Origin of the sequence: Nonomuraea sp. KM90 (assembly GCF_052246675.1) — a bacterium.
In the GTDB taxonomy this organism is placed as follows: Bacteria; Actinomycetota; Actinomycetes; order Streptosporangiales; family Streptosporangiaceae; genus Nonomuraea.
Genome location: NZ_JBQQCB010000014.1, coordinates 1 through 57,671 on the forward strand (window position 1 = coordinate 1; position 57,671 = coordinate 57,671).

The 57,671-nt window shown below is 72.1% G+C and carries 47 protein-coding genes (1 of these 47 running past the window's edge); 17 read left to right on the forward strand and 30 right to left on the reverse strand.

Annotation, left to right across the window (positions count from 1 at the left end):
* Together ACTWPW_RS17545 and ACTWPW_RS17550 are read left to right on the forward strand one after the other, a co-directional pair.
* Positions 1-240 (forward strand): hypothetical protein (locus ACTWPW_RS17545; protein WP_443169272.1); only part of this gene is annotated, 240 nt, incomplete at its 5' end.
* Positions 241-243: 3 nt separating this feature from the next.
* Positions 244-738 carry a hypothetical protein gene (locus ACTWPW_RS17550; protein WP_443169273.1) on the forward strand — a complete coding sequence of 165 codons (495 nt, stop codon included), beginning with the start codon at positions 244-246 and terminating at the stop codon, positions 736-738.
* Between the two features lie 920 nt (positions 739-1,658).
* Here the strand turns inward: ACTWPW_RS17550 and ACTWPW_RS17555 are convergent.
* Together ACTWPW_RS17555 and ACTWPW_RS17560 are read right to left on the reverse strand one after the other, a co-directional pair.
* Positions 1,659-2,978 (reverse strand): MFS transporter, encoded by a 1,320-nt coding sequence (locus ACTWPW_RS17555; protein WP_375110962.1) that lies wholly within the window; start codon positions 2,976-2,978, stop codon positions 1,659-1,661.
* Between the two features lie 179 nt (positions 2,979-3,157).
* Positions 3,158-5,911: an ATP-binding protein gene (locus tag ACTWPW_RS17560; RefSeq protein ID WP_443169274.1), complete on the reverse strand. Its 2,754-nt coding sequence runs from the start codon at positions 5,909-5,911 to the stop codon at positions 3,158-3,160.
* 260 nt (positions 5,912-6,171) lie between these two features.
* Here ACTWPW_RS17560 and ACTWPW_RS17565 point away from each other — a divergent pair, with 260 nt between their 5' ends.
* On the forward strand, positions 6,172-8,952 hold the full coding sequence (locus tag ACTWPW_RS17565) for an AAA family ATPase (protein ID WP_443169275.1): 2,781 nt from the start codon (positions 6,172-6,174) through the stop codon (positions 8,950-8,952).
* A 98-nt stretch (positions 8,953-9,050) separates the two neighbouring features.
* On the opposite strand, the gene ACTWPW_RS17570 is transcribed toward ACTWPW_RS17565, so the two are convergent.
* The 10 genes from ACTWPW_RS17570 to ACTWPW_RS17615 all read right to left on the reverse strand — a co-directional run bounded on the left by ACTWPW_RS17570 (position 9,051) and on the right by ACTWPW_RS17615 (position 24,990).
* The gene (locus ACTWPW_RS17570) at positions 9,051-11,882 is read right to left on the reverse strand and encodes a TIM-barrel domain-containing protein (RefSeq protein WP_443169276.1); all 2,832 of its coding nucleotides are present in this window, start codon (positions 11,880-11,882) and stop codon (positions 9,051-9,053) included.
* Positions 11,879-15,151, reverse strand: coding sequence for a TIM-barrel domain-containing protein (locus ACTWPW_RS17575; RefSeq protein WP_443169277.1), 3,273 nt, complete (start codon positions 15,149-15,151; stop codon positions 11,879-11,881). The genes ACTWPW_RS17570 and ACTWPW_RS17575 overlap by 4 nt, the downstream gene beginning before the upstream one ends.
* A 30-nt stretch (positions 15,152-15,181) precedes the next feature.
* Positions 15,182-17,503 carry a glycoside hydrolase family 31 protein gene (locus tag ACTWPW_RS17580; RefSeq protein ID WP_443169278.1) on the reverse strand — a complete coding sequence of 774 codons (2,322 nt, stop codon included), beginning with the start codon at positions 17,501-17,503 and terminating at the stop codon, positions 15,182-15,184.
* Positions 17,500-18,615, reverse strand: a complete 1,116-nt coding sequence (locus ACTWPW_RS17585) for a glycoside hydrolase family 15 protein (protein WP_443169279.1) — start codon at positions 18,613-18,615, stop codon at positions 17,500-17,502. Before ACTWPW_RS17585 ends, ACTWPW_RS17580 begins: the two co-directional genes overlap by 4 nt.
* 36 nt (positions 18,616-18,651) lie before the next feature.
* Positions 18,652-19,917, reverse strand: a complete 1,266-nt coding sequence (locus tag ACTWPW_RS17590) for an ABC transporter substrate-binding protein (protein ID WP_443169280.1) — start codon at positions 19,915-19,917, stop codon at positions 18,652-18,654.
* A gap of 12 nt (positions 19,918-19,929) precedes the next feature.
* Positions 19,930-20,736, reverse strand: coding sequence for a carbohydrate ABC transporter permease (locus tag ACTWPW_RS17595; RefSeq protein WP_364132028.1), 807 nt, complete (start codon positions 20,734-20,736; stop codon positions 19,930-19,932).
* Positions 20,729-21,670, reverse strand: coding sequence for a carbohydrate ABC transporter permease (locus tag ACTWPW_RS17600; protein WP_443169281.1), 942 nt, complete (start codon positions 21,668-21,670; stop codon positions 20,729-20,731). Before ACTWPW_RS17600 ends, ACTWPW_RS17595 begins: the two co-directional genes overlap by 8 nt.
* Positions 21,671-21,710: 40 nt before the next feature.
* A complete protein-coding gene (locus ACTWPW_RS17605; RefSeq protein WP_443169282.1) occupies positions 21,711-23,027 on the reverse strand; it encodes an ROK family protein in 1,317 nt (438 codons plus the stop codon).
* Positions 23,028-23,147: 120 nt separating this feature from the next.
* Entirely contained in the window at positions 23,148-23,801 is a 654-nt protein-coding gene (locus ACTWPW_RS17610) for a response regulator transcription factor (RefSeq protein ID WP_364132032.1), read from the reverse strand.
* The gene (locus ACTWPW_RS17615) at positions 23,776-24,990 is read right to left on the reverse strand and encodes a sensor histidine kinase (RefSeq protein WP_443169283.1); all 1,215 of its coding nucleotides are present in this window, start codon (positions 24,988-24,990) and stop codon (positions 23,776-23,778) included. Before ACTWPW_RS17615 ends, ACTWPW_RS17610 begins: the two co-directional genes overlap by 26 nt.
* A gap of 167 nt (positions 24,991-25,157) precedes the next feature.
* On the opposite strand from ACTWPW_RS17615, the gene ACTWPW_RS17620 reads away from it, so the two are divergent.
* The gene (locus ACTWPW_RS17620; protein WP_443169284.1) at positions 25,158-27,023 is read left to right on the forward strand and encodes a serine hydrolase domain-containing protein; all 1,866 of its coding nucleotides are present in this window, start codon (positions 25,158-25,160) and stop codon (positions 27,021-27,023) included.
* A gap of 18 nt (positions 27,024-27,041) precedes the next feature.
* Here ACTWPW_RS17620 and ACTWPW_RS17625 read toward each other — a convergent pair whose 3' ends face one another.
* The 3 genes from ACTWPW_RS17625 to ACTWPW_RS17635 form a co-directional block, all read right to left on the reverse strand.
* Complete coding sequence (locus tag ACTWPW_RS17625; protein ID WP_443169285.1) at positions 27,042-27,860, reverse strand: transglutaminase domain-containing protein; 819 nt, start codon at positions 27,858-27,860, stop codon at positions 27,042-27,044.
* A 99-nt stretch (positions 27,861-27,959) separates the two neighbouring features.
* Entirely contained in the window at positions 27,960-28,280 is a 321-nt protein-coding gene (locus ACTWPW_RS17630) for a DMT family transporter (protein ID WP_443169286.1), read from the reverse strand.
* A gap of 41 nt (positions 28,281-28,321) precedes the next feature.
* The gene (locus tag ACTWPW_RS17635) at positions 28,322-28,666 is read right to left on the reverse strand and encodes a DMT family transporter (protein ID WP_375110977.1); all 345 of its coding nucleotides are present in this window, start codon (positions 28,664-28,666) and stop codon (positions 28,322-28,324) included.
* 108 nt (positions 28,667-28,774) lie between these two features.
* Here ACTWPW_RS17635 and ACTWPW_RS17640 point away from each other — a divergent pair, with 108 nt between their 5' ends.
* Positions 28,775-29,236 carry a MarR family winged helix-turn-helix transcriptional regulator gene (locus ACTWPW_RS17640; protein ID WP_375110978.1) on the forward strand — a complete coding sequence of 154 codons (462 nt, stop codon included), beginning with the start codon at positions 28,775-28,777 and terminating at the stop codon, positions 29,234-29,236.
* A 9-nt stretch (positions 29,237-29,245) separates the two neighbouring features.
* On the opposite strand, the gene ACTWPW_RS17645 is transcribed toward ACTWPW_RS17640, so the two are convergent.
* Positions 29,246-29,896 (reverse strand): response regulator, encoded by a 651-nt coding sequence (locus ACTWPW_RS17645; RefSeq protein WP_375110980.1) that lies wholly within the window; start codon positions 29,894-29,896, stop codon positions 29,246-29,248.
* The gene (locus ACTWPW_RS17650) at positions 29,893-31,002 is read right to left on the reverse strand and encodes a sensor histidine kinase (protein WP_443169287.1); all 1,110 of its coding nucleotides are present in this window, start codon (positions 31,000-31,002) and stop codon (positions 29,893-29,895) included. Before ACTWPW_RS17650 ends, ACTWPW_RS17645 begins: the two co-directional genes overlap by 4 nt.
* 112 nt (positions 31,003-31,114) lie before the next feature.
* On the opposite strand from ACTWPW_RS17650, the gene ACTWPW_RS17655 reads away from it, so the two are divergent.
* From ACTWPW_RS17655 to ACTWPW_RS17690, 8 genes are all read left to right on the forward strand, one after another.
* The gene (locus ACTWPW_RS17655) at positions 31,115-32,113 is read left to right on the forward strand and encodes an ABC transporter ATP-binding protein (protein ID WP_375110982.1); all 999 of its coding nucleotides are present in this window, start codon (positions 31,115-31,117) and stop codon (positions 32,111-32,113) included.
* Entirely contained in the window at positions 32,110-32,874 is a 765-nt protein-coding gene (locus tag ACTWPW_RS17660) for an ABC transporter permease (RefSeq protein ID WP_375110983.1), read from the forward strand. The genes ACTWPW_RS17655 and ACTWPW_RS17660 overlap by 4 nt, the downstream gene beginning before the upstream one ends.
* A gap of 112 nt (positions 32,875-32,986) precedes the next feature.
* Entirely contained in the window at positions 32,987-33,505 is a 519-nt protein-coding gene (locus ACTWPW_RS17665) for a MauE/DoxX family redox-associated membrane protein (RefSeq protein WP_443169288.1), read from the forward strand.
* On the forward strand, positions 33,505-34,029 hold the full coding sequence (locus ACTWPW_RS17670) for a TlpA family protein disulfide reductase (protein WP_443169289.1): 525 nt from the start codon (positions 33,505-33,507) through the stop codon (positions 34,027-34,029). Before ACTWPW_RS17665 ends, ACTWPW_RS17670 begins: the two co-directional genes overlap by 1 nt.
* Positions 34,026-35,837, forward strand: a complete 1,812-nt coding sequence (locus ACTWPW_RS17675; RefSeq protein WP_443169290.1) for an ABC transporter ATP-binding protein — start codon at positions 34,026-34,028, stop codon at positions 35,835-35,837. Before ACTWPW_RS17670 ends, ACTWPW_RS17675 begins: the two co-directional genes overlap by 4 nt.
* A 5-nt stretch (positions 35,838-35,842) precedes the next feature.
* The gene (locus ACTWPW_RS17680) at positions 35,843-36,286 is read left to right on the forward strand and encodes a S26 family signal peptidase (protein WP_375110988.1); all 444 of its coding nucleotides are present in this window, start codon (positions 35,843-35,845) and stop codon (positions 36,284-36,286) included.
* A gap of 41 nt (positions 36,287-36,327) precedes the next feature.
* A complete protein-coding gene (locus ACTWPW_RS17685) occupies positions 36,328-36,558 on the forward strand; it encodes a hypothetical protein (protein ID WP_375110989.1) in 231 nt (76 codons plus the stop codon).
* A 152-nt stretch (positions 36,559-36,710) separates the two neighbouring features.
* Complete coding sequence (locus ACTWPW_RS17690) at positions 36,711-37,445, forward strand: AfsR/SARP family transcriptional regulator (protein ID WP_375110990.1); 735 nt, start codon at positions 36,711-36,713, stop codon at positions 37,443-37,445.
* Positions 37,446-37,498: 53 nt separating this feature from the next.
* On the opposite strand, the gene ACTWPW_RS17695 is transcribed toward ACTWPW_RS17690, so the two are convergent.
* Genes ACTWPW_RS17695 through ACTWPW_RS17725 form a run of 7 tightly spaced genes read right to left on the reverse strand, consistent with a single transcriptional unit; the run spans position 37,499 to position 46,067 of the window.
* A complete protein-coding gene (locus ACTWPW_RS17695; protein WP_364132054.1) occupies positions 37,499-37,684 on the reverse strand; it encodes a hypothetical protein in 186 nt (61 codons plus the stop codon).
* A gap of 24 nt (positions 37,685-37,708) precedes the next feature.
* Positions 37,709-37,870, reverse strand: coding sequence for a hypothetical protein (locus ACTWPW_RS17700; RefSeq protein WP_375110991.1), 162 nt, complete (start codon positions 37,868-37,870; stop codon positions 37,709-37,711).
* A 30-nt stretch (positions 37,871-37,900) separates the two neighbouring features.
* Complete coding sequence (locus ACTWPW_RS17705; protein WP_443169291.1) at positions 37,901-39,739, reverse strand: ABC transporter ATP-binding protein; 1,839 nt, start codon at positions 39,737-39,739, stop codon at positions 37,901-37,903.
* Entirely contained in the window at positions 39,729-40,160 is a 432-nt protein-coding gene (locus tag ACTWPW_RS17710; protein ID WP_443169292.1) for a S26 family signal peptidase, read from the reverse strand. The genes ACTWPW_RS17705 and ACTWPW_RS17710 overlap by 11 nt, the downstream gene beginning before the upstream one ends.
* Entirely contained in the window at positions 40,157-40,381 is a 225-nt protein-coding gene (locus ACTWPW_RS17715; RefSeq protein WP_443169293.1) for a hypothetical protein, read from the reverse strand. Before ACTWPW_RS17715 ends, ACTWPW_RS17710 begins: the two co-directional genes overlap by 4 nt.
* A 59-nt stretch (positions 40,382-40,440) precedes the next feature.
* Entirely contained in the window at positions 40,441-43,023 is a 2,583-nt protein-coding gene (locus ACTWPW_RS17720; protein ID WP_443169294.1) for an FtsX-like permease family protein, read from the reverse strand.
* The gene (locus ACTWPW_RS17725; protein WP_443169295.1) at positions 43,020-46,067 is read right to left on the reverse strand and encodes an FtsX-like permease family protein; all 3,048 of its coding nucleotides are present in this window, start codon (positions 46,065-46,067) and stop codon (positions 43,020-43,022) included. Before ACTWPW_RS17725 ends, ACTWPW_RS17720 begins: the two co-directional genes overlap by 4 nt.
* Positions 46,068-46,309: 242 nt before the next feature.
* On the opposite strand from ACTWPW_RS17725, the gene ACTWPW_RS17730 reads away from it, so the two are divergent.
* Positions 46,310-46,972: a TetR/AcrR family transcriptional regulator gene (locus tag ACTWPW_RS17730; RefSeq protein ID WP_375110998.1), complete on the forward strand. Its 663-nt coding sequence runs from the start codon at positions 46,310-46,312 to the stop codon at positions 46,970-46,972.
* A gap of 263 nt (positions 46,973-47,235) precedes the next feature.
* The gene (locus tag ACTWPW_RS17735; RefSeq protein ID WP_443169296.1) at positions 47,236-49,185 is read left to right on the forward strand and encodes a helix-turn-helix domain-containing protein; all 1,950 of its coding nucleotides are present in this window, start codon (positions 47,236-47,238) and stop codon (positions 49,183-49,185) included.
* Here the strand turns inward: ACTWPW_RS17735 and ACTWPW_RS17740 are convergent.
* The 5 genes from ACTWPW_RS17740 to ACTWPW_RS17760 are packed head-to-tail and all read right to left on the reverse strand — an operon-like array spanning position 49,097 to position 53,814.
* A complete protein-coding gene (locus tag ACTWPW_RS17740; protein ID WP_375111002.1) occupies positions 49,097-50,146 on the reverse strand; it encodes a branched-chain amino acid ABC transporter permease in 1,050 nt (349 codons plus the stop codon). The genes ACTWPW_RS17735 and ACTWPW_RS17740 overlap by 89 nt on opposite strands.
* Positions 50,143-51,006 carry a branched-chain amino acid ABC transporter permease gene (locus ACTWPW_RS17745; protein WP_364132069.1) on the reverse strand — a complete coding sequence of 288 codons (864 nt, stop codon included), beginning with the start codon at positions 51,004-51,006 and terminating at the stop codon, positions 50,143-50,145. Before ACTWPW_RS17745 ends, ACTWPW_RS17740 begins: the two co-directional genes overlap by 4 nt.
* A gap of 9 nt (positions 51,007-51,015) precedes the next feature.
* Complete coding sequence (locus tag ACTWPW_RS17750; protein WP_375111004.1) at positions 51,016-52,257, reverse strand: ABC transporter substrate-binding protein; 1,242 nt, start codon at positions 52,255-52,257, stop codon at positions 51,016-51,018.
* A gap of 59 nt (positions 52,258-52,316) precedes the next feature.
* Positions 52,317-53,030, reverse strand: a complete 714-nt coding sequence (locus ACTWPW_RS17755) for an ABC transporter ATP-binding protein (RefSeq protein ID WP_443169297.1) — start codon at positions 53,028-53,030, stop codon at positions 52,317-52,319.
* Positions 53,017-53,814 (reverse strand): ABC transporter ATP-binding protein, encoded by a 798-nt coding sequence (locus ACTWPW_RS17760; protein WP_375111006.1) that lies wholly within the window; start codon positions 53,812-53,814, stop codon positions 53,017-53,019. Before ACTWPW_RS17760 ends, ACTWPW_RS17755 begins: the two co-directional genes overlap by 14 nt.
* A 300-nt stretch (positions 53,815-54,114) precedes the next feature.
* Between ACTWPW_RS17760 and ACTWPW_RS17765 the strand changes: the two genes are divergently transcribed.
* Positions 54,115-55,494 (forward strand): tannase/feruloyl esterase family alpha/beta hydrolase, encoded by a 1,380-nt coding sequence (locus tag ACTWPW_RS17765; protein ID WP_443169298.1) that lies wholly within the window; start codon positions 54,115-54,117, stop codon positions 55,492-55,494.
* On the opposite strand, the gene ACTWPW_RS17770 is transcribed toward ACTWPW_RS17765, so the two are convergent.
* Entirely contained in the window at positions 55,487-56,383 is an 897-nt protein-coding gene (locus ACTWPW_RS17770) for a LysR family transcriptional regulator (RefSeq protein ID WP_375111008.1), read from the reverse strand. The two genes, ACTWPW_RS17765 and ACTWPW_RS17770, sit on opposite strands and share 8 nt — an antisense overlap.
* Positions 56,384-56,493: 110 nt before the next feature.
* Between ACTWPW_RS17770 and ACTWPW_RS17775 the strand changes: the two genes are divergently transcribed.
* Positions 56,494-57,671: the 5' portion of a CaiB/BaiF CoA transferase family protein gene (locus tag ACTWPW_RS17775; RefSeq protein ID WP_443169299.1), read on the forward strand. It continues 10 nt past the right edge of the window; 1,178 of the gene's 1,188 nt are visible here — the first part of the coding sequence; it begins with the start codon at positions 56,494-56,496; the stop codon falls past the right edge of the window.

Sequence of the window (57,671 nt, forward strand, 5' to 3'; positions counted from 1 at the left end):
ATCGTCCAGCTCGGCGCGGGCCTGTCGATCAGCCCCCGGGACGCCGGCCCGGGACTCGTGCGAGCCCTGGCCCGGCGCCTGCTCGACGAGCCGCGCTTCATGGCCGCGGCGGACCGCCTGCAGGTCGCCCAGCGCGACGCCGGCGGCTACGCGCGCGCCGCCGACGAGCTCGAGCGCTACCTGCACCGCAGCGGCCGGGCCGACCGGCCGGCCCCGGCGGATTCGCCGCAGGAGCGGTGAGCGATGTCACCCCTCGTGATCATCCTGCTGCTGCTGGCCGGGCTGTCCGAGGCCATCGGACGGCTCCTGCCCCTGATCGCCCGCCGGCCCCGCACGTCGCGGCCCCAGCTGATCCCGCTCCTGCTGATCGGCGCCGTCGTCGAGGGCGCGGTGTTCGCGCTGTGGCCGCTGACCGCGTGGACGCTCGCCGAGCTGATGCTGTCCGCGCCCCTGTCCGGCGGCGCCGCGTTCACCTGGACACCCGACCTGGTCGTTCCGCTGCTGCTCGCCGCCGTCCTCGCGTTCCCGCTGCTCGGGCCGCTGCTGCACCTGCTGCTGCTCGTGGCGGTCGGCGCCGGCCTGGTGGCCCCGCTCGCCGCGGCGACGGGGCTGGGCTGGTGGGCCGCCGCGGGCTGCGTGGCCGTCGCCGGATTCGGGCTCGGCATCGCCGTCGAGGTGGTCCGTCGCCTGGTGGTGCAGATCAGCGCCATCACCGGGATGCGGGAGCCGGTCACATGACGGAGTTCCCGCTCCTGGTCCTGGTGCTCGGCCCGGTCCTGCTCGCCGAGGCGCTGCTCGCCCGGTACGAGGTGCTGGCGTACGCCGCCGGCTGGCGGGCTCCCACCACCGAGCTCCCGCGGGGCATGCCCTATGCCCGCGGTGCGGACCCGGACCGCCCGCCGGCGGCGTACCTGGTCTATCTGGACGGCATCGGCAAACGGCGCTTCCGCGACACCCGCGACGGGGGCAAGCTGGTCGAGGCCCTGATCGCCGGGGCGCCGGAGCTGCGGGTGCTGGGCCAGGTGCAGCCCTACTCCCCGGTGGCCGCCCCGCTGGTCAACCGGCCCGTGTGGGAGTGGCTCCGCCACCACATCGAGCTGCTGCTGTTCCTGCACAACGTCGTGCAGATCTTCGTCGCCGCCGACCACCGGTACCGTCCGCTGTACAACCGCGCCGTGGGCGTCCAGATCGCCGACCAGCTGCGCCGGGCCGGCTACCGGCCCGGCAGCGGCATACCCGTGGTGCTGCTCAGCTACAGCGGCGGCGCGCAGGTCGCCATCGGCGCGGTCGCCGAGCTGCACGCCCGGTTGCGTGCCCAGCTGCTGCTGATCACTCTCGGTGGGTTCCACAACGGCGCCAACGATCTCACCCACGCCGACCACCTGTACCAGCTCACCAGTGACCACGACTGGATCGAGCGGGTGTGCACCTGGCTCTTCCCTCAGCGCTGGCAGCTGTTCCGCCGCAGCGCGTGGAACAGGGCCCGCCGCGACGGGAGAATCACCACGCGGTCGCTCGACCCGGCCACCCACGTCGGCCGGCACAGCTACATCAGCCCGGAGGCGCGACTGCCCGACGGCCGCAGCCACCTGGACCGCACCACCGACACCGTGATCGCCCTCATCCGCGCCCACTGCGGAGCCCGGAACGCGGCCCGGTCAAGGACTGGTCAGAGCGGTTCGCGCGGCGGCTGGGTGCCGATCGTGCCCGGCGCGGCGGGCGAGCGCGAGCACGCAGCCGAGCGTGAGGACGAGCAGGGCGATGTAGTACCCCACGACCGGCCAGTGGCTGCCGCCGCCGCTGATCAGCAGCCACTGGGCGACCAGCGGGGTGGAACCCCCGATGATCGTGCTGCAGAGCTGGTAGGCGACGGAGATGCCGGTGTAGCGGACGCGTACGGGGAACGCCTGGGCCAGGAAGCCGGCGAGCAACGCGTAGTACGAGGCCCCGGTGACCACGCTGAGCGCGAGCGCGACCCCGATCAGGAATCCGTCCCGGGTCGTGATGAGCAGGAACATCGGGACGGCGACCAGGATGTTCGCGGTCAGGGCGCCCGCCATGACGCGTACGGCGCCGGCCCTGCGGGCGATGAGGGCGGCGACAGGCTGCCAGAGGAACTGCAGGACGAAGGTGACCAGCAGGATGTCCAGCATCATCTGCCGGGGAATGCCGAGGTCGGTGGTGGCCCACGACACGAGGAACGTGTTCGTGAAGTAGGCCGCGGAGATCCCCAGCGCGCTCGCCCCGATACCGAGCGCGACCAGCGGCCACGCCGTCCGGAACAACGTCACGAGAGGCAGCCGGACGGCCGGCTCCGCCTCGCGAGCCGCGCGGAACTCGGCGGACTCGTGCACCGTGATCCGGATCACCAGTCCGATCACCACGAGGAGCGCTGACAGCAGGAACGGCACGCGCCAGCCCCACTGCAGGAAGGCGTCGTCGGGCATCCGCCCCACCACGAGGAAGGCCAGGGTGGCCAGGATGGCGCCGGCGGGCGAGCCCTGCTGCACCCACGCGCCGGCCATGCCGCGGCGGCCCTGGGCGGCGTTCTCGGTGGCCATCAGGACGGCCCCGCCCCATTCGCCGCCCACCGCGATGCCCTGCAGCGCGCGAAGCAGGACGAGCAGCAGCGGCGCCGTGTACCCGATGGACGCGTACGTGGGCAGGACGCCGATCAGCGTGGTGGCCGATCCCATCAGGATCAGCGTGACGACCAGGACGTTCTTGCGCCCAATGCGGTCACCGAGGTGCCCGAACACGATGCCGCCGAGCGGACGGGTCAGGAAGCCGACCCAGAACGTGGCGAATGCCGCCAGCGTCCCGGTTCCGCTGTCGGCCTCGGGGAAGAACAGGGTGCCGAAGACCAGGGCCGAAGCGGTGCCGTAGATGAAGAAGTCGTACCACTCGACCGCCGTGCCGATGAACGAGGCGATCGTGGCGCGTCGGCTCTGACGCGAAGCGAGCGTGCCGTCAGGCATGGGAGGGATCCTTCTGAGGAGGGCAGGGGGGAACACCGGGCGCGGCAGGTGCGAGCACGTCCATGGTGTCGACGCGCTCCCCCGGAGCACGGCAGCCTGACCGGTCTGTGCGGTCTGCATAGTCTGCGCGACCCCAAGCGACACAGTCCAGTACCTGTCGCACCCGGGGATCCCGGACGTCAGGTCGCGGCCACGACGTCCTCCAGCAACGACGTGCGGATCTGCTTGCGGGACACGATGCCGAGCTTCACGAACACCTTGCGCAAGTGCCATTCGACCGTGTGCGGGCTGATGAACAGCTGGGAGCCGATCTCGAGGTTCGTCAGCCCGTCACCGGCCAGGCGGGCGATCTGCGCCTCCTGAGCGGTCAACGTGGTGCCCACCCGGGCGGAGCGCCGGCCCGCCTTCTCGCCCGTCCCCTGCAGCTCACGGCAGGCACGTTTCGTGAACCCCTCGGCGCCCATCTGGCAGAACATCTCATACGCGCTGCCCAGCTGCTCGCGCGCGTCGGCCCGGCGGTTCTCCCGGCGCAGCCACTCACCGTAGAGCAGCCGGGCGCGGGCGTGGGCGATCCGGACCTCGGTGCGGCCGAGCCGCTCGATCGCCTCCTGGTACAGCGCCTCGGCGGCAGGTCCCTCGCTCACCTGGGCCCGCACGCTCGCGGACGTGCCCAGGGCCCAGTCGGTGCCACTGGCCCGGGCCAGCTCGTCGAGCCGCTCGGCGGCCTGGGCCGCGCGGGCCGGTCTTCCGCTCCGGGTCGCGGCCTCGACGAGCTCGACCAAGGACCTGATGAACGCTCCCCCGAGCTCCTGCGGGTGCTCGCAACCTCGCTCGGCCGCGGCGTACGCCTCCTCGTAGCGGCCCAGGCCGTTGCTGAGCACCGCGGTCGCCCACTGGGTGGCGGTCGCCACCTTGCCCTCCCCGCGCAGGGCGGTCTCTCGCGTGACCGCCTCGATCGCCTGCCGCGTCGCGATCTCCCGGCCCCGCCACGGCTCGAACACCAGGGCCGCGTACTGGGCCAGGAAGCGGCTGCCCGTCACCTCACCGATCGCCTGCGCCTCGGCGACCAGCGCGTCGGCGTCGGCGAACTCGCCGGCGAGGGCCCGGTTCGACACGCGCAGCAGGAGAGCCGACGGCAGCACCGACAGCGTCCCCGTCTCGCGGGCCAGGTCGACCAGCCGGGCCGAGAGCACCGACCAGCTGTCGAAGTCCCAGACGTTGTGGGCCAGGCGGCAGGCGAACGGGAGCCAGCCCAGCCTCTCTTCCCGGGAGACCTCGTCGGTACGGAAAGCCTCAAGAGCCCGCAGCGCCACCGGCACACCCGCCGCATAACCGTCAGTGGCTACCAGGGCAAAGGCGTTCAGGAGCAGGTCGGCCCGCTCCGGCGCGGGTCCGGGAGGCGCGGCCAGGGTCGCCCTGGCGACGTCCGCCAGGCGCGGGCCGTCCGGCAGGCGGCCGGCCGTGATGACCGCGAGCAGCGCGTCGCGGTAGGACTCGCGGGCCAGCCCCGGGTCCAGCGGCTCGAGCCGCCCGGCCGCTTCGAGCAGCAGCGGCAGGGCGGTACTGGCGCTGGTGGAGGCGAACATGATCTGACCGCGCAGGAGGTGGGCACTGGCACGTTCGCGCTCGTCCAGGGGGCTCAGCGTCGCCGCGTCGAGCAGTCCGAGCGCGGCGTCGTACCCGCCGGCCCGGTACTTGGCCCGGGCCGCCGCCAGCGTCCTGCCACCGCGGCGGGCGGGATCGGGGGTGAGCTGGGCCGCCCGTTCCAGGAACGTCGCCGCCGCCGCGACGCCGCTGCGGGCCTGCGCCCGCTCGGCCGAGCGGGCCAGCTCGGCGGCCACCGTCTCGTCGGGACCGGCGGTGGCGTTGGCCAGGTGCCACGCCCGGCGTTCGGGGTCGGCCCGCGGATCCGTCGCGTCCGCCAGCGCCTGGTGCACGCGCTGACGGTCTTCCGGCGTCGCCGCCCGGTAGGCGGCCGAACGCACCAGCGGATGGAGGAAGCGGACCCGGGTCCCGATGGTGATCAGCCCCGCCGACTCGGCCGGCGCGGCGGCGCTCTCCTCGATGCCCAGTGTCTCGACGGCCCTGGCCAGCAGGGTCACGTCGCCCACGGGCTCGGCCGCCGCGACCAGCAGCAGCTGCCGTGTCCGGGCCGGCAACGACTCGACCTGGCGCAGGAAGCTCAGCTCGATCCGGCCGGCCGATGGTGCGTCGGGCCGGCCGTACCCGGCGGCCAGCTCCGCCGGCGCCAAGCCACGGGGCAACTCCAGCAGGGCCAGCGGGTTGCCCTGCGACTCGGCGACGATCCGGTCCCTGACCCGCCCGTCCAGCCGCCCGGGAGTCACGGAGTCGAGCAGGGCGCGGGCGTCGCCGTCGCTCAGCCGCCCCACCTCGAGCTGCGGCAGCCCCGCCAGCACCTGCCGCAGGCCGGGCTCGCGCACCGCGATCACCAGCCCGATCCGCTCGGAGAGCAGGCGACGCGCGACGAACGCCAGGGCCTGCGCCGAGACCGGGTCCAGCCGCTGGGCGTCATCGATCAGGCAGACCAGCGGCTCCTTCTCGGCCACGTCGGCGAGCAGGCTGAGCACCGCCAGCCCGACCAGGAAACGGTCCGGCGGCGAGCCCGCGCTCAGCCCGAACGCCGTCTCCAGCGCGTCGCGCCGCGGCTTCGGCAGGCGATGGAGGCGGTCGAGGAACGGGGCACAGAGCTGGTGCAACCCGCTGAAGGCCAGCTCCATCTCCGACTCCACGCCCGCCGCCAGGGCGACCCGGCAGCCGGCCGCGCTGCCCCGCGTGTACTCCAGCAGCGCCGTCTTCCCGATGCCGGCCTCGCCCCGCAACACCAGGACCGCACTTGAGCTGCGCCCGGCCTGCACCGTGGCCACGAGCTGATCCAGCCTCTCGCACTCGAACTTCCGGCCATACAGCCGCACCTGGGTTCACCCCTCCCTCGGCCCGCCGTCGGACGCCCACCGCCGACACCATGTACTGTGGCCGGGCAGGTGCCGCGCTCGCCTCGGGGTGACCCTGGTCCGATCCCTAGTGGGCACTGGGGCACCCCCCAGGGATACCGGCCGGCGCGCTGAAACTCGTGTCCCCTGACCGGATCGTCCGCACCGCGTCCACGTGATGCATAATTGCGACAGCCCAAAATGACCGGGTCTGGCCCACTTGACCTGCGCGGTGGTGGTGAATGTCGAGCAGCGCTCCTCGACACGAGCTGCTTGGCCGGCGTGACGAGTGCGAGACGCTCGACCGGTTGCTCGCGGGCGCCAGGGCGGGCGAGAGCCAGGTCATGGTGCTGCGCGGCGAGGCGGGGGTCGGCAAGTCCGCGCTGGTGGACTACCTGGTGGCGAACGCGACGGAGTGCCAGACCCTGCGCGCCGCCGGCGTCGAGTCGGAGATGGAGCTGGCGTTCGCCGGGCTGCACCAGCTGTGCCTCCCGCTGATGGGGCAGATCGACCGCCTCCCCGGCCCGCAGCGCGATGCCCTGGCCGTCGCGTTCGGCCTCAGCGCGGGCAGCGCGCCGGACCGTTTCCTGGTCGGGTTGGCGGTGCTCAGCCTGCTGGCCGAGGCGGCGGAGGAGCAGCCGCTCGTCTGCGTGGTGGACGACGCGCAGTGGCTCGACCAGGTCTCCGCGCAGACGCTGGCCTTCGTCGCGCGCCGGCTGCTCGCCGAGCGGGTGGCGCTCGTGTTCGCGGTGCGGGTGCCGACGCCCGGTCCGGGCGCTGACCGGTTCCGGGGGCTGCGGGAGCTGGTGGTCCGGGGGCTGCGCGACGACGACGCACGGGCGCTGCTGGACGCGGTGGTCCCCGGGCGGCTGGACGTGCGGGTCAGGGACCGGATCGTCGCCGAGACGCGCGGTAACCCGCTGGCCCTGCTGGAGTTGCCGCGCGGGCTGACGGTGGCCGAGCTGGCCGGTGGGTTCGGGTGGCCCGACGCGCGGCCGCTGGCGAGTCAGATCGAGCAGAGTTTCGTGCGGCGTATCGGGGCGCTGCCGGGTGCGGCGCAACGGCTGCTGCTGGCGGCGGCCGCCGAGCCGGTGGGGGACGTCCTGCTGTTGCGGCGGGTGGCCGAGCGGCTCGGCATCGGGACGGACGCCGCGACGGCGGCCGAGGCGGCGGGCCTGATCGAGTTCGGCACGCTGGCGCGGTTCCGTCATCCGCTGGTGCGCTCGGCGGCTTACCGGGCGGCGGATCCCGGAGAACGCCAGGACGTGCATCGTGCGCTGGCCGAGGCCACCGATCCCGAGTCCGATCCGGATCGCCGGGCCTGGCATCGCGCTCACGCGGCGGTCGAACCCGACGAGGCCGTGGCCGGTGAGCTGGAGCGCTCGGCCGACCGGGCCCAGGCGCGCGGCGGTGTCGCGGCGGCGGCCGCGTTCCTGAAGCGGGCGACCGAGCTGACGCCCGATCCGGCCAGGCGCGGCGCGAGGGCGGTGGCCGCGGCGCAGGCCACCTTCGAGGCCGGGGCCCCGGACGCGGCGCTCGACCTCCTCGTCGCCGCGGAGCTGTGCCCGCTGGACGAGCTCCAGCACGGGCGGCTGGCCCGCCTCCGCACCCAGATCGTCTTCGCGCGCAGGCGCGGCGGCGAGGCGGTGCCGTTGCTGCTCGACGCGGCCGACCGGCTGGAGCGGGTGGACGAGGGACAGGCGCGCGAGGCGTACCTCGAAGCCATCGGATCAGCGGTCTTCGCCGGCCGGCTGGGCGAACGCGGTGCACTCCGGAAGGTGGCCGAGGCCGCCCGCGCCGCACCGCCGGGACCGCGACCACCGCGGCCGGCCGACGCACTTCTCGACGGCCTGGCGACACGCTTCGCCGAGGGCTACGTCGAAGGGGCGCCGCTGTTGAAGCGCGCGCTGCGGGCGTTCCGGAAGGAGGCCGGGAACAACGGGGACGACGTCATGCGCTGGCTCTGGCTGACCTGGCTGGTCGCCGGTGACATGTGGGACGACGAGGCGTGGCACGAACTGACCACGCACGCGGTCCGGACGGCTCGCGAGACCGGCGCGCTCAACTTCCTCCCCCTGTCCCTCACCTACCGCGCGGCCGTGCACGTGCACGCCGGGGAGTTCGACGCGGCCGCGACGCTGGTCGAGGAGTCCACCGCGATCTTGAAGGTGACCGGTAACGCGTACCTCGGTTACGCCTCGATGCTGCTCCTCATCATGCGTGGCGAGGATGCCCAGGCGTGGACAGTGCTCGACGCCCGTGCCGAGTGGGCGTCGAGCAGCTGGGGTGAGGGGCGATCGATCGGGGGGCGGCACTACATGAACGCGGTGCTGTACAACAGTCTCGGTCAGTACGAGGCCGCCCTGGCCAGTGCGGAAGGGGCGTGCGAGCACGAGGATCTGGGGGTCTACGGTTTCTCCCTCGTCGAGCTCGTCGAGGCGGCCACCCGCTCCGACGCCCCGGAATCGGCCGCGACCGCCCTGCGGCAGATCGAGGAACGAGCCACCGCCAGCGGCACGAACTGGGCCCTCGGCCTGCTGGCCCGCTCGAGGGCGCTGCTGTCCGGCGGCCAGTCCGCCGAGCCGCTGTACCGCGAGGCCATCGAGCACCTCCAGCGCAGCCGGTGCACCGTCGACCTCGCCCGCGCCCACCTGGTGTACGGCGAGTGGCTGCGTCGCGAGAACCGGCGCGTGGACGCGCGCGAGCACCTGCGCATCGCCCATGAGATGCTGCAGCGGTTCGGCGCCAAGGCCTTCGCCGAGCGCGCCGGTCGCGAGCTCCTGGCCACCGGCGAGACCGTCCGCAAGCGCACCGCCGACTCACCGGACCGGCTCACCGCTCAGGAGGGCCAGATCGCCCGCCTGGCCCGGGCCGGCCTGTCGAACTCCGAGATCGCCGCCCAGTTGTTCCTCAGCCCGCGCACCGTCGAGTATCACCTGGGCAAGGTGTTCACCAAGCTCGCCATCACCTCCCGTCATCAACTCCCGCAGGCCCTGCCCGACCAGGACCAGAACCGTCCGTGAGCCCGGGGAGCACGTCATCCGGCTTTCACGGCGTTCCCGGCGGGTGCCCGCGCCGGGGCCGGGACGGCGTGACCGCCGCCCCGGCCCGTCGCGAGGCGTCAGAACGTGCCGGTCGTGGTGCCGGCGCTGCCGCTCGCCGGGGTCGTGAGCACGGTGTTGCCGCCCGGCTGCCACTGGTCGGCGGTGTCGGGGAAGTTCGCCTCCTGCCGCTTGACGCACTTCCACTCGATCGTGGTGTTGGGCGGGAGCTTGCCGATCGTGCCCGTCCAGGTCGGGTAGGCGGTCGGCGACAGCTTGACGGCGCCGGCCACCGACCACGCTCCGAGCTGGGGCGCGCCGCCGACCGCGTAGACCGACTGGCCGGGCGTGGTGGTGCCGTTGTGGCAGGTGAACGTGGCCGACACCGGCGCCTGGCCGAGCGTGAACGCGAACGTCTTGGCCGTCGTGACGGCCGTGCCCGCCGACTTGGCGACGACGAGGTTGCCGCCCGCGTTGTACCAGCCGCTGGCGGCCGCGTCGAAGGCGGCCTTGGTGGCGTGCTGGGTCAGCGGGCTGCCGTTCAGCGTGACGGCCGAGGCCTGGGTGTCGGTGACGAGCTCGACGACGTTCTGCCTGCTGCCCGGAGCGCCGGTGTAGGTGCCGCTGGAGGCGGCCACCGTGACGGTCGCCGTGCCGCCGGTGAGCTGCTGGCTGATCTGCGTCGTCCGGACGGCGCCGGACCGGTACCCCGTCGAGGCCCCGTCGTCCTCGTAGAGCGTGAAGCTCGTGGCCGCGGCGTCGGGGTGGACGCGGGCGATCAGCTCGTTCCTGGTGGTGGCGTCGGTTCGCCTGCCCACGACGTTCATGGTCTTGTCGTCCACGTGCATCTTGGGCAGGATCGCGCCCGCCCGGGCGAAGGCCGGCAGCCGGAAGACGCCGTTCACCCACAGCGGCCGGTCGGTGAACCACTGGCCGGTGCTGGTCAGCTTCTCGCCCGTGGCGTAGTCGTACCAGGTGCCGGCGGGGAGGTAGACGTCCCGCGCGCGCTCGCCCGCACCCGCCACCACCCCGACCAGCAGGTCGCGGCCGATGAGCTTCTCGTGGCCGGCCTCGCGCAGGTTCGGGTCGTTCTGGTAGTAGTACGCCGGCGGCGGCACGACGGGCTCGCCGAACCGGTGGGCCCGGTGAGCCAGCGAGTAGTAGTAGGGCGCCAGCTCGTAGCGCTGCCGGAGGTTGGCGAGGTTGCTGGCGGTATGCCCGATCTTGTCGGGTGAGGTCTGCGCGCAGTTGCACAGGTTCTCGGTGTGCGGGCGCACCGGCACCTCGAACCACGCGCCGTTGGCGAACCACTGCGTGTAGAGCTCGTTCAGGTCGGAGTCGAGCATCTCCCGGCGGAAGCCGCCGATGTCGGAGCCGTAGTAGTCGATGCCCGACATCGACATGTGCAGCTGCGCGTTCTGCTGCTGGGCGAGCGCGGTCAGCCTGGAGCCGATGTCGGCCGACCACATGGCCACGCCGTGCCGCTGCATGCCCGCCGCGCCGGAGCGGGCCAGCATGAACGGGCGCTTGGTGCCGGAGCTGTAGCCGCGGGCGATGCTCTCGGCCCACTTGAGGTTGTAGACGTTGTGGTAGTCGGCGTGGGCGTGCTTGCCGGGCAGCACGCCGGAGGTCCAGTCGCCGGCGTCGTACATCTCCGGCTCGCCGAGGTCGAGCCAGTGGCCCTGCACCCCGGCGTCCACCAGCGGCCGGCGCTTGACGGCGTGCCAGTGGTCGCCCGCGGCGTCCTGGGTCCAGTCGATCATGCCGCCCCGGCCCCACCAGTCGTTGGTGGTCAGGTAAACGGGCGCGCAGGCCGCGCACCCCGCCCGCACGAGATACCCGCGGGAGGCCAGGTCGGCGTGCTCGGGCAGGTTCCTGCCGACGTAGGACTCCTCGATCGTCATCAGGCCGACGCCCTTGTTCGCCTGGAAGTCGGCGATGGTGGCCGACGGGTTGGGGAAGGCGGCGGTGTCCCAGGTGAGGGAACCCATCCTGGTGTTGTCGGAGCCGGCCGTCACCCCGCCGAACCACGGCAGGTCGAGGACGAAGCCGTCCACCGGGAACTTCGCCGCGCGCAGCCCCGAGAGCCGGTTGTCGATCTCGGCCCAGTTGTCGTAGCCGAACTCCGACACCCACAGGCCGAACGCCTTCTTCGGCGGCACCGGCGGCCGGCCCGTCAGCTCCATGTAGTCCTTGCGCAGGTCGGGCAGGTCCGGCCCGGTCATGGTGTACCACCTGAGCTGGTCGCCCCAGGTGTCGACCGTCCACGGGTCGCCGGTCAGGTTCCACTCCTGCTTGTAGACCTGGTCGAGCAGCAGGCCGTAGTTGAGGTTCGCGCCTCCGACCGCGAAGAGGACGGGGATCTGGGCGTTGCCCACCGGGCCGTTGTCGCCGTCGTACACCATGGCGTTGCCGTACAGGCCGCCCGGGGTGCGGCTGCGGCCCACCCAGTCGCCGTCGGCGCTGCCGCCCGTGAAGAACTGCTCCCCCAGCCCGTACGCGTGCTGGATCGAGCCCTTGCTGATCGACAGGCCCTTCCACGCCTGGGCCAGGTTGCGCGGGCACGCCTCGTACAGCAGCCGGGCCGGGTCGGACACCTTCACGCACAGCGTGCCGGCCGTCACCTCGACCTTCATGGCCGCCGTGGTGAGGGTGTTGCCCGACTGGTTGAAGGTGGAAGGCCCGGTGTAGTCGGTCTTGGCCACCTGCGGCGTGGTGAAGAGGGGCGAGCCGGTGCCCGGGGACGTGCCGCCGGCCAGCTCGAAGTGCACCAGGTCGTCGTCCAGGAACTCGACGATCAGGTAGGTGGAGCCGCTGGTGAACTGCACCCGCTGGACCGCCGCCACGGCGGGCGGCGCGACCAGCAGGGGCAGGAACAGGGCGGTCAGCAGGACGATCGCACGTGTTGTCATGGCCGGGCCACCACCAGGTTGTCGAGGTTGATCCCACCGGTGTTCGAGGCGTCGTACGCGATCTTGACGGTGTGGGCGCCCGTGGTGAGCGAGGTGGTCAGCGCGGCCGTGCCCCAGGTGTCCCAGTTGGCGAGGGCGGGCAGCGAGAGCGTGCCCGCGGCGACGCCGTCCACATAGACCGTCCGGGTGGCGGCCACCGTGCTGGAGTAGCGGAACCTGAGCTGATGGCTGCCCGCCGCGTCCGCCTTGACGTGGAACGTCACCGCGTCCCCGGAGGTGGCGAACCCGTCGGTGAAGCCGGTTCCGGTGTAGCCGGCGTGGTCGGTGTTGGTGGAGGTGCCGGCGCCGGTGGCGAACTCGGACTCGTAGGCCGCCTTGTCCACGCCGTTGAGCGTGACGGTGCGGCCGGCCGCGGCGCTCGCCAGCTTGACGTGGGTGAGCTGCTGCACCGGGTCCCACCACCAGCCCTCGGACGCGGCCTTGAGGTCGGCGAGGCTCGCCCGGGCGGTCGCGCCGGTCACCGACGCCGGCTTCGTGCTCGCGACCTGCAGCGTGCTGGTCGTGGTGAGCGCGGGCACGGTGACGGCCACCGTGTGAGCGGCCCAGTTCTCGGCCGAGTTGATCGTGCGGGTGGCGTTCGCGGAGTCCTCGAAGTAGGCGTACGACGTCGAGCCCGAGGGATAGATGCGGAAGGTCAGGTTCGGGTAGGTGTCCACGCTGTTGCCGATCTCGCCGCCGAGCTGGTAGTCGGCGTTGAGGTTGAGCGGGACGATCGCGCCCGGCCTGGCGTAGACCGGGATGGTGTCCAGGCCGGCGTTGTAGGTCTTGGTGCCGGGCCCGGTGAAGCGGCCCCCGTTCCACAGGTCGTACCACTCGCCCGCGGGCAGGTAGACGTTCTTGGCGGTGGCGCCCTGCGTGGTGATCGGCGCCACGAGGAGCTGCGACCCGAACAGGTACTGCTGGTCGTGCCCCGCCGCCGCCGCGTCGCCGGGGAAGGCGAAGCTCATGGCCCGCATCATCGGCACGCCCGTCGTGGAGCCGGCCCTGGCCTCGGTGTAGAGGTACGGGATGAGGTTCATCCGCACGTTGGCGAACTTGCGGAAGGTGGGCACCACGCTCGTGTTCCCGGTGCGGGCCTGTACGTTCCACGGCGTACGGGCCTCCGAGACGCCGGGGTTGGCCTTCTCCGAGTGGTACTGCATGATCGGCGAGAACGTGGCCTGCGCCGTCGAGCGCAGGTAGAGCTCGGCGCCGGGGAAGTCGCCGGTGAAACCCGCCAGGTCCCACGCCGTGTACGGCACGCCCGACTGCCCCGCGCTGAGCTGGGCCCGCACGGCCTCCTGGAAGGCGGAGAAGCTGGAGTTCTGGTCACCCGCCCAGAAGATCGACGTGGTCTGGGCGCCGGTCGTGCCCGCCCGGCTGAAGATCGTGCCGCCGGGCTTCTTGCCCTTGACGTAGGTGTTGTAGGCGCCGGTGTAGCTGTTGGGGTAGGCGTTGTGCATCTCGTCGCCCTTGCGGCCGTCGGCGAACTGCACGCCCCTGCCGAAGACGGCCTCGCTGCCGTCGGTCTTGAAGCCGTCCACGCCGACCTCGTCGATGAGGTAGTCGCGCTTGCTCATCCACCAGTTCGTCGCGGCCGCGCTGGTGAAGTCGGGGATCATGCTGTCGCCGAACCACTGGCCGGTCGGGATGCGGTAGGGGCCGTTGGCCGCGTTCTTGGCGACGTATCCCTGCGCCTGCGCGTACGCCTTGTCGTTGAGGTGCTGCTGCGGCGCGGTGGGCGGGTTGGTGTCGAAGTTCTCCTTGAGCACGGGGATCTGCCAGAGGATCATCCTGATCCCCTTGCTGTGGGCATTGGCGACCATGGCCTTCGGGTCCTGCCACGCGCTGCCCGCCGGGAACGTCAGGTCCCCGTACGCCGGCTTGCCGCTGCCGGGCTTGGCCGTGTACGTGGCGCCGTGCCAGAGGTAGAACGTGGCCTCGTCGCTCCACTGCTCCAGCACCATCGCGGTGTGCGGGATCTTGTACGTCTCCACGTTCGCCAGCTCGGCGTTCACCTCGGCCTGGGTGTTCCACTCGTTGGCCGACATCCACACCCCGAACGCCCACTTCGGCGGAAGCTGGGGCCGCCCGGTGACCGCCGTGTAGTCGTCCACGATCTCTGCCGGGGTGCCGGCGAAGAAGTGGTAGTCGAGCGTCGAGTTCAGCCCGCCGCCGGTGTCCACGGTGAAGCCGGCCAGGTCGTTCAGGTGCGTGCCGAGATTGAAGCTCGCGTAGCGGGTGCCGGTGACGTGCACGCCGTACCCGGCCGAGTTCAGGAAGAACGGCACGCTCAGGTAGGTGCGCCGGGTGGCGCCCTGGTCCCGGTACTGGTTGTAGACGTAGTTGTGCACGTCGGTGCCGCGCTGGTCGAGCCGGTCGTAGCGCTCGCCGAAGCCTTCGAAGCGCTCGCCGGGCGGCGACAGGAAGTGGTCCTCGATCTTCGTGATCGTGGTGGCGCCGTCGCTGGCCCAGCCGATGTTGCGGAACGTGGCGGGGTCGTACTGGCGGGTGATCAGGGTCGTGCCGTCGCCCTTGTAGACCGCCAGCCGGTACGGCGACTTCTGGATCTTGAGGACGAGCGAGCTGGTGGAGATCGTCAACGTGCTCGCGGAGTTCGTCACCGTGTAGCCGGAGACGCCGGAGATGTTGAGGCCGGATCCGCTGGGGGCGATCTGCGTGCGGAACCGGTCGAGCGCGGGGAAGGCGAAGCGGATCTTCGGCGTGAAGCTCCCCGCGCTGTCACCGGTCGTGACGTCCACCGACGTGCCGTTGTTCACGAACCCGGTCACGTTCGTCACCGTGCTCCACGAGGTGACCGTGAACGCGAACGGCCCGACGCTCTTCTGGCCGCCCCCGTTCACGTCGGCGTTGACCGTGTAGGAGATCTTGTCGCCCCGGGCGAACGTGCCGAGGTTGATCCTCCAGTAGCTGTTGTTGCCGCTGTTGTGGTCCCAAGCGGCGCCCACCGGGGTCTGGCCGACCCCGTTCCTGGTCCAGGTGACCCAGACGGTCTGGCCGGGCTCGATCGGCCAGGTCGTCGCGTTGATCTCGACCGGCTCACCGGCCATCGGGTCGCGCGGGACCCGTTCGGTGGGCTCGCTGGAGTAGAGGTCGTCGATTCCGGTCGGGTTGTGGTGGATGCCGTCCAGGGCGTAGGCAGGGACGGACACCAGGGAGGTGAGCAGGACGAGCGCCGTGACGGTGGCGACCGACCGTAACCAACTCATCGGGGTGTGCTCCTCTCAAGCAGCGACCACTCAGTCGGTGAACACGGGGGACAGACGGGTCCAGTGCTCCGCCGCGCACAACACGGGCGGGCGGTCGAGGGGTGCGGACAGGCTCACCGTCCGCCCGCCGGCCAGCTCGCGCCCGGTCCAGACGTCGACCCAGCCGCCCTCCCTACCGGGGAGGAAGACGGACGTCTCGGTGATACCGGGCTCGGTCACGGGCGCGACCAGCAGCGCGTCGCCGAGCTGGTACTGCAGCGGGTGCCGCCACACCTCCGGGTCGTCCGGATGGTCGAAGAACAGGCCGCGCATCAGCGGCGCCCCGCCGGCCGTCGCCGCCCGCGCCTGCTCGGCCAGGTACGGCACCAGCCGCTCCCGCAGCTCGGCCAGCCGCCGGAACACCGGGATCACCCGCTCGTCCCCGGTCTGGGCGGCCACGTTCCAGGGCGTGCGATCCCTGATGGGCGTGCGGTGGTGGTTGAACTCGGAGTGGTACTGCATGATCGGCATGAACGCCGAGGCCCCCGCCGCCCGCAGGTAGAGCTCGGCGTCCGGCACGGACCCCGAGAAGCCGGCCAGGTCCCACCCCCAATAGACGATCCCGCAGGCCGAGGCCGTGATCCCGGCCCGGATCGAGGAGCGGAACGCCTCCCAGGTCGAGTCCTCGTCCCCCGCCCAGAAGGCGCCGTGCGGCTGCGAGCCCGCGAACCCGGCCCGGCTGAACGTCACCGGCGCCTTGCCGCAGGCGCGCAGCAGGTCGCCGAACGCCCGGGCGTAGTGCACGGGGAACAGCCCGTTGCCCGCCGCGCCGTCGCGCCCGTCGGCGTAGCGCAGGTCGTGGCCCCAGGCGTGCTCGCCGCCGTCGGTCTTGAACCCGTCCACGCCGACCTCCTCGACCAGGTAGCGGCGCTTGGCCGTCCACCAGTGGCGGACCTCCGGGGAGGACAGGTCGGGCATGAGCGCCAGCGGGAACCACCAGCCCCGGTTGCGGTAAGGGCGGCCGTCGGCCTCGCGCACGCCGTACCCGCGTTCGACGAGCTGCCGGGCGTCCACGGCGGCCTGATGGCGGGGGTGGGGGCGCATCTTCTGCAGCGGGATCTGCCAGAGCAGCACCTTGACGTCCCTGCGGTGCAGCTCGTCCACCATGCCCTTGGGATCCGGCCACGGCCCGTCGGCGGGGAAGGTGTAGTCGGCCAGCCGGTGGGGCTCCTCCGACGGCTCGTACTCGGCCCCGCGGAACGCCGTGAACGTCGTCTCGTCGCTCCACGCCTCGATGACCAGCGCGCCCACCGGGATGCCGTGCTCGCGGTGCCGGTCCATCTCGGCCAGCACGCGCTCCTGGGTGTTCCACTCGTTGCCGCTGGCCCACAGCCGGAACACCCACGACGGCAGCTCGGCCGGACGCCCCACGTCGTCGAGGAAGGCGCCCAGCACGTCCGCCGGGCGCTCGCCGTCGTAGAAGCGCACGCCCAGCTCGCCGTCCGGGCCGGTCTCGGCCTCGACCACGATCCGGCCGGGCCGCGACGCGCCGACGTCGTACCAGGTGCGCCGCGAGGTCCGGACGTGCCAGCCCCAGCTCGCCGGGCCGCCCACCACCATGGCGTACGGCATCGGCAGGTACGTGCGCCCGTGCCGGCCCTGCGCCTTGTACTGCTCGAAGACCACCGCGTCGAGGGCGCGGCCCCGCTGGTCCACGGCGTCGAACCGCTCGCCGAAGCCCACCACGTGCTCCTGCGGCCCCAGCGCCAGCTCGAAGCGCACCCGCAGCGGGCCGTCACCGTCGGAGAGCCAGCGCACGCTGCCCGGCACGACCCGGTCGGCACCCGTGACCTCCAGCTTGCCGCCCGCGCCGGACCAGCTCGCGGCCGTCACCTCGAACCACCGGGTGGCACGGGTCGCGCCGTCGGCCGTGGTCGCCCGGAAACGGTAGGTGTAGCGGCTGCCGGCTCGCAGGGACGGGGTGCGCACGCTCCAGGCACCGGCGGCGGCGCGGGCGGCGCGCGCCTGGGCGGCGGCCAGGTGCCCGCCGTCCGCCGCCCCGGCAGCGCCAGTTCTCTCTGTGCCGGTCGTTTCTGGGCCGGTCGCTTCCGGGCCGACCCCTTCTGGGCCGGTCGCTTCCGCCGTGCCGGTCACGTCCGCCGTGCCGGCCGGCGACGGGTCGTCCGGCCTGGCCAGGGACAGCTCGGCGGGCGCGGCCCCGTCCACGGACCAGTCGCACACGACGGAGACGACCCGCGCCGACGCGCGCACGCGCAGCTCCACGCTCTCGCCGTCCAGCGGCCTGGCCGGGACGCGCTGGTCCTCCGTCTCCGCGTAGGGGTGCCCCGAGCCATGGGGACGGTGCCGGATCACGCCGTCACCCCCAGCTCGTCGGCGAGAATCAGGTACATGCCGTGCGACCACAGCAGCGGCGTGGCCACCGGCCCCCACCGGTCCAGCCACTCCTGCCGCCGGTCGGGTGCCAGCAGCAGGTCGGACACCTGCTCGGGCAGGTCGCCGTCGGACGTCGCCTGCGCCGCCATCCACTCCAGGTAACGCACGGCCTCCTCCCGCCGCCCGGCGCGGGCGTGGTTCCAGCCGAGGAACCCGGCCAGCAGCAGCCACCGCCCGCCGCCGTAGAAGGTGTCGGCGAGATAGCGGTACACGCCGCCGTCGCGGGCGAGCTGCCGCTCGACCTCGGCGACCGTGGCCTCGCCGACCGGATGCCCGGCCGGGTACAGCCCGAACGGCTCGACGCAGGCCAGCAGGCTGCCGTCCACCGCGTCGCTGCCGAGCCACTTGCGCAGGTGCCCTTCCCCGCCGGCCCCTTCCCCGCCGGCCCCCTCCGCGCTGACGCCCTCGCGCGCCACGAGCCCGGCGATGCCCTCGGCGGCCTCGACCGCCGCCGCCGACTCCGTCGCGCTCAGCACGCCGAGCGCGACGGCGGCCCGCAGGCCCGCGTGGATCGAGCCGAGCGTCGCCACGTGGCGGTGCTCGACGTGCTCCTCCCACCAGTCGTAGCAGGGCACGTGCCAGAACGCGGTCAGGTAGCGGGCCGCCGTCCTGACGCCCTTCTCTACGCCGGGCACCGCCCTGCCGTGCCGGACGACGTGCTCGCGCAGCGCCCAGAGCCACGTGCCGTACCCGTCGAGCTGGAAGTCCCACCAGTCGTCGTCGCCGTCCACGCCGTCCAGCGTGAACCGGGTCGGCAACATCTCGGCAGCCGTGACCGCCTCGCCGCGCCCCGCGCGGGACACCAGCACGTCCACCTGGCCCGCGCGGTCACCGACCACCCGGGCGCACCACGCGTGGAAGGCGTCCGCGCCGGCCACGTCTCCGTGCCTGCTCACCCCCTCGGCGATGAACGCGCCGTCGCGCAGCCACGAGTAGCCGCGGTAGGCGGAGAAGGTGGGCGAGGCCGGGTAGGCCCCTGACGGTGCCTGCAAACTCTTGATCACGTCGAGGCTGTGCGCGACGAGGGACAACGAATCTCTCCTGAGTGCGTAGAAAAGAGGGAACGGCTAGCCGAGCAGCGCGTCGACTTCGGTGGCGGCCGCCTTGAGCGCGTCCGCCACGCTCTTGCGCCCGGCCGCGGCCTCGCCGATCTCCTTGGTCACCGCGTCCTGCATCTCCTGCTGGCGCTTGATCACCGGGGGCAGGGCGATGGACTTGAGCGAGTCGAAGACCGCCTGCCGGTTGGCCGGCTTCGGATCCTTGAGGTAGCCGGACAGCACCTGCTGGTCGGAGATCGGCGGCAGCTCCCACGACGACTGGATGCGGGTGGTGGCCGCGGTGCCGGACGCGGACAGGAACCGGGCCCAGGCCCAGGCCTCCTTGCCGTGCTTGGTGGTCGAGGAGGCCGCCACCGCGTTGTGGAAGACCGCGCTGGCCTTGGCCGAGTCACCCGGCTCGACGACGACGTCCCACTCGAAGGGCACGTCCTTCAGGCCGGCGAACTGCCAGATGCCGTTGTGCCACATGGCGAGCTTGCCGGACTTGAAGAGGTTGGTGTCGTAGTCGGCCGTGCCGCCGATCTCGGCCTCGGTCGGCATCGTCTTGCCCACCTTGGACACCAGCCAATTGGCGGCCTTGACGCCCTGCGGGCTGTTGAAGGCCGACTTCTTGCCGTCGGCCGACAGGAACTCGCCGCCCGCCTGCTTGAGCGTCTTGTAGAACTCGAAGAACTGCACCGGCTGGAAGTCGCCGTACACGCCCTTCTTCTTGTCGGTCAGCTTCTCGGCGGCCGCCTGCTCGTCCGCCCACGTCCAGTCCGCCGTCGGGACGGGCACGCCGGCCTTGTCGAACAGGTCCTTGTTGTAGAAGAGCACGACCGTGGAGAACGAGGCGGGCAGCGCGTACTGCTTGCCGTCCCGCTTGAAGGCGTTGAGCGACTCCTGCGCGTACACCGAGGTGTCGACGTCGCCCGCCACCGTGCCGAGGTCGAGCAGGGAGCCGGCGCTGGCGTAGGTGACGAAGTTCTCGTAGTTGAGCTCGAACGTGTCGGGCGCGGTGCCGCCGGCGATGCTGGTCTGCAGCTTGGTGAAGTACTGGTCGAAGGGCGCGGTCTCGACGACCACGTCCACGTTCGGGTTCTCCTTCTCGAAGGCCTTCTCGATCGTGTCGAGGTCCTTCACGTGGTCGGGCGCGGCGGAGAAGGTGAAGTACCGCAAGGTCACCTTGCCGCCGGCCTCGGCGGTGGTGCCCCTGGTGGCCGACCCCTGCGAGCAGGCGGTGGCGAGCAACGCGGCCGCCGCCACGGCGCCGGCGATCTTGATGTGTCGTGACATGGGGGGATTCCTTTACTTGAGCCCGCTCTGCGCGACGCTGGCGATGACGTGCTTCTGCGCGAAGACGTACAGGATGAGGATCGGGACGACGCTGACGACCGAGCCCGCCATCACCACGTCCCACTGCGTGGTGAACTGGCCGTGCAGGGTCGCCAGGCCCAGCGGCAGGGTCATGAACTCCGGCGACTTGATGATGATCAGCGGCCAGAGATAGCTGTTCCAGCTCGCCATGAAGCCGAAGATGGCGAACGTGGCCAGGGCCGGGCGGATCAGCGGCAGCACCACGTACAGGAAGATGCGGAAGTGCCCGGCACCGTCGAGCACGGCCGCCTCGTCGAACTCGCGGGGCACCTGGTTGATGGCCTGCCGCAGCAGGAACACGCCGAACGCCGAGGCGATCGTCGGCGCGAGCAGCGCGAAATAGGTGTCGACCAGGTTGAACGTGCGCATCTCGATGAACAGCGGCACGACCAGCACCGGCAGCGGCATCATCAGCGTCGCGAGGTAGACCGCGAACAACGCGCCCCGTCCGGGGAAGGGCAGCCTGGCGAACGCGTAGGCCGCCATCGCGCTGGTGACGAGCTGCAACGTGGTGGAGGCGGCGCCGATCCAGGCGCTGTTGAGCACGATCCGCCAGAACGGCAGCGTCTCCAGCAGCCGCCCGTACGCGTCGAGGCTCGCGCCCTCGGGGGTGAAGTCGGGCGGTACGGACAACACGGCGTCGCTCGGCGTGATCGAGGTGATCACCGCCCAGGCGAACGGGAACAACATGACCACCGCGCCGATCCCCACCAGCAGGGCACGCAGGACCTTACCCATAGGTCACCCACCGCCTCTGGCCCCGGATCTGCACGATCGTGACGAGCAGCACGAGCGCGAACAGCAGCCACGACAGCGCCGAAGCGGCACCCGCCCGGCCGTAGCGGAAGGTGAGGTCGTAGATCTGCGAGACCACCACCTGCGTCGCGCCGCCCGGCCCGCCGCCCGTCATGATCTGGACCTGGTCGAACACCTGGAAGCCGTTGATCAGCGAGATCACCACCACGAAGAAGGTCGAGGGCGACAGCAGCGGCAGCGTGATGTGCCGGAACCTGCGCCAGGGCGTCGCGCCGTCCACCATGGCGGCCTCCTGGTACTCCCGGGGGATCGCCTGCAGCCCGGCCAGCAGGATGATCATCACGAACCCCAGGTCCTTCCAGGCCGAGGCGAGGATGATCGACGGCATCGCCCAGTCGGGATCGGTCCACCAGCCGGGCCCGCTCACGCCCACCAGGCCGAGCGCCCAGTTGACGATGCCGCTGGCCGGGTTGAGCAGCCACTTCCACATCAGCGCGACGACCACCCAGCTCGTGATCACCGGCAGGAAGTACACGCCGCGCAGCAGGCCGCGCGCGGGCATCACCCGGTTGAGCAGCACCGCGAGGCCCAGGCCACCGAGGTAGACCAGCGGCAGGTAACCGGCGATGAAGTACAGCGTGTGCAGGAACGCGGCCCGGGTGTCGGGGTCGCCGATGAGCTCGACGTAGTTGCCGAGGCCCACCCAGCGCATCTCGGTGATGAGATCCCACTCGTGCAGGCTGGTCCAGAAGGAGGCGACCATCGGGATCAGCGTGTAGAGGATCAGCGGCACCAGGCTCGGCAGCAGGAACAGCGCGACCGTGCCGGCGTAGCGCCACCCGCCGCGCCGCTTCGGTCGCGCGTGGGTGACCGGCGCCTTGGGCGCGGCCTCGGGCAGGACCTGCCGGACGCTCACGACCCGGCTCCGATCAGGCGGGCGCGAATCGAGAGGGCGCTCATGACGAGGCCCCGATCAGGCGGGCGCGGACCAGGCGGCCCTGCTCACCCGCCGCTCCGGCGGAGTCGAACGGGGTGGCCAGCACGAGGGCCGCCGCCCCCTGCGCCCAGCTCGTGTCGTCCCAGCTCTCCACCTCCACGGAGATGTCACGCCGCCCCGGGTACAGCTGCGCGCGCAGGGCCGGCTCGAAGCCGGTCCGCCACAGCGGCCAGTCGGCCGTGCCCTCGCCCAGCACCACCACGACCTCCGGGTCCACCACGTTGATCAGCCCCGCCGTGGCCCGGCCCAGGATCGTCCCGGCCTCGGCGAACACCTCCCGGGCGGCCACGTCACCGCCCGCCGCGGCCCGGCCCAGCGCGGCCACCGCGCCGAGCGGGTCACGCGCGTCCGCCTCCGCCCGGTCCGCGTCCCGCCGGCCGTCCCCCGGCCCCGGTCCCGCGCCCGGTCGGCCGGCCCCTGAGCCGCGTTCCGCGCCCGGCCGGTCGTCCCCCTGGGTCAGGGCCTCCCTGGCGCGGGCGGTGGCCAGCAGCCCGGCCGAGCCGACGAACGCCTCCAGGCACCCCCGGGCACCGCACCCGCAGGGCGGCCCCTCGGGGTCCACCTGCAGGTGGCCGAACTCGCCCGCGCCGCCCCGCGCGCCCCGGTAGACCCGGCCGTCGGCGACGATCGCCGCGCCGACGCCGCGCCCGATCGTCAGCACGAGGAAGTCGCTGTGCGTACGCCCCCGGCCGTACAGGCGCTCGGCCGCGGCCAGCGCGTTCACGTCGTTCTCGACCAGGACGGGCAGGTTGAGCCGGCGACGCAGCCGCTCGCCCACCGGCATGGCCTGCCAGCCGAGCGTCGGCGCGTTGACGGTGCCGACAGCCTGGTCGTCCACGCTCCCCGGCACCCCGACCCCCACGCCCAGCAGCGGCGGCACCCCGGAGATCTCGCGGACCACGGACTCCACCGCGTCCGCCAGGTGCTCCAGCGCATCGGGCGCCGCCGGGTCGTGGGGTCTCTCCCAGGAGCCGAGCACCTCGCCGTCGAGCCGTACGTCCACCAGCACCAGGTGGTCGGCCGTCACCTTCACCCCGAGCGCCCGCCCGGCGCTGCCCACCAGCCCGAGCCGCTGGGCCGGACGGCCGCCGCGGGACGGCTTCAGGTCCAGCTCCTCCAGCATTCCGTGCCCGATGAGCTCCTTGGTGAGCTGCGTGACGGTGGCGGGGCTGAGATCGAGCCCGCGGGCTATCTCGCTGCGGCTCAGCGGGCCGCCCGTGCCCAGGAGGGCGAGGATTGCCGTTCTGGTGAGGTCGCCGCGGTCCGTGCCTGCCATATGAGAGGACTTTCTTTAGGCATAAAGTTAGTGGTGAAGATACTGAGGCCCGGCCATCCTCCTGTCAAGAGTCCGAAACCTCCCCGAAACCGAAAGCCCGCCGACGGGGAGCGGGACCGGTCAGTCCACCAGGCCGGCGCGGTAGGCGGCGATGGCCACCTGGACCCGGTTGGTGACGCCGAGCTTGTCGAACAGGTGGGAGATGTGGCTTTTGACGGTCGCCTCGCTCATGTGCAGGCTGACCGCGATCTCGGTGTTGGAGCGGCCGAGTCCGACCTCGGTGAGCACCTCACGCTCGCGGCGGGTGAGGGTCTCCAGACGGGCGAGCGCGTCCCGGCGCCGCCGGATCGGCGCGTCGGTGGTGACCCGCTGGATCAGCCGCCGGGTCACCCGCGGGGACAGCATCGAGTCGCCACCATGCGCCAGGCGTACGGCGTGGATCAGGTCGTGCGGCGACGTGTCCTTGAGCAGGAACCCGCAGGCCCCGGCCTCCAGCGCGCTGAAGACGTGCTCGTCGCTGTCGAACGTGGTGAGGATCACGACCGCGGGCGGCCGGGCGAGCCGGCGGATGGCCTCGGTGGCGGCGAGGCCGTCGGACCGCGGCATCCTGATGTCCATCAGGACCACGTCCGGCCCGAGGCGGCGCACGGCGTCGATCGCCTGGTCCCCGTCCTCGGCCTCCCCCACGACCTCCAGGTCGGGCGCGGAGTCGAAGATGAACCGCAGTCCGGCGCGGATCAGCGACTCGTCATCCACCAGCAGCGTCCTGATCATGTGTTTCCCTCGCGGATGCATTCCACGGCAACCGGCCCTCGAGGCGCCAGCCTCCCGCATCGTCGGGCGCGCCGCGTACCGTTCCGCCGATCAGCCGGAACCGTTCGGCCAGGCCCACGAGCCCGGCACCGGCCCCGCTCCCGGCCCCTGCCCCGCTCCCGGCCCCTGCCCCGGCCCCGGCCCCGGCCCCGGACGGACGTGCACCGGGCCGGCGCGATCGCTCGTTGACGACCGTGATCGTGACGCCGTCCTTCGGGCTCCCCGCGACCGAGACGGTGACGGGCGCTCCGGAGGCGTGCTTGTGCGCGTTGGTCAGCCCTTCCTGGACGAGCCGGTAGACGGCCCGGGCCGTCGCCACCGGCAACGCGCCGAGGTCGCTGATGTCGCCGCGCAGCGTGACGGCGTTGCCGGCCGACGCCCAGGACCGCACCAGCCGCCGCAGGTCGGGGCCCCGGTCGTCGTGTCCGGCACGCAGCACGCCCACGATCTTCCGCAGTTCCTCCAGGGACTCCTGCGCGGTGACCCGGATCAGTAACGCCTCCCGCTCGATCCGCGCCGGTTCCGCGCCGGCGTTGACCTCCAGTCCGCCGGCGTGCAACGAGATGAGGGTGATCTTGTGTGCGAGCACGTCGTGCATCTCCCGCGCGATCCGGCCGCGCTCGGCGGCCTTCGCATGTTCGTCGCGCAGGAGCTGTTCGGCCTCGGCGCGCTCCGCGCGTTCCCGCAGCGATCGGGTGAGCTCGCGGCGGGTGGCGGCGTACCCGCCGGTCACCAGCACGGCACCGGTGGCGGCGAGCGCGGGGACCAGCGCGTCCGCGCTGAATTTGCCGTCGTCGACCCACTGCTGCGCGACGAACCCCGCCACGCCGATGCTCGCCAGCGCCGCGAACCGCGGGCCCAACCGCGCCCCGGCGCCGGAGAACAGGCCGATCAGCAGCGGCCCGGGGTTGCCCGACAGCGCGTACGCACCCGCCCCGACCGCGGCGACCGCGGTGGGCCACCGCTCGCGGAACCACACGGAACCCGAGGCGACCAGCCCGGAGACGGCGATGACCGCGCCCAGCAGCGGCGCCCACGGCGTCTTGACCGCCATGACCGTCAGGATCAGGCAGAACGCCACGGCGACCGAGCTGATCGCGTTCGGGCCGAGTGTGATGATCCGTCGTAGCACGCCCCGGTACGACACCATCGATCCAGCGTAGCCAGGGTGGCATCGCGTCACCTCAGACGAGCGTTGGTGTCAGCCGTCCGGAAATCTCCGACTTTAGTGTGATGCAGCCCTAACCGTGATGGCGATGCGGCCGTGGCCACACAGGCCGCACCGTTGATGACCCCGACAAGGTCAGGAGTCACGCCGTGTGGCCGTTCACTCTCCCGCGTCTGCTGCTCGTCGTCGCCCTGGTGCTCGCAGCCGTCTGGCCGCCCATCCCCGCTTCGGCGACGCCGGCGCGCATTCCCGACACCCGTGAGCTCACGGACTTCTTCGACGCCGCGATGGCGAGCGGGCTGCCGGCCAACCACGTGCCGGGCGCGGTGGTCTCGGTGGTGGGCGCCGGAAGGACACTCTTCAGCAAGGGGTACGGCCTGGCCGACCTCGAGCACCGGACGCCGTTCGACCCCGGCACCTCGTTGGTGCGGATCGCCTCGATCACCAAGCTGTTCACCTGGACCGCAGTGATGCAGCAGGTGCAGTCGGGACGGCTGGACCTGCACGCTGACGTGAACCGCTATCTCCCCGCCTTCCGCGTCCCAGCGACGTACCCCCAGCCGATCACGCTGGAGCACTTGATGGACCACACAGCCGGGTTCGAGGACCGCGCCATCGGCGTGGGCGCGCGGCGCAGGGCCGACGTTCCGCCCCTGGGCACGTACCTCGCCGAGAACATGCCGGCGCGGATTCGCCCGCCCGGGGAGGTGTCGGCCTATTCGAACTATGGCGCGGCGCTGGCCGGACACATCGTGGCGCAGGTTAGCGGGCAGCCCTACGACCAGTACGTACAGGAGCACATCCTCGACCCACTCGGCATGCGGCACACCACCGCCGCCGAGCCCGTCCCGGCCCCCTTGGCCGCCGGCCTGGCCCGCAGCTACGCCCACGAAGAAGGGACGTACCAGCGCAAGCCCTTCGTCTTCGACAACCTCCCGCCCGACGGATCGATCAGCGCCACCGCGAACGACATGGCCCGCTTCATGATCGCTCATCTGTCCGGCGGGCCCCTCCTCGACCAGCCCACCGCCCGTCTCATGCACCAGCGGTCCTTCGCCGCCGACCCCCGCATCGACGGGTACGCCCACGGGTTCAAGGAGCAGACCCTCAACGGGCATCGCGTGATCATGCACGACGGCAGCTGGGAAGGCTTCCAGAGCGTGCTGCTGCTCGTGCCCGACGCCGGCCTCGGCCTGTTCGTCTCCACGAACAGCGTCGGCGGCATCGATGCCGTCACACGACTCATTCCCGCCTTCTTCGCCCGTTTCCTCCCCGGCGACCGCGCTGCGCCCTCCGCCCCTCCCGGCAGGACGGGCACGCCCGTAGCGGGCTTCTACAAGCCGGCCCGAACCGTCGAGTCGACCATCGAGAGGGTGCTCACCCTCGCCAACTCCTCCCGGCTGCGGGTCGAGGACGGCGGGAGGATCGCCTTCAAGGGCGCGACATGGCGCCCCTTGGGACCGGGGCTCTACCAGCAGGACGGCGGCTCCCAGCGACTGGCGTTCGTCACGAACGGCGCCGGGGTCACGTACGCGGCCACCGACGGTCCCGCCTACGAGCTCATCCCCTGGTGGGACACCCCTCCGGTCAATCTCGCCATGGTGCTGCTGTTCGCCGTCACCGCCCTGACGGGCGTGCTCGGCCTGCCGCTGGCCGCCGGGGTCCGGCGACTGCGGAAACGCCCCTCGCGGACGCCTCGCGCCTGGCGGGCCGGCCGCCTCCTCTCCGGCCTGGCCGGCGCCGTCGGGCTGGCGTTCGTCGTCATGTTCGCGCTGACGCTGACCGGCGACACCAGCATCCTGTACGGCGTGCCGCCGACGCTCCGGGCCCTGCTGCTGCTTCCCCCGCTGCTCCTCGCCCTCACCGTCGCCGCGATCACCACCACCGTGATCGGCTGGAGGCAGCGGCACGTCGGCGTGCTGGCCCGCGTCCACCAGGTGACCCTCCTGGCCGGGCTGCTGCTCCTCGTCTGGTTCTGCCAGCACTGGAACCTGCTCGGCTGGCGATTCGGCTGACCCACGGGGCCGGCGCCGCTATCGGATCCCGTCGGGGACCTGGAGCTCCGCGCTGCGGTAGAGGCGGTCGACGGCGTCCGGGGCGTCGGCCGCGCAGACGGCCGCCACCTCGTCGATCAGCAGATCGTAGTCGGGGCCGGTCTTGCCCTCGTAGGAGGCGGTCATGCGGCCCCACTCGTCCCAGGGCAGTGTCTCCATCGTCGCCAGCGCGGCCAGGTCGCGGATCGCGTTGCCGCGGATCTCGGCCACGCCCCACGCGTGCGTCGTGCCCAGCACCCCGAACGTGTCCGGGTCCACCGCTCCCTTCCGGTAGAGGGACCAGGCCTCGCCGCCGGTGAGGAACTCGCCCGGCGCCAAGTCCTCGGGCCGCGCGACCGGGTGCCCGTCGATGATCTGGCTGTCGATGCGCACCCAGCGCCCCTCGCCGGCGGACCGGTATTCGGTGATCCAGTGGTCGACGCTCTTTCCTGGGGCAAAGTAGGTGCTGAAGCCCGCCCGCGCCCGGGCCTGGATGCCGCGCAGGCGGAGCAGGGCGACGCTCAGCGCGGCGAAGTGGCGGCAGGTGCCCACCACCCGCAGGTGCGGCGGGCGGGGCACGTCGAGTGGCGCCGGGTCGAGCCGGGTGAGCGCGCGGACGATGGCGCTCGCGGGCCGCAGGTTCTTTTCCGCCATGCGATCCTCGGGGAGCTCCAGCATGGCGGTCTCTCCGGGATGGACGACGAGCCCGCGCACCGCCCGGCAGATCTCCACCGGATCGGACGGCAAGGCCTCGGCCAGCGGTAACTGGTCGGCGTCGAGCGTGGTGAAGATCCCGGGACGCGCGTAGTCGATCGGCATGGCGGCAGCCTAACCAGGCTCACCGACAAGATGCCTGCCGCGCCTGGCCAGGCCGGGTGGGACGGTACCCGGCGACCGGCGCGGCCCGGCCATCGCGGATCAGATCCCCGCGGCGATCTTGAGGAGGGCGACGCCACCGATGATCGCGGCGAACGAGCCGAGCTTGGCGGGGGTGATCTTCTCCTTGTAGATGAGGGCGCCGAGGATGACCGTGCCGATGGAGCCGATGCCGGTCCAGATGGTGTAGCCGACGCCGACGTCCAGCGTCTTGAGCGCCAGGCTCAGGGTGAAGATGCCACCGGCGGCCGACAGCAGCGTGAAGACCGACGGCCAGAGGCGGGTGAAGCCCTTGGTGGCGTTGGTGCCGAGGGCGAAGCCGATCTCGAAGACGATCGCGATGGAGAGGTAGATCCAGGCCATGATGACGTTTCCTTCAGGCGCGAAGTGACAGAGCAGGGTGTTCAGGCCGCGGACGGCTTCTCGGAGGCCAGGCGGTCGGAGAGCTTGAGGCCCAGCACGCCGCCGATGATCAGGACGAAGGCCAGCGCCTTCCAGATGGTGATCTCCTCGCCGAAGATCACGGAGCCGAGCACGACCGTGCCGACCGAGCCGATGCCGGTCCAGATGGTGTAGCCGACGCCGACGTCCAGCGTCTTGAGCGCCAGGCTCAGGAAAAAGATCCCGCCGGCCGCCGCGGCGGCCGTGAGCAGGGACGGCCCCAGCTGGGTGAAGCCCTCGGTGGCGTTGGTGGCCAGGGCGAAGACGACTTCGAAGACGGCCGCTATGAGCAGGTAGATCCAGGCCACAGGGACACTCCTATTTGTATGTATGTGCAAGCTGTTTCCTCGGGAAGGAATGTTGCATGTACATGTATACTTCTGTCAAGCCGGTCCCCGTACGCACGAAGAGGTTCCATGACTCCCGCAGCCCCCGCCCCGGTCCCGGCGCCACCCGTCTCGGACATCGCCGCGACCTGGCAGCGCATCCTCCTCCTGCACGCCCACGTGGAGAGCAAGCTCGCCACCGCGCTGCAGCGACGGCACGGCATCGGCCTGTCCGAGTTCCGCGCGCTCGGCCACCTCGCCGCCTCCCCCACCAACGAGCTGCGCATGCAGGAGCTGGCCGACAAAGTCGGGCTCAACCAGAGCTCGGTGACCCGCCTGGTGTCGCGGCTGAACGCGGCGGACTTCGCCTACCGGGATCTGTGCCCGGACGACAAGCGCGGCGTCTACACGGTCATCACCGAGACGGGCCGGGCCAGATACGCCGAGGCGAACCGCACCTACGAGGAGACGCTGAACGCCGCCTTGGAGGAGGCGGGACAGGCGGACCCGCGACTCGCCGCCGCCCTTGCGGCGCTGGGCGCCGCGCGCTGAGAGAGCGCGTCAGCCCAGCACGTTCTCGTGCAAGGCCCGTAACACGGCGTTGGTGCGGTCGCGGGCGCCGAGTTTGAGGAGGACGGTCGAGACGTGGTTCTTGACCGTGCCCTCGGCGAGGAACAGAGCGCGGGCGATCTCGCGGTTGCTGTAGCCCTCGGCGACCAGCCGGAGCACCTCCAGCTCCCGTTCCGTGAGCGGCTGGATCGGGGCAAGGCCGGTGTCGGCCGGGGGGCGGCGGCGGTGGACGGCGCGGAGGAGGCGGTCGGTGATCGACGGGGAGATCAGGGTGCCGCCGTCGGCCAGGACCCGGATGGCGTGGGTGAGCTGTTCCAGGGTGACGTCCTTGAGGAGATAGCCGCAGGCACCCGCGCGCATCGCGTCGAGGACCAGGGTGTCGTTGTCGAACGTGGTCAGGACGAGGACCGGGGGCGCGTCCGCGGTGCCGTCGTGCAGGGCGGTGAGGGCCCAGATGCCGTCGTGGCGCGGCATGCGCAGGTCGAGGAGGACGACGTCGGGGGTGTGCTCGGCGATGGCGGCCAGCGCCGTCATGCCGTCGTCGGCCTCCCCCACCACCTCGATGTCGTCTGTCAGGTCGAGCAGGCTGCGGATGCCCTGCCGGACGAGAGTCTGGTCGTCGACCACGAGCACGCGGATCATGGCACGGGCATCCGGGCGGTGACGCGGAAGCCGTCGCTGCCGTCGAGCCGTACGTCACCGCCGACCGCGGCGATCCGCTCCGTCAGGCCGCACAGGCCGTTGCCGGGCCTGATCTCGTACGTGCCGCGGCCGTCGTCGACGGAGGTGAGCCGCAGGGTGCGATCCGGAGCGGTCTCGATGCGGATCCGCAGGCGGGTCGCGTCCGCGTGGCGGATGGTGTTGGTGACGATCTCCTGGACGACGCGGGTCAGCGTCATGGTCAGCTCTTCGGTGGTGTGCACGTCCTCGTCGACGTGGACGCTGATGTCGAGGCCGGGGATGTCGTGCACCACGGCGGTCAGGGACTCGCGCAGGTCCGGCGCGTCGGTGCGGAGCCGGCCGACGGTCTGCCGTACGTCGCCGAGCAGGTCCCTGGCCACCCGGTTCGCGCGCTCGATGTGCTCGCGCGCGGCGGGGCCGTCGTGGTGCCGGGCGACCTCCAGTTCGAGGGTGAGCGCCGTGAGCTGGTGGCCGATGAGGTCGTGGAGTTCGCGGGCGATGCGCAGGCGCTCGTGGGCGCGGGTGGAGTCGGCGAGCACGACGCTGGCCGCGCGCAGGTCGACGTGCGCCTCGGCGAGCTCGCGGCGCATCCGCTGCTCCCGGATGATCGCGATCGTGCTCAGCAGCGTCGCCGACTGGATCAGCAGGTAGAGAGTCGCGCCGAGGAGCACCCCGGTCGCGGTGGCCTCGGTGCGGCTCGCGGCCAGGCCGATCACGAGGGTGTTGAGGGCGATCACCACCGGCCCGGCCCACCACGGCAGGACGTACGCGCTCAGAGCCGCGGTGAAGACCAGCAGGATCGGCAGCCATCCGGCACCGGGTGCCGCCAGGACCGTGAGCCAGCTCAGGACCACGGCCGCGCCGTAGGAGATCCGCGCCGGCCACCGACGGCTCTCCACACTGAAGGCGGCGACCAGCAAGGTGGCCAGCAGCCCGGCGAACAGCACGGCCCACAGGGCGCGGGGGATGGCGGTCTCGGTCCCGCCGAGCAACGTCGGCGTCCCCACCGCGACGCACATCAGGAGCACCGCCAGACCCGCCCAGGTGTCCGGCCCGATTCGCCGCATGAAATCACTCTAATCGGGCGGCGGACGGCGCCGGGGGTGCCGAAAGTCATGGGTGCGCGGGCTGACGATCGGCACAGGCTCCGGTGGCCCGCCCGCTCCTAACGTCGGGGACATGCCTGGGACATCACTGGCCGTCGAAGCGGACGGCCTGCACAAGCGCTACCGCTCGAAGGTCGCCGTCGACGAGGTCAGCCTGTCGATCCCCACCGGCGAGATCTTCGGCATCCTCGGACGGAACGGGGCCGGCAAGACGACCACCGTCGAGTTGGTCGCCGGCCTCCGGCGGCCCGACCGGGGCACCGTCCGTGTGCTCGGCCTGGACGCGCGACGCGACCGGGCCCGGCTGCGGCAACTCCTCGGGGTGCAACTGCAGGAGAGCCATCTGCACGCCGCGCTCACGGTCACCGAACTGGTCCGCCTGTACGGGACCTTCTACCGCGACCCGCTGGACTCCGGCGAGCTCATCGAGTCGGTCGGCCTGACCGGCTCCCGCGACGTCCGCTTCCAGAACCTCTCCGGCGGCCAGCAGCAGCGGCTGTCCATCGCGCTGGCCCTGGTGGGGCGGCCCCGGGTGGTGATCCTCGACGAGCTCACGACCGGGCTCGACCCGCAGGCGCGCCGCCAGATGTGGTCGACCGTCGAGCGCCTGCGTGACGGCGGCGTGACCGTGCTGCTCGTCAGCCACGCGATGGAGGAGGTCGAGCGGCTGTGCGACCGGGTCGCGCTGCTCGACGCGGGGCGGGTCGTCGCCCTGGACTCGCCCTCGGGGCTCGTCCGCCGGGCCGGGTTCGCCCAGCGGGTCACCTTCGTGGCGGCGGAGCCCGTACCGGAGGGGCTGCTGGAAGGGTTGGACGAGGTCGAGCGGGTGCGCGCCGACGGCGGCCGGGTCGTGGTCGAGGGCCGCGGCGACCTGCTCCAGGCCGTGAGCGTGGCGCTCGTACGGGCCGGCGTCGTGGTGACCGAGACGCGGGGCGAGCGCGCGAGCCTGGACGACGCCTTCGTCGCCCTGACCGGACGCCGCCTGGACAACGACCGCCACGACGACGACCGCGACGACGACGGGCGCATCGACGACGGGCGGCAGGACGACGAGAAGGAGGCGCTTCGATGACGGACATCGCCGTGCACCGCCCCGGGCTCCGGTCCTGGGCTGCGATGCTGACCTGCGAGCTGAAGATGGTCGTCCGCGACACCGCCGGGCTGATCGTGCCGATCGGCCTGCCCATGCTCATCCTGGTGATGAACGCGTCGGCGGCCGGCAATGAGGTCGTCGCGAACGGCCGGACGGCGCTCGACGTCCACGTGCTGCCGCTGGTGTTCACGATGGTGGTGGCCACGACCGGCATCGTGAACATGCCGTCCTTCCTGGCCTACTACCGCCGCAGCGGGATCCTGCGGCGGCTCGCGGTGACACCGGCCTCGCCCGCGATGGTCCTCGTCGCGCAGGTGACCGTGGGCGTGCTGCAGACGGGCCTGGGCATCGCGGCCGCGTGGCTCCTGGCGATGGTGGCGTTCGGGGCGAAGCCGCCGGTGAACGCCGGCGCGGCGATCGGCGTCCTCGCGCTGTCCACGGCCACGATGTACGCCGTCGGGATGATCGTCGCCGCGCTCGCGCCCACCCCGAACTCCGCCGTGGCGATCGGCCTGGCGCTGTTCTTCGCGCTCGGCGCCCTCGGCGGCATGTTCGGCGGCCGCGGCAGCCTTCCCGACGTGGTCGCGTCGGTGGGCGCCTGGCTGCCGTTCGGCGCCTCGGTCCAGGCCATGTCGGCCACCTGGGTGGGCGCGCCCGTGCCACCCGCCCACCTGATCGGCCTGGTCGTGAGCCTGCTGCTCGGCGGTGTCGTCGCGGCCGCCTGTTTCCGCTGGGACTAGCCGGGGGGCCGGCCGGACACGACCAGCCGGCCGCCGGTCGTCGGCACGCGCCGCAGGCGGCGCTACCGGCGCGCTATCGCCGGGCTAACCGGCCGGAAGAGCATCTGGGGTCATGGTTCACGTGCTGGTGGCGAGCCAAGCCCTGCTCGCCACGGTCTTCGTCGTCTCCGCGTACTCGAAACTGCGCAGCCGTGCCGCACTACGGTCTTTCGCCGCCACCCTGCGATCGCTGCCCGGCCCGGCCCGGTTCCCGGCCGCCGGGGCGACGGCGGCCATGGAGGTCGTCGCCGCGGCGACCTTGATCGTGTTTCCCCCTGTGGGGCTGGCCGCCGGCGGGGTGCTGCTGATCGCGTTCTCCACGTGGATCGCTGTTTCCCTTCGCCGGGGGCAGCGCGAGGCATGCCAGTGCTTCGGCGCGTCCGTGACCCCGCTCGGCCCGGTGCATCTGGTCCGCAACGGGCTTCTGCTGCTCGTTGTCGCGCTGGGTTCGGTGGCGCTGATGTCTCCCGGCGGCCCGGCAACCGTGGCCGGCCTCGCCCTGGCGGTGCCGGTCGGGCTGGTCGGCGCCATTCTCCTGATCGTCTTTGACGACATCGCCGATTTGTTCATGGAAGCTTCGGGGAGTGCGTGATGCCGTATCTGATCGTTGCCGTCGTCCTGGTCGGCGTGCTGTGCCTGCTGAACCTCCTGCTGACGGTCGGAGTGATCCGCCGGCTGCGGAAGCAGGCCGCGTCAGCGGCATCCCTGCCTCCCATGGAGGACGGGCTCGCCGTCGGGGAGGAGATCCCGGAGTTCGCCGCCACGACCACCGATGGCGAGCCGATCTCCGATGAGCTGATCGACGGGCCCGCCCTGATCGGCTTCTTCTCCCCGTCCTGCGAGCCCTGCAGGGAACTGATGCCGCGCTTCATCGAGCACGCCCGCCGTACCCCGGCCGCCGTGCTCGCCGTCGTCGTCACCGACAGCGACAGCGACCAGGAGGCCGTCGCCGACGTCGAACGCCTCGCCGAGGTGGCACGGGTCGTGGTCGAGGCACCTCATGGCGCCATTCAGGGCGCCTTCCAGGTCGCCGGCTATCCGACCGTCTTCGAGATCGGTGCGGACCGCAGGGTCGCCGACAACAATCCCGTGTTGCCCGCCACGGTCCGCGCATGATCGGAACGGCGAGGTCCGCCGCGGGGGTCGCCCTGCGCGCGGCCCCGGGGCTGATGGCGGTCTATGTCCTGGTGATGATCGTTGAGGCGATCGCGCCGATCGCGGTGGCGTGGCTGACCAAGCTGGTGGTCGACTCCCTGGCGGGACAGGGATCGGCGGCCGAGCTGAGCACCCTCGCGGTGGGGCTGGCCGCCGCGGGCATCCTGCTGACGGTGCTGCCCCAGCTCATGCAGTACCTCAACAGCGAGATGGGCAGGCGGTTCACCACCCAGACCACCACCCAGCTGTTCTCCGCGACGCTGCGGTTCGCCGGGCTGCGACGGTTCGAGGACCCCAGCTTCCACGACCAGCTGCGGTTGGCGAAGAACAGCCTGTCGACGGGACAGGAGGTCGTCACCGGATGCCTGGCGGTGGCGAGCGCGGTGATCACGCTGGCCGGAATGGTCGGCTCCCTCCTGATGGTCAGTCCGGTCCTCACGGGGATCGTCCTGGCGACCGGGGTTCCCGCGCTGGTGGCGCAGTTGCGGCTGTCGCATCGTCGCGCGGCGATGATGTGGGACATCGGCCCGGGCGAACGACGCCAGATGTTCTACGGCGACCTGCTCACCACGATCGCGGCGGCGAAGGAGATCCGGCTGTTCAACAGCGGCCGCTTCCTGCGAGGCCGCATGATGACCGAGTTGCGCACGTCCAACGCCGCACGCCGCCGGATGGACCTCAAGGAACTGTCCGTCGAGGGCCTGCTGACGCTGCTGGGCTCCGTGGTCGCGGGCGGCGGGCTGATCTGGGCCGTCATCTCCGCCGGCTCCGGCGCGTTGAGCATCGGCGACGTGTCCCTGCTGATCGCCGCCATCGCCGCGGTCCAGGCCGCCCTCAACGGGCTGATCATCGGTATCGCCACTCTCCACCAGGATCTGCTCATGTTCGGCCATTACGTGGCCGTGACCTCGGCCGAACCCGACCTGCCCATCCCCGCCGAGCCCGCGCCCCTGCCCCGGCTGCGCCACGGCATCCAGCTGACCAACGTGTGGTTCCGCTACAGCGAGGATCATCCCTGGATCCTGCGCGGCCTGAACCTGTTCGTCCCGGCCGCCGCGTCGGTCGCCGTCGTCGGCCTGAACGGGGCCGGCAAGTCCACCCTCGTCAAGCTCCTGTGCCGGTTCTACGACCCGCAGCACGGCAGCATCACGTGGGACGGCGTCGACATCCGTGACGTGCACCCCGATGATCTGCGGCACCGCATCAGCGGGGTGTTCCAGGACCACATGGCCTACGACATGTCCGCGGCCGACAACGTCTCCATCGGCTTCGTCCCCGCCCGCGAGGACGAAACCCGCATCCGCGGGGCCGCTCACGAGGCCGGGATCGACGACAAGCTCTCCTCCCTTCCTCGCGGGTACGACACCTTGCTCACGCGGACGTTCTTTAGCGAGGACGACAAGGACGACCCCGACACCGGTGTCGTGCTCAGCGGCGGGCAATGGCAGCGCACGGCCCTGGCCCGCGCGATGTTCCGCGGCCACCGCGACCTCGTGATCCTCGACGAGCCCTCCGCCGGGCTCGACCCCGAGGCCGAGGCCGACGTGCACTCCCGGACCCGGCGCCGCCGCCACGGCGCCACCAGCCTGCTCATCTCTCACCGGCTCAACACCGTGCGCGACGCCGACCTCATCATCGTTCTGGAGGACGGCGCCATCCGGGAAGCCGGAAGGCACGACGCCCTCATGGCCGCCCGCGGCCCCTACGCACGGCTCTTCAACCTCCAGGCGACCGGGTACCGCGAGCCGGAAGAGGCGGTGGCCCTGTGAGGTGGGTGCTGCTCGCCGCGAGCTGCGCGCTGGCCCTGTTGATCGTGCGGCTGCGCGCGACGTATTCCGTGATCCGGGTCGACGGCGACAGCATGGCCCCCACGTTGACCGACGGAGACCGGCTGCTGGCCCGGCGCGTGACCGCGTCGGCTCTCCGACGCGGTCAGATCGCGGTGGTCCGCGCACCACGATTCGTCGGCGTGACCTTCCTCGTCAAGCGGATCGCCGGATTGCCGGGCGATCCTGTTCCGCCCTCGGTGGCACCGGTGGTGGCCGAAGATCGTGTCCCCGTCGGCAATGTCGTCCTGCTCGGCGACAACAGCGAGGGCAGCTACGACTCGCGGGACCACGGCTACTTTCCGCTCGCCGACATTCATGCCATCACTCGCCGAAGGCTGTCCCCTGGATATGCGGGGCTGTCAGTAAAGGAGACGGCACAGATCAACTGACCGAGTTTCCGAGACCGTGAACGAAGAAATGGAAGAACAGCGTGAAGATCATAACCGGGCTCGCGGACGTCGCCCTGTCCCTGGTCCTGCCCGAGGACTCTGCCGGCGCCGTCATCAAGTGCTACAACCGACCCATTGGCGGCTACTGGTGGGGGCGGTGCTATTACAACCCCGCCTGCGGCAGCAGGTCGATGAAGGACAAGTACGCGTGCAACTGGGGGCCGGGCAGCACCTTCGGGGTGCGGACCACTCTCGAGCGCAGATGTTGCTAGCCGCGTAGCGACCACACCGGGGCCGGACAGTTCCCTTCAACAGGAGCTTGTCCGGCCCTTTCATGTGCGCAGCTCCTGTACGCCGCCTGCCATACCTGGAACATACCGGCGATCAGCACAATGTCGATCGGAGGTGCACGATGTTCCAACTGTTGGGACGCTTGGCGGTGGTCGACGGCGGGGGCCGCGCGATCAACGTCCGAGCCGCGAAGCAGCAGGCGATCCTCGCCGTTCTCATGCTGCGTCCGGGCGGAGTGGTCAGCGTGGATCGGCTGATGACGGAGCTCTGGCCGGACGAGCCGCCGGCGACGGCGAGAGCGAGTCTGCAGACGTACGTCTACCGCCTGCGACGCACTCTGGCGCCGCTGGCCGCCCACGGCGTCGACCTGACCACTCTCGGGAACGGCTACACCCTGGTCGTCCCGGACCGGGCGGTGGACATCAGGGCCTTCGAGCAGCGCTTCACCCGGGGATCGCAGGCGCTGACCGCGGGCAGTCCGGCGATGGCGGCCGGGCTGCTGCGGGAGGCGCTGGACATGTGGCACGGCCCGCTGGCGCCGGAGATCGACGTCGAAACCGTCCGCTGCGAGCGCCGCCGCCTGGACGCGATGCACCTGACCGCATCCGAGCTCTGGGTGGAGGCCGAACTGCGGCTCGGCCTCCACACCGGGGTCATCCCGGAGCTGGAGCGCCTCGTCGAGGCCCACCCCTTCCGCGAATCCCTGTGGGAGATGCTGCTGCGTGCCCTGGCCGGGCGCGGCCGCCGGGCCGAAGCGCTCGCCGCCTACCGGCGCATGCGTGACATCCTCAGCACGGAGCTCGGCATCGAGCCGGCCGACCACCTACGCCGGCAGCATCAGGAGATACTCCGAGGCGCGTCGCTCTAGCAAAGAAAGTGCCCTCTGGCCGGCGCCGGCCAGAGGGCTATCCCTTTACCTACCTAGGCGCACTGCTTTTTCCAGTAGGGCGAGCAGTCGCTCCTCCAGCACTTGAAGTAGGCACAACAAATGCTGCCGGTGCAGGTTGTGTGGTCGAGAATGCAACGTGCGGTGCACGCGGCCTGCGCATCGCCGGCCGGTACGACGAAGGCGACGATCCGGTCCGCCAAGGCAGTGATGGATTTCACGTGTCTCACCTTCTCTCCGCCCGGTTATTCGCACATGGTGACCGTGCGATAGGTGCAGTCCCTGTTGTAGCACCGCATCTTGTAGCACCCGGTGTTCGGGTCGTAGCTGATCTGCACGCACCTCGGGACGCACGCGGCGTCAGCCTTGACCGTGGGAATCAACCGGTCGATGAGCTTGTCCAGCATTCTGTTTCACCTCCCTTCCTGTCTCGGGGTTCAGTGGGCGCGGATTTCACGGGGAGTTGTCTCGTGATATCCGCGGGCTTGTAGACGGAAGAGACGGGCGTAGGTGCCGTCCACCGCCATGAGTTCGTCGTGGCTCCCCCGCTCGGCGACGACCCCGTCCTTCAGGACGACGATCAGGTCGGCGTCCCGCACCGTGTTCAGCCGGTGGGAGATGAGCAGGCTCGTCTGGCCGGAGCGGTGGTGGCGCATCCGGGCGTGCACGTCGGCCTCGGCTTCGGGGTCGAGACCCGAGCTCGGCTCGTCGAGGATCATCAGGTCCCGTCCGTCGCGGAGGAAGGCTCTGGCCAGGGCGGTTCGCTGCCACTGGCCGCCGGAGAGCACGACGCCGGTCGAGGAGTCCTCGCGGTCCTCCTCGCTGGTGAACATCCGGGTGAGCAGCGTGTCGTAGCCGCGGGGAAGGAACGCCAGCAGCTCGTCCACCCCGGCCCTCCGCGCGGCGGCGCGGATCCGGTCCAGGTCGTCACGGGCACCGACGTCTCCCACGCCGATGTTGTCGCGGGCGGAGAAGTCGTAGGCCATGTGGTCCTGGAAGACGCCGCTGATCCGCTCCCGCAGCGCCTCCGGCCGGACCTCGCGCAGGTCGGCCCCGTCCCAGAGGATCGCTCCCCGGCTCGGGTCGTAGAACCGGCAGAGCAGCTTGACCAGCGTGCTCTTGCCCGCGCCGTTGAGCCCGACCAGTGCCACGGCCGCGCCGTACGGGACGAGCAGGTCGACGCCGCGCAGGATCCAGGGATGGTCGTCGCTGTACCGGAACCACACGTCGCGCAGTTCGATCCCCCGGCGCAGCGGCGGCAGCGGCGCGGGGCCGGGCGGCACGACGAGGTCGGGCTCGACCCTGACCACCGCCACGTAGTGGCCGAAGAGCCGCAGGTTGTGATCGGTGATCGCGATGCCGTTGACCAGGGTGTCGAGCCCGCCCTGGACGGCGACGACGGCGACGGTGAACATCGACACGTCCCCGACGGTGAGCGTGCCGGTCCGGGCCGCGGCGATGGCCCAGACGAGCCCGCCACCGGCCACCACGGCGGACAGCAGGGCGAGCGCCCCCTCCGCCGACAGCTCCTTGCGGTCCATCCGCCGCTTGGCCGCCTGAGCCGTCGACAGCTCCGCCATGAGGCGGCCGCGCAGGAATCCGCCCAGGTTGAAGAGCCTGATCTCCTTGGCCGCCTCGATCGTGCCGAGCAGGGTGCTGTAGAAGAGCTGCCGTCGTTCCGCGGGGCCGATCTCCCACATCATGGTCGTGCGCCGGCGGGACAGCTTCAGCTGCGCGATGAGTGCCGGCACGGCGGCGCACAGCACGATCAGCGTCATGGCCGGGCTGATCACCAGCATGGACCCGACGAAGCCGATCACGGTGACAGCGGAGCGAACCAGGCCGAATGCCTCGGTGACGATGCTGTCCGCCCTGGACGTCCCCTCCTGGGCCAGGCGCAGCCGGTCGAGGAAGCGGGGATCCTCGAAGGGCCGGAGCCCGGGAAATCGTGCCGTGGCCGCGAAGAGCCGGTCCGTCGTGGTGGCCGCCATGGCGCGGCCGATCTCGCTGCCGAGGTACCGCGAGGCGTGCGGCAGGATCGCGGCGGCGACACCGGTACCGGCCAGCCCGGCGGCCAGGCCCAGCAGCTCCGGCAGGGAGGCCGTCCCGGTGAGGCCGTCGATGACCAGCTTGGTCAGCCAGGCCACCGCGACCGGCGTCGTGGCCGTGCCCAGCAGGGTGAGCGCGTACCCGATCATGGGACCGGCGGCGCCGCTCCAGCAGATGGCCGCCGCCGCACGCGCGGAAGCGGTCAGGCGCACCCCGTCAACGGCCATGCTGCCGCTCCAGCTTCCTGACGGTGACGGCTTGGAGGTCGCCGGCGTGGAAGAAGCCGTGCTCGCGGGAGTCGAAGCTGACCTCGGTGTTGTCACCGATCAGGACGAACCTGCCGGCCGGGACGACGTCGTCGGCGACGACCCTCCGTACCCGCTCCGGGACCGGATCGCCGGGCAGGGCGGCGACACGTTTGATCAGGAAGTCGCCGCCGATCGGGTGCGGGCTCGAGACGACGGCGATCTGCCCCTTGCGCAGCGTCGCCAGGTCCGTGCGCCGGGCCAGCAGCCGGTCCCCATGGGTCAGCGCCGGGGCCATGCTGTCGCCGCTGACGCGGATCACCAGGTACGTCGCGCGCAGCCGTACGGCCAGCAGGGCCAGACCCGCGAGCCCGCCCGCCGCCGCGAGGAACGCCGGCCTCACGACGCCTTGACCTCGGCGGGCAGGGTGTGCGGCAGGGTGTGCGGCATGGTGTGGCCGCCGCTGACGACCGTGTCCCCGGCGTCGATCGTGACGACCGTCGGGTACGCGTCGACCTTGGGCGCGAACGGGCGCAGGTCCGCGCGGCTGCGCGGCCTGGCGAACGCGGCATCGGCGAGCACTGCCCCGACAGGGACGCGGCACGCGACGATCAGGAGATCCACGTCCTGGATATTTCGTGATCCCGCTAGCCCTGCCCTCGCGCGCCGCTAGCCCGGCCGGGTCAGGGGTCGCCCACGCGGAGGGCGGCGTCGAGGTTGCGGCGGCGGCTCATGGCCGTGTGCACGTACGCCCCGAGCACGGCGCACAGGCCCAGCCCGGATGCCAGCGCCACGGGCGCGAGCAGGCCCGGCGTGTGATCGGCCACGGGCAGGCCACCGGCGAATGCGGACATGTCCACACCTGGCCCGAGCGCGGCCGGCAGGCCCATGCCCAGGGCCATGCCCACCGGCGCCGTGACGAGGACGACGGGCAGCAGCTCCAGCAGGGTCAGCCGCCGGGCCTGCCGGTCGGACAGCCCGAGCGTACGCAGGAGCGAGACCGCCCTGGCCCGCCCGTCCGCCCCGGCGGCCAGCGACAGGACGATCGCGACCAGTGCGTACGCACCCAGCGCCACCATCACCACGACCATCGTCGTGCGGACCGTTCCGGTGAGCGGGTCTGCCCGGATGGCCGCCAGCGCCGCCTCCTGCGTCTCGACGGTGGCCGACGGGACCAGCCGCGCCAGCTCGGCGGGCGGGATGTCGCCCTTGATGAGCAACGTGTTGGCCGCGGGCCAGGGCAACACCTCCCGCGGCACGAGGAGGAACTGCCCGCTGGAGTAGAACCCGGGCACCGCGTCGATCACGCCCTGGGCGGTGAGCCGTACCGGTGACAACCACCTGATCTCGAAGGCACCCCGGCTGCCCAGCGCGGGCGAGACCAGCGCGGACGTGCCTCCGGACAGCGCGGGCAGGCTGATGGGCGCGTCCTCGTTGACCCGCCGCCACTGCGCTAGGTCCACGGCGACGGCGTACGGCCACTCCCCCGTGGCCCCGATCTGCACCCGGCCCGTCAGTGCGAGCGCCACCTTCTCGACGCCGGGGGTTCGGCGGACCCGCTCGATGGCGTCGGGCGGGATGTTCGCGACCGACGTCAGCTTGATCGGCGCACCCACCTTCTGCCAGGACGCCAGCCGCTGCGTGGTGGTGATCCCGTCGTGGACCACCGCGGCGAACACCGACAGGCTCAGCGCGGGCAGCAGGATCAGCACCGGCAGCGCGCCCACGGACCGCTCCCTGGCAGCCCTGGTCAGCCCCAGGAACGGCACGGCCGCCCGCCGCCGAGCGGCCAGCCGGACGAGCAGCCGCAGCGGGTACGGGTAGCACCGCAGGGTGATCAGCGCGGCCGCGAGCGTCAGCGCGACCGGGATCAGCAGCAGGAACGGATCCTGCTGCGCGGTGCCGGACGGCCCCCGGGCCCGCAGCAGGTACGCCCCCGCCGACGCGAGCACGACGACCAGCGCCTCCACCGTCACCCGCCGCGCGGACGGCCGGACGGTGACCAGATCGGCACGGCGCTCCCGCAGCGGCGTGCGATGCGCGAGCACCAGGCGCACCACGGCGGAGGCCACGGCGATGACGACCACGACCGCCGGTCCGAGGTGCACGATCGGCAGCACGGGCCCCGGCAGGAGGAACGACAGGGCGTACCCGGCAAGGGCCGCGGGCCCCACCGTGAGCGCGGTCAGCGCGGCCCCGGCCGCCACCACCTGCCACAGCGCGGCGCCGCGCGCCCGTGCCAGGGCCAGCGTGCGCTCCATCCGGTCGGTCAGCAGCCGCCCGGCCAGCGCGATCACGCCGAGCGCGACCGCGAACAGGCCGCCGAGCACCAGGTACATGACGGTCTGCGCGGCGGACAGCACGGCCAGGAAACCGGCGAGCAACTGGGGCAGCCCGGTGACCATGCGGTAGCCGGTGGTGCCCGTCCCCTGGACGTCCACCTGCCGCTGGAACTCGGCGACCGCGGCTTCGACGTCCGGCACCTCCAGGGCGCTCGCGGCCCGCCCGTCGAGGGGGAGGACCCAGCGGTAGGTCAGGGTACGGGCCTTGTTGGTCAGCGCGCTCAGCCCGTCGTCCGACATCAGCGTCGTGGTGTGGAGCTCCTCCGGCCCGTCCGTCGGCACGACCCTGGTGACGTGCAGGACGTCGGCGTCGTGGCTCCAGGAGCGGTCGGCCGGGTCCTTGGCCCGGAAGACGCCGACGATCTTGGCGGCCGTGTGCACGCTCTCGCCGAGCATCCTGGTCTGGCCGACGCGCAGCCCCATCCGGGCCACGGCCTCCTCCACGACGCCCACCTCGATGACCGGGATCGTCGCCCCCCGGTACCGCATGGTGGACGGCTCGCCGGGCGCGCGGCCCCGCACCCAGTCCACGCGCCGGGCGGCGTCGGACAGCCAGCCGAGGTTGACGAAGGTCCGGGTCCCGCTCGTCCCGCCGGCGGGCGTGCGGTAAGTCTTGGCGCTGAGGTGGCCGCCGGGCCCGATCAGGGGCCGCAGCGCCGCCGGGATGAGCCGGCGCCAGTGGAGGTCGCCGCTCTCGAACTCCGCGCGTGAGTGCAGCTCACCGGCGGGCAGGGCCGGAGCCCCGGCGACGGTCAGGTCGGTCCGCACCGCCACGGCCTCGGTCAGCGACCGGCGCAGCGCGTCGTCGAACGACGCCTGCATCGTCCTGGGAAGCCCGGCGACGAGCAGGCAGGCGACCGCTGTCAGCACGACGAGCAGCGCCGACGTACCCGCGTGCGCCCGGACGCCCAGGGGGATTCTCACCGTTCCTCCATGGTCTGCCCCCGCCACATGCGCCGGGCCAGCCCGGCGACGATCGCGACCAGCACCGCCGTCACCAGGGCCAGCATCGCGGCAACGGCCGCCCACGGGAGGTGGAACAGCACGCCGGGCGTGACCGCCGACGCCTGCCCGGTCAGTACGACCCGCGGGACCACCAGGTTCCCGACCACCACGGCGAGCCCGGTGCCGGACGCGAGCGACAGCCCGATGACGAACGCCTGCTCCGTGGCCAGCATCCCGAACACCTGGCGGGAGCCGGCGCCCAGCGCCCGCAGCACGGCGAACTCGGCCCGCCGCTCCCGCGCCGCGACCACGGCGTTCACCAGGAACCCGAGCACCGCGAACCCCAGCGCCGCGGCGAACCCCAGCGTCAGCCCGCCCTGCAGCGCGGCGGCCAGCGGATCGTCGCGCAGCTCGGCCGCCAGCTCCCGCCGGTCCACCGTGGTCACGTCCCATTGGGGGTTGCGGCGGAGGATCTCCCGCGCGGGCGCGGAGTCGGCGGTGGCGAGCCACCATTCGGTGGCGGGCCGGGACGGCTGCGCCGCGGCCAGCTCGTGCGCCTGCAGCGTCTCCCAGTCGGCGAGCACGGCCTGCTGGTCCGGGGCGCTCGTGGGCATGCTCGTCACGATGCCCACCACCTCGATCCGCAGGGCCCGGCCGGCGAAGCGGACGGACCCGCCCTGCCCGACGTCCAGCTCGAGAGCGGCGGCCAGGCCGGAGGTGACCACCACGGGCAGCGGCCGGTGCTCCCGCGACGGCCCGAAGGCGATCACGCCACGCGGATGAGCGACGGCCCCGGCCACCGGCACGTCCCGGCCGTCCGCGCTCAGCCCGGTCAACCTCAGGTCGGTCGACCTCAGCCCGGGCTGCTCGCCCGCCACGAGGCCGCGTACCGACAGCGGATAGGCGATCGTGCCGGCCCGTCCGGCCAGCGGCGCCAGATCGAGCCCGATCCGGTTGCCGCCCTCCCGCAGCTCGCCGAGCGGCAGGTCGCGCCACACGCCCAGCGCGTCGGACAGCACCAGCCGGGCCGGCACGGCGGCGGGTGAATCGGCCCGCACGGTGAGGGCACGCGGCCGTCCGGGCAGCTCCAGCCGGCCCGCCCGGTCGCCGGCGAGGGCCACGGACAGCTGCGCGACCGTCCGCGCCGACAGGTCGGGGCGCAGGCGGAACAGCTCGCCGAACCGGCTCGCGTCCAGGGCGAGAAGCAGCGCGCTCTCGCCGCCCACCTCGGTCGGTGCCCGGAAGGCGGGCGAGGCGGCGGTGACGCCGGGCAGCGCCGTGAACGCCGTGCCGCGGCCGAGCACCCCCAGCTCGGGCCCCTCGGACGGCCCCGACAGGCGCAGGTCGGCCGCCGCCTGGTGATCGGCCTGATCGCGTTGCGAGGCCTGCCAGGTGGAGGTGGTGGCCATGGAGACGACGCCGATCGCGATGGCCAGGGTCAGCAGCAGCGCGGGGCCGGCGTACTTGAGCGGCCGCCTGCTGACCTGCCAGGCGCCCAGCGCGGGGGCGAGGGTGGGCCGGCGCGAGGTCAGCCGCTCGGCCATCCGCGACACGCGCGGCACCAGCCGCAGCCCCAGCAAGCCGCCCGCGAGCAGGGCCAGGGCCGGGCCGGAGATGATCAGCGGGTCGATGCCGAGCCCGCCCGCCGCCGTCGCGGTGACCGGCGCGCCGTAGCGCTGGAGCTGCCAGATCGCCAGTACGGCCACCGCCAGCAGCGCCAGGTCCGCGCCCGCCCCCTGGACCAGGCCGCGCCGGCCGCCACGGCCGCGCGCCGACTGCTCCTCCACGTACGTGCGCCGCGCGCCCGCCACGGCCGGCAGCGCCAGCAGGACGGCCGCGGCCAGCGCCACCCCGAACGAGACCAGGAACGTCCCCACGTCCGTCACCGGCGCCAGCCGCACCCCCGAGGACCTGATCCAGGGCAGCAGGCTGATCAGAGCGAGCACCGGCGGCCCCAGGAACGGCGCCACGACCGCGCACGGGACCGCGACCAGCAGCGCCTCGCCGCCCGCCAGCGCCGCCAGCCGAGCCGTGCCCGCGCCGCGCGAGCGCAGCAGCGCCATCTCCATGCGGCGGTGGTCGGCCAGCAGCCGAGCGGTGAGCATCAGCGCGTACCCGGCCAGCACCAGCAGTTGCAGCACCGGGATCAGCATGGTGGAGCGGGCCACCAGGGACGCGGTGTCGAGCTGGGTGAGGAGCTCGGGCAGGTCGCCGGCGGTCAGGCAGGTCGCGCAGCCGGCCGCCGACAGCCGTTCGCCCACCCGGCCGGCGGCCTCCGCCAGCGGGCGCAGCCGCTCGGGCGTCAGCGCGCCGAGATCCGGCTCGGCCGCCCACACGGCCCTGACGCTGGTGGCGAAGCGCGCGACGAACGTCTCCTGCGCCACCATCAGGGGCCCGTACGTGGTGTACTCGCCGCGCTCCATGCCCCGGCTCAGCAACTCCTCACCGGCCCACCGCTCGCCCACGGGGTCGTCGAGCCGGAAGACGCCGACGACGCGGACCCGGACCGGGCGCCCGTCGAGCCGGGCCTTCGTGACGAACTCCCCGCCGAGCTCGAACCCGGTGGCCGCGGCCGCCGACTCCGAGATCGCCGCCTCCACGGCCTGCCCGCCGGTCCGCGGCCACCTGCCCTCGACCGGCCGGGCGTGCCGGTCGAGCCCGTCGTGGCTGCCGAACCGCAGCAGCTCGGGCAGCTCCTTGCCGTCCTGCCCCGGCATGACGTACGAGTCCGAACGCAGGCTGGTGGTGACGGCCGGCGGCGCTCCATAGGTGGCGGCGAGCTCGTCGCGCACCATCCGGTCGTACCGCGGGAAGGTCGTGGCGTCGACCTGGGCGCTGATGGTGGTGGTCGTCTGGCGGTACGAGGCCGTCTCCATCGCCCTGCGCACCCCCGCGCCGGCGATGGCGGAGGCGTACATCGTCAGCGCCACCAGCGTGGTCGTCGCCAGCAGGATCGACCCGAACGCGGCCAGGAGGAGCAACGGCTCGTCAAGGGCCCGCTTGACGACCAGCGGCACCCGCATTCCTTCCCTCCTTCCCCCGCTGATTAGACCTTCGGCGGCGGGCAGGATCGCGGCAAGGGCGGTGACGCACCTGATACGCGCATGTGATCACCGGTGGCCGATGACTAAGCGCATAGTCAGCCCTAGAATGTGAGTACCAAGACTCGCGGCGGGCCACCGATCATCGTGGCCGGCATGTCCGGTGGGCAGCGCGGGCGGCATCGAGACCACGCACTCGGAGTCGGAGGGGGCGAGGATCGCGGATGGCCCGACGGCAGGCCCGATTCACCGCGCAGGACCTGGCGGACGATTCCCGGCTGCGGGACCACTCTCCCGATCTGTGGAGAGAGGACCTGGGGGAGGTGCAGCGCCGGCTGCTGTCGTCGGCGGTCCGCTGCTTCGCCGCGAACGGATTCCACGCCACGACCACGCGCGACATCGCCGAGTGCGTCGGGCTCAGCCCGGCCGCCCTCTACGTCCACTTCCCGTCGAAGGAACTGGTCCTGTTCGAGATCATCCGGGCCGGCCATGAGCGGGTGCTGGCGCATGTCCGCGATCCGTCCATCCTGGCCCTGGACGGTTCGGCGGAGCGGCTGCGCGCCATCGTCTCGGCGTACACCGTGTGGCACGCCCGCCACCACGTGACCGCGCGGGTCTGCCAGATGGAGCTGAACGGTCTCACGCCCGAGCACTACGGCGAGATCGTGGAGCTGCGCCACCAGACCAACGGGTACTTCAGGGGCGCGGTCGCGCGCGGGGTGGCCGACGGGGCGTTCGCGAAGGTCGACGTCAAGCGGGTCACGCGCGCGATGTTGTCGCTGACCATCGACCTGGTCCGCTGGTACCGGCTCGACGGTCCCGACTCCCCCGAGCAGCTCGGCGAGTTCTACGCCGACCTCGCGCTGAAGCTGCTCGCCCCCGTCTAGGACGCGGCGGGCGGGCAGTCCGAGCCCCGTCACCGGTTGACAAGCGACCGCTCACAGCCTGACTATGCGCTTAGTAACCTCGGCGGACTCCGATCAGACCCCTGCCCGTTGTGCTCTGGAGGCCCCATTGCATGCCCTGACGCAGGACCTGACCACCACTTCATGCGGACGGCCTGCCGTTCCTCGTCCGCATGCGTGACCATGCCGTGCCCGCGCCCCGAACCGCAGGAGCGCCGACCCACCGCACATGGACGGATGCACCGATGACCGTGCGATCACCCCTCACATCGTGCAACGTCTTCCTCGATCTGCTGGCCCGCGAGGCCGCGCCCGTCGAGTTCGAGGAGCCGGTGGTCTCGGCCCGCGCGGCGGGCGCGGCGCCCGAGACGCTGGCGCAGCTGGAGGCCGCCAAGCTCGCGGCGCTGCGGGTGAGCGCCGGCATGCGGCGGCAGGCCCGCCGCGAGGCCGAGCTGACCGCGCTGTTCGACCTGGCCGGCGACCTGGCCGCGCTCCGCGACCTGGACGCGATCCTGGAGGCGGTCGTGCGCCGGGCCCGGCGGCTGCTGAACGCCGACATCGCGTACGTGACGCTGAACGACGACGAGCGCGGCGAGACCCGCATGCGGATGACCGACGGATCGATCTCGGCGGCCTTCCGGCGGCTGCGGATCCCGCTGGGCGACGGGCTGGGCGGGCTGGTGGCGCAGACGGCGATGCCGTACAGCACCGACCACTACGCGGCGGACCCGCAGTTCCGGCACCGCGCCCACATCGACGCGGCGGTGGCCGAGGAGGCGCTGGTGTCGATCCTGGGCGTGCCGATGCGGCTGGGCAGCCGGGTGATCGGCGTGCTGTACGCGGCCAACCGCAGCGAGCGGCCGTTCGCCCCGGAGAAGGCGGTGCTGCTGGGCTCGCTGGCGGCGCACGCGGCCCTGGCCGTCGACAACGCGCGGCTGCTGGCTCGGACCCGCACGGCGCTGGAGGAACTGGACGCGGTCAACGGGCGGATCCGGGCGCGCGGCGCGGCGATCGAGCGGGCCGCCCAGGCGCACGACCGGATGACCGCCCTGGTCGTCAGGGGCGGGGACGCCGGTGACGTGGCCGCGGTGGTCACCGAGGTGCTGGGCGGAACGCTGCACGTCCTTGACGCGGACGGCCGCTGCCTGGCCACGTCGGGCGACCAGGTGCCGCTCGCCGAGGACGAGATCTCCGCCGTCATGGCCGTCGCCGGTGCCGTCCACAACCGGGGCGGCACGACCCGGCACGGCGACCTGTGGATCTCGCCGGTCGCGACCCCCGGCGAGGTGCTCGGCACGCTGGTGTTACGCACCGCGGCGGAGCTCGGCGACGCCGACCGGCGCATCCTGGAACGCGCCGCGCTGGTCACCGCGCTGCTGTTGCTGCTGCGGTCCAGCGCGGCCGAGGCCGAGGCACGAGTGCAGGGCGAGCTGCTGGACGACCTGCTGGACGGCCGGGTGGACGGCAGAGCGGACGGCAGGGTGGACGGCAGGGCGGACGGATCCGCGGCGCTGGAGGCGCGGATGCGCCGGGCGAATCTGGAGGCGGATGCCCCTTACGTGGTGCTGTCGGCCAGGTACGCCTCGCCCAGGCATCGCGGGCGTGCCGCGTTCTGGGCGGCCTCGCACGCGGCGGCGGCACACGGGCTGGCGGCGGCCCGCGGTGAGGAGATCGTCCTGCTGCTGCCGGGGGACGTGCCGGGCGAGACCGCGCGCCGGGTCGCCAAGGAGCTGGGCGCGGCGCTGGCGGCGCCCGTGACCGTCGGCGCGGCCGGGCCGATCCGCGATCTCACCCGCGATCTCACCGGGGTCCCCGCCGCGCACCGGGAGGCGCGGCGCTGCGCCGACACGCTGCTGGCCCTCGACCGGCTGGACGACGGCGCCGACGCCCGCGAGCTCGGATTCGTCGGCCTGCTGATCGGCACCCACCGCGACGCCCGCGGTTTCCTGGACTCGACGCTGGGCCCGGTGCTCGACTACGACGCCCGCCGCGGCACGTCCCTGGTCAGGACGCTGGAGACGTACTTCAGCAGCAGGTGCGGGCCGTCCAGGACCGCCGAGCGCCTGCACGTGCACATCAACACCGTCCACCAGCGGCTGCATCGCGTCAGTCGCCTGCTGGGTGCGGACTGGCAGGAGCCCGAGCGTGCTCTGGAGATCCAGCTGGCTCTCCGCCTGCACCGTCTGCGGGGCTGAGCGGCGGACGCGCCGCGCGCCGGGAGGCCGCCAGGTGGCGGGCCGTTCCCCAGATGCCGCGGCGGAACAGCAGCACGATCACGATGAAGATCGTGCCCGTGACGATCCCGATCCCCTCGAACCCGGCGGTCGCCAGGAAGTCCTGGAGCTGGACGACCAGGCCGGCGCCAATGGCCCCGCCCCACAGCGTGCCGATGCCGCCGAGGATGACCATCATCACGACCTGCCCGGAGGTGGTCCAGTAGAGCCCGTCGAGCGAGGCGAAGCCGTGCCCGATGGCGAAGACGCCCCCGGCCGTCCCGGACAGCGCGGCGGACAGGACGAAGGCCAGCAGCCGGTAGCGCTCGACGGGGTAGCCGAGGGCACGCGCGCGGGCCGGGTTGTCCCGGATCGACACCAGCACCCGGCCGAACGGCGAGCGGACGATCCGCCAGGCGGCGAACAGCCCGGCCAGCACGAACGGCAGGCCAGCGTAGTAGAAGAAGAACGGGTCGGACAGGTCGAGGCCGAACAGCTCGCGGGGGATGCCCTGCAGCCCGTTCTCCCCGCCGGTGACGTCCCGCCACTGGTTGGCCACGAAATAGATCATCTGGGCGAAGGCCAGGGTGACCATCGCGAAGTAGATCCCGGTCAGCCGTACCGACAGCAGGCCGATCGGCAGCGCCAGCAGCGCCGCGAACACCGCGCCGCCGACGATCGCGACAGGGAACGGCACCCCGCCGTGCAGCACGATCAGGCCGGTGCAGTACGCCGACCCGCCCCAGAACGCGGCGTGCCCGAACGACAGCAGGCCGGTGAAACCCAGCAGCAGGTCCACCGCCGCGGCGAACAGCGCCCAGCAGGCGATGTCCAGCGCGACCGGCGGGTAGACCAGCCACGGCAGCACGAGGGCGGCGAGGAGCCCGAGCACCAGGAGCACGATCCCGCCCCGGCCCGAGCGGGCCAGCCTGGACAAGATCACCGGTACGCCTCCTCACGTCCGAACAGCCCGGCCGGGCGCCACAGCAGCACGGCGGCCATCAGGATGAACACCGTGATCTGGGAGAGCGCGGGCACGTACAGGTTGCCCAGCGCCGACACCAGCCCGACGGCGAACCCCGCGGCGACCGAGCCGAACACCGAGCCAAGGCCCCCGATCACCACCACGGCGAAGACGGTGATGATCAGGTCGGCGCCCATCAGCGGGTTGACCGCGCGCATCGGCGCGGCCAGCACCCCGGCGAACGCGGCCAGCGCGATCCCGAAGCCGAACACCGGGGTCACCCAGCGGCCGACGTCGATGCCCAGCGCCCGGGTCAGCTCGGGCCGCTCGGTCGCGGCTCTGACGATCATCCCGATCCGGGTCCGGGTGAGCACCACCCACACCGCGACGCACATCAGGACCGACACCGCCAGCACGAACACCTGGTAGGCCGGGTAGGTGAACAGCCCGAGGTCGACCGTGCCGGCCAGCTCGGGCGGCCGGGGGTAGGGCTGGGAGTTGACCCCGTACTCCCGCCGCACCAGGTCCTGCAGGATCAGCGCCAGCCCGAAGGTGAACAGGAAGTTGTAGAGCGGGTCGAGCGGCGTCAGCCGCCGGACGAACAGCCGCTCCAGGACGGCGCCCGCCACGCCCAGCAGCAGCGGGACCAGCGCCAGTGACACCCAGAAGTTCAGGTCGAACGCGTCGAGCGCGATGAACGCCCCGAAGGCGCCGAGCATGTAGAACGCGCCGTGGGCGAGGTTGACCACGCCGAGCATGCCGAAGATGACGGCCAGGCCGAGGGCGAGCAGGGCGTAGAACGCCCCGCCCACCAGTCCGTTGAACGCTTGCTGGAGCACTCCGGCCGCCTACAGCCTGCACGCCGGGTCGGGCTGCGGCTGGAACGCCTCCGCGGCCGGGATCGTCTTGAGGACCTTCTCGTAGTCGTACGGCTCCTTGACCTCGCTGGACGGCTTGACCTGCGCCAGGTACGCGTCGTGCAGCAGCAGGTGGTCCTGGGCGCGGATGGTGCCGTTGCGGACGAACATGTCCTCGACCGCGTGGCCCTCCAGCTGCGCGACCACCTTGTCGGAGTTGTCGGTGCCGGCGCGCTGCACGGCCTCCAGGTACTGCAGGCCGGCCGAGTAGTTGGCGGCCATGTTGGAGGTCGGCCGCTTGCCCGTCTTCGCCTGGAACCTGTCGGCCCAGGCCCGGGTCTGCTCGTCGAAGTTCCAGGACCACATGGTGGTGTAGCGGGTGCCGGCCAGGGCGTCGGGCCCGAGCGAGTGGATGTCGCTGAGCGCCAGCAGCCCGAGCGCGAGCTGCACGCCCTTGTCGCGCAGCTTGTACTCGTTGTATTGCTTCACCAGGTTGACCAGGTCACCGCCGGCGTGCATGGTGCCGAGCACCTGCGGTTTGGGATCGAGGCCGGGCGCCTTGAGCAGGAACGTGGAGAAGTTGTCGTTGGGGAACGGGGTCGGGTCGGCCTCGACCACCGCGCCGCCGGCCGCCTGGATCGCCGTGCTGAAGGTCTTGTTCATATCCTGCCCGAACGCGTAGTCGGGGTAGACGATGTACCAGTTGCTGGCGCCGGACCTGGTCACCTCCGTGCCGGTGCCGTGGGCCAGCATGTAGCTGTTGTAGCCGTAGTGGAAGGTGTACTTGTTGCACGCCTTGCCCTCCAGCTCGGTGCTGGCGGCGCCGACGTCGATGAACACCTTCTTCTTGTTCTTGGCGACGGTGGCGACGGCGAGCGCGGCGGACGAGGTGGGCACGTCCAGGATCACGTCGGCGTGCTCGCGGTCGTAGAGCTCCTGCGCCTTGGAGTTGGCGATCTCGGGCTTGTTCTGGTGGTCGGCGGCCACCACCTCGACCTTCTTGGCCACCGCCTTGTCGCCGTACTTGGCCCGGTAGTCGTCCACCGCCATCCTGACGGCCTCGACCGTGCTGCGGCCCGAGGTGTCGGCGTAGATGCCCGACTGGTCGTTCAGCACGGCCAGCACCACCCCGCCGTCACTGATCGCTCCCCCGCCGCCGCCCGGCCCGCCCCCGCATCCGGCCAGCAGCAGCCCCGCGGCGGCCAGCCCGCCGCTCCAGCCCGTGATTCTCATTACGGCATCTCCTCTGTTCCCGGGGCGCTCGGCCGTTCTGTCGCTGGGGGTGGCGGTCGTCAGATTCCGAGGTATTCGAGCAGTTGGTGCTCGCGTTCGCGTACCTGGTCGCGGTCCAGCGATTCGACGATCCGCCCCTCGGCGAGCAGGTAGTGGCGGTCGGCGACGGCGGCGGCGAAGTGCACGTTCTGCTCCACCAGCAGCACCGTCGTGCCCGCCGCCCGCACCTCGCGCAGGATCTCGCCGATCCGCTGGACGAACAGCGGCGACAGGCCCTCGGTGGGCTCGTCGCACAGCAGCAGCCGGGCGCCCGTCCGCAGCACCCGGGCGAGCACGAGCATCTGCTGCTCGCCGCCCGACAGCGTCGTCCCCGGCGACCGGCGCCGCTCCTTCAGGTGCGGGAACGTCTCGTACACGCGCTCCAGCGACCACGGCTCAGGGCCGCCTCCGGCCTTCCCCACCGGCGCGAGCGTGAGGTTCTCCTCCACCGACAGGGTGGCGAAGATGCCGCGGTCGTCCGGAACGTAACCGAGCCCGCGGCGGGCCCTGGCGTGCGGGGGGAGCCCGGTGATGTCGCCGTCGGACAGGGTGATCGTGCCCGCGGTTCTGCCGTACGCGCCGTGCAGGCCCATCAGGCAGCGCAGCAGCGTGGTCTTGCCCGCGCCGTTGCGGCCGACCAGCGTGACGATCTCGCCCTCGTCGACCCGCATCGACACCTCGCGCAGCGCCTGCGCCTCGCCGTACCAGGCGGACAGCCCGTCAACGCGCAACATCGGAGTCCCCCAGGTAGGCGGTGATGACGCGGGGGTCGCGGCGGATCTCGGCGTAGCGCCCCTCGACCAGCACCTTGCCGTGCTGCAGCACGGTCACCCGGTCGGCGAGGCTGGCGACCACGTTCATGTTGTGCTCGACCATGACCACGGTGCGGCCCGCGCGGATCGCGCGTACGAGCTCGATGGTGCGCTCCACGTCCTCCGCGCCCATCCCGGCCGTCGGCTCGTCGAGCAGCAGCACCCTGGGGTCCAGCGCCAGGGCGAGCGCCAGTTCCAGCGCCCGCTTGCGCCCGTACGACAGCGAGCCCGCCGGCACGTCACCGTGGCCGGCCAGCCCGACCCGGGCGAGCAGTTCCGCGGCGGGCGCGGTGAAGTGGGCCAGCGCCCGGTCAGAGCGCCAGAACCGCCAGCCCAGACCGGTCGGGCTCGCCAGCGCCAGCTCCACGTGCTGGAGCGGGGTCAGCTCGGCGAACAGGCTGGTGATCTGGAACGAGCGCGCCAGGCCCAGACGGCTGATCGCCTCGGGGCTGCGCCCGACCAGCTCCCTCCGGCCGTCGATCACGACGCTGCCGGCGGTCGGCCTCAGGAAGCCCGTGAGCAGGTTGAACAGGGTGGTCTTGCCGGCGCCGTTGGGTCCTACCAGAGCGTGCACGCTGCCCTCGGCCACGTCCAGGTCGACGCCGTCCACGGCCCGGAAGCCGCGGAACTCCCTGACCAGCCCCCGCGCCCGCAGGACGGGGACGGATCCGGCATCGTGCGGGCCTGCCGTGGGACCTCCTCCCATGCACCCTCCTCACGCATCACAAGGTGACCCGGGACACCGTGAACGCTAGGTGGCGGCCCGGACGGCGGACCAGGTGACGTGCCTCCACATTCCGGCGGCCCGATATGCGATGGCACACACCGAATCCGCGATCGGACGTCCCCATGACGCTTCGGGCCGGGCCGGAAGACTCGTCGGCCGGAAAGCGGTGGATGTCGTGTCCACAGGTCGCCGGTGAACAGTGGCGAGCCCATACGTCGCCGTACCCGACGCCGTCGATCACCATGGCGTCCACCACGGCCTGACCGATGGGAGTCGCACATGCCCCTTCTTCTTCGCAGATCCGCTGTCCTCTCGGCCCTGCTGGCGTCACTCCTGGCCTTCCCCCTGGCGCCGGTGGCCTCAGCCGCGCCGGCGGACGCCCGCTGCGCCCGCATCGGCAAGATCCACGTACCGGGCGCGCAGCACCAGGTCGCCGCCTGCCTGGACGATCTGACCACCGCCGGCACGTCCGCCTCGGGGCACACCGATCCGGCCGACTGGGCGGGACTGCACTCGGCGGCCACCCGCAACCCGAGCGGCGTGCCGGGGATCCAGATCGACGGCTACTTCCAGGACACCTCCACCGCCAACCCCACCCACGGCTGGAACCACGACTCCCAGTTCGTGATCCGGCTCCCCGAGAAATGGAACGGCGGCCTGGTGATCGCCGGGGCGCCGGGGAACCGCCGCCAGTACGCCAACGACTTCACCATCTCCGACTGGGTGCTGGCCAAGGGCTACGCCTACGCCTCGACCGACAAGGGCAACGTCGACCTGCAGTTCTACAAGGACGGCAGGCGGCCGGGCGACGCCATCCTCGAGTGGTACCACCGGATGACCCAGGTCACCGTCGCCGCCAGGACGACCGTCGCCCGCCACTACGGCAGGAAGCTCCACAAGACGTACGCGATGGGCATCTCCAACGGCGGCCAGCTGGTGCGCTGGGCGCTGGAGAACCACCCCGAGCTGTACGACGGCGGCGTCGACTCGGAAGGCACGTTCTGGCCGCCGGACAACCGGCCGAACGCGCTGACCTACCTGCCGGTGGCGCTGCGCGAGTACCCCAAGTACGCCGCGACCGGCGACCAGGAGGCGCACGCCGCGATGCTCCGGGCCGGCTTCGCCCCCGGCTCGGAGTTCCTGTGGGACTTCAACTACCGCATCCTCTGGGACGGCACGCAGCGCCGGTACCGCGAGGAGGTCGACCCGGACTTCGACGGCGACCTGGACGCGGGCATCCCGTACTGCCAGAGCGGCACGCCCGGCTGCGACGCCGACTACGACTACTACGCGCGCCCGAAGAGCGTGCACCAGGCGGTGCGGCGGGCCTCGCACACCGGCCGCATCGGCAAGCCGCTGATCACCGTGCAGGGGACGCTGGACACCCTGCTGCCGATCAAGGTCCACGGCGACGCGTACGCCGCGTCGGTGCGTGCGCAGGGGATGGCCGCGCGGCACCGCTACTACCGGATCGAGGGCGCCTCCCACCTCGACCTCGAATACGACATGTTCCCTGACCGGATGCGGCCCCTGCTCCCCTGCATGCGCACGGCGTTCGAGGCCCTCGAACGCTGGACGGCCGGGCAGCAGCCCCCGCCCAGTGCCACGATCCCCCGCCAGACCGCCGGCGACGTGGCCAACACCTGCGCCATCAGCTGACGGCCGCACCGCCGGCCAGCTCGCCGGCCCGGGCACGGATGAGCCGCCGGACGATGAGTGCGGACGGCGAGGGCCGGCTGTCCTGACGCTGCGTCAGGCACAGGTGGACGGGGTCCGCGTCGGACAAGGGAAGCCAGACCACATCGGCGATGTCGGCCGAGGTGTCGAACCGGGCGAGGATGCCGACCCCGGCACCTTGGCCGACCATCACCTTGACGGTCCGCGCCGACATGGCCTGCACGACGACGTCGGGGGCCGCCACGTGCCGGTGCAGCGTCTCCCACAGCACCGTGCCCGCCCGCATGGTGACGATCGGCCAGGTCTCGAGATCACGCCACTGGATGTGGTCGCGCCCGGCCAGTGGATGGTCCGTACGCGCGTACGCCCCGACGGGGGCGGAGATGAGCGGTATCCGGCGCAGCCCCGGCGCGGCCGGGCTCGACGGCATGGTCACCACCCCGAAGTCCAGCGCGCCGTCGAGCACGGCGGCCTCGATGGCGGCCGACGCCCCTTCCCGGACCGCGAACCGCAGCCCGGGATGATATTGGCGCAACCGGCCCACGACCGGCGCGATGATGGTCTCCACGGTCACCGTGACGCCGCCGATCTGCACCCGCCCCCGATACGCGCCGCTCGACTCCATCGCCGACTCGCGCACCGCCTCCTCGGCCGCCACCAGCCGGCGCAGCGGCTCGATCAGGGCCTGGCCCGCCGGAGTCGGGCGCACGCCGTGCCGGCTGCGGGTGAGCAGGACGACGTCGAGCTCCTCCTCCAGCAGCGCGATCTGCTGCCCGACGGTGGGCTGGCTGACACCGCACCGGGCCGCCGCCCCACGCAGCGACCCCGCCTCGACCGAGGCCAGAAAGTACCGCGCCCGTTCCACCCGCATCGCGCCACCATAAAGGCAGAACCTTTCACCTGTGAACTGCTTCCACGTCTTCCCGTCGCTCCGACGGCGCGGAATCGTGACCGGTGGTGTCGAGGTGAAAGGAATACCAAGTGTCTGACCGCCCGCTCAGCGGTGTGCGTGTCCTGGACGTGTCGACGATCCTGGCCGGGCCCCTGGCGTCCGCGCTGCTCGGCGAGTTCGGCGCCGAGGTGATCAAGGTCGAGCATCCCGTCACGGGCGACCCGGCGCGCCACTACCCGCCGCTGGAGGACGGCGAGTCGGCCGCCTGGTCGATGATCGGCCGCGGCAAGCGGAGCGTCACCATCGACCTGCACCACGCCGAGGCGGCCCAGCTGGTCGGCCGGCTGGCCGCGGCCGTGGACATCGTGGTGACCAACTTCCGCCCGGCGACGTTGCGCCGGTTCCGCATCGACTTCGACGACCTGCGGGCGTACCGGCCGGATCTGGTGATGATCCAGGTGAGCGCGTTCGGCCGCACCGGCCCCTACGCCGACCGCCCCGGCTTCGCCCGCGTCGCGGAGGCCTTCGCGGGCCTCACCCACCGCACCGGCACCCCCGAGGGGCCGCCCGTGTTCGCCGGCTATCCCGTGGCCGACGGTGTCACCGGCATCTACGCCGCCTTCGCGGCCATGCTCGCGCTGCGCCAGCGCGACCGCACCGGACAGGCCCAGCTGGCCGACATCCCCCTCTACGAGCCGTTGCTGCGGATGATGGAGGACTTCATCGTCGAGTACGGCGCGTCCGGCGAGACCCGCGAGCGCCAGGGCAACCGCAACCCGCACATCAGCCCCAACGACCTCTACCGCACCCGCGACGGCCGCTGGCTGGCCCTGCCCGCCTCCACCGAGCAGATGTGGCGCCGCCTGGTCAAGGTGATGGACGCGGGCGACCTCGCCGTCCACGACTCCATGACCGCCCGGCTGGAGCACCGCGAGGAGATCGAGGCGCGGGTCGCCGCCTTCGTCGCGGCACACGATCTCGAACCGCTGATGTCGCTGCTCCACGACGCCGGAGTGGCCGCCGGGCCGGTGAACTCGGCGGCCGACATCTGCGCCGACCCGCACATCCGCGCCCGCGGCTCGGTGGTGGAGGTGCCGGACGGCAGGACCGGCCGCCCACGGCTCATGCAGGCTCCGGCCGGGCGCTTCTCCGGGTTCGACGCCACGATCGGCGGCGCCGCGCCGGCCCTCGGCGAGCACACCGCCGACGTACTGCGGGACCTCGCCGGGCTCGCCGACCCGGAGATCCATGACCTGCGCCACCGAGG

Excerpts from the sequence above, each read along its gene's own strand:
- ACTWPW_RS17550 (WP_443169273.1), top strand. The coding sequence starts at position 244 with ATGTCACCCCTCGTGATCATCCTGCTGCTGCTGGCCGGGCTGTCCGAG.
- ACTWPW_RS17555 (WP_375110962.1), bottom strand. The coding sequence starts at position 2,978 with ATGCCTGACGGCACGCTCGCTTCGCGTCAGAGCCGACGCGCCACGATC.
- ACTWPW_RS17565 (WP_443169275.1), top strand. The coding sequence starts at position 6,172 with ATGTCGAGCAGCGCTCCTCGACACGAGCTGCTTGGCCGGCGTGACGAG.
- ACTWPW_RS17570 (WP_443169276.1), bottom strand. The coding sequence starts at position 11,882 with ATGACAACACGTGCGATCGTCCTGCTGACCGCCCTGTTCCTGCCCCTG.
- ACTWPW_RS17575 (WP_443169277.1), bottom strand. The coding sequence starts at position 15,151 with ATGAGTTGGTTACGGTCGGTCGCCACCGTCACGGCGCTCGTCCTGCTC.
- ACTWPW_RS17590 (WP_443169280.1), bottom strand. The coding sequence starts at position 19,917 with ATGTCACGACACATCAAGATCGCCGGCGCCGTGGCGGCGGCCGCGTTG.
- ACTWPW_RS17595 (WP_364132028.1), bottom strand. The coding sequence starts at position 20,736 with ATGGGTAAGGTCCTGCGTGCCCTGCTGGTGGGGATCGGCGCGGTGGTC.
- ACTWPW_RS17605 (WP_443169282.1), bottom strand. The coding sequence starts at position 23,027 with ATGGCAGGCACGGACCGCGGCGACCTCACCAGAACGGCAATCCTCGCC.
- ACTWPW_RS17610 (WP_364132032.1), bottom strand. The coding sequence starts at position 23,801 with ATGATCAGGACGCTGCTGGTGGATGACGAGTCGCTGATCCGCGCCGGA.
- ACTWPW_RS17615 (WP_443169283.1), bottom strand. The coding sequence starts at position 24,990 with ATGGTGTCGTACCGGGGCGTGCTACGACGGATCATCACACTCGGCCCG.
- ACTWPW_RS17625 (WP_443169285.1), bottom strand. The coding sequence starts at position 27,860 with ATGCCGATCGACTACGCGCGTCCCGGGATCTTCACCACGCTCGACGCC.
- ACTWPW_RS17630 (WP_443169286.1), bottom strand. The coding sequence starts at position 28,280 with ATGGCCTGGATCTACCTCTCCATCGCGATCGTCTTCGAGATCGGCTTC.
- ACTWPW_RS17640 (WP_375110978.1), top strand. The coding sequence starts at position 28,775 with ATGACTCCCGCAGCCCCCGCCCCGGTCCCGGCGCCACCCGTCTCGGAC.
- ACTWPW_RS17645 (WP_375110980.1), bottom strand. The coding sequence starts at position 29,896 with ATGATCCGCGTGCTCGTGGTCGACGACCAGACTCTCGTCCGGCAGGGC.
- ACTWPW_RS17650 (WP_443169287.1), bottom strand. The coding sequence starts at position 31,002 with ATGCGGCGAATCGGGCCGGACACCTGGGCGGGTCTGGCGGTGCTCCTG.
- ACTWPW_RS17655 (WP_375110982.1), top strand. The coding sequence starts at position 31,115 with ATGCCTGGGACATCACTGGCCGTCGAAGCGGACGGCCTGCACAAGCGC.
- ACTWPW_RS17660 (WP_375110983.1), top strand. The coding sequence starts at position 32,110 with ATGACGGACATCGCCGTGCACCGCCCCGGGCTCCGGTCCTGGGCTGCG.
- ACTWPW_RS17665 (WP_443169288.1), top strand. The coding sequence starts at position 32,987 with ATGGTTCACGTGCTGGTGGCGAGCCAAGCCCTGCTCGCCACGGTCTTC.
- ACTWPW_RS17670 (WP_443169289.1), top strand. The coding sequence starts at position 33,505 with ATGCCGTATCTGATCGTTGCCGTCGTCCTGGTCGGCGTGCTGTGCCTG.
- ACTWPW_RS17675 (WP_443169290.1), top strand. The coding sequence starts at position 34,026 with ATGATCGGAACGGCGAGGTCCGCCGCGGGGGTCGCCCTGCGCGCGGCC.
- ACTWPW_RS17700 (WP_375110991.1), bottom strand. The coding sequence starts at position 37,870 with ATGCTGGACAAGCTCATCGACCGGTTGATTCCCACGGTCAAGGCTGAC.
- ACTWPW_RS17705 (WP_443169291.1), bottom strand. The coding sequence starts at position 39,739 with ATGGCCGTTGACGGGGTGCGCCTGACCGCTTCCGCGCGTGCGGCGGCG.
- ACTWPW_RS17725 (WP_443169295.1), bottom strand. The coding sequence starts at position 46,067 with ATGCGGGTGCCGCTGGTCGTCAAGCGGGCCCTTGACGAGCCGTTGCTC.
- ACTWPW_RS17730 (WP_375110998.1), top strand. The coding sequence starts at position 46,310 with ATGGCCCGACGGCAGGCCCGATTCACCGCGCAGGACCTGGCGGACGAT.
- ACTWPW_RS17735 (WP_443169296.1), top strand. The coding sequence starts at position 47,236 with ATGACCGTGCGATCACCCCTCACATCGTGCAACGTCTTCCTCGATCTG.
- ACTWPW_RS17750 (WP_375111004.1), bottom strand. The coding sequence starts at position 52,257 with ATGAGAATCACGGGCTGGAGCGGCGGGCTGGCCGCCGCGGGGCTGCTG.
- ACTWPW_RS17755 (WP_443169297.1), bottom strand. The coding sequence starts at position 53,030 with ATGTTGCGCGTTGACGGGCTGTCCGCCTGGTACGGCGAGGCGCAGGCG.
- ACTWPW_RS17760 (WP_375111006.1), bottom strand. The coding sequence starts at position 53,814 with ATGGGAGGAGGTCCCACGGCAGGCCCGCACGATGCCGGATCCGTCCCC.
- ACTWPW_RS17765 (WP_443169298.1), top strand. The coding sequence starts at position 54,115 with ATGCCCCTTCTTCTTCGCAGATCCGCTGTCCTCTCGGCCCTGCTGGCG.
- ACTWPW_RS17770 (WP_375111008.1), bottom strand. The coding sequence starts at position 56,383 with ATGCGGGTGGAACGGGCGCGGTACTTTCTGGCCTCGGTCGAGGCGGGG.